At 68.3% G+C, this 57671-nt stretch carries 43 protein-coding genes, 1 tRNA gene and 2 pseudogenes (1 of these 46 running past the window's edge); 24 read left to right on the top strand and 22 right to left on the bottom strand.

Going from position 1 to position 57671, the window contains the following annotated elements:
* The 4 genes and pseudogenes from AC0Z2B_RS25335 to AC0Z2B_RS25320 form a co-directional block, all read left to right on the top strand.
* A pseudogene (locus AC0Z2B_RS25335) lies at window positions 1-12357 on the top strand (BapA/Bap/LapF family large adhesin); its annotated part reaches 414 nt to the left of the window's first position; the annotation flags it as partial.
* Between the two features lie 148 nt (window positions 12358-12505).
* Window positions 12506-13921, top strand: coding sequence for a TolC family outer membrane protein (locus AC0Z2B_RS25330; protein ID WP_476300278.1), 1416 nt, complete (start codon window positions 12506-12508; stop codon window positions 13919-13921).
* Window positions 13918-16077, top strand: coding sequence for a type I secretion system permease/ATPase (locus AC0Z2B_RS25325; RefSeq protein ID WP_476300276.1), 2160 nt, complete (start codon window positions 13918-13920; stop codon window positions 16075-16077). The genes AC0Z2B_RS25330 and AC0Z2B_RS25325 overlap by 4 nt, the downstream gene beginning before the upstream one ends.
* Window positions 16074-17255: a beta-barrel domain-containing protein gene (locus AC0Z2B_RS25320; protein WP_476300273.1), complete on the top strand. Its 1182-nt coding sequence runs from the start codon at window positions 16074-16076 to the stop codon at window positions 17253-17255. The genes AC0Z2B_RS25325 and AC0Z2B_RS25320 overlap by 4 nt, the downstream gene beginning before the upstream one ends.
* Window positions 17256-17264: 9 nt before the next feature.
* On the opposite strand, the gene AC0Z2B_RS25315 is transcribed toward AC0Z2B_RS25320, so the two are convergent.
* Window positions 17265-17915: a trypsin-like peptidase domain-containing protein gene (locus AC0Z2B_RS25315; RefSeq protein ID WP_476300271.1), complete on the bottom strand. Its 651-nt coding sequence runs from the start codon at window positions 17913-17915 to the stop codon at window positions 17265-17267.
* A 177-nt stretch (window positions 17916-18092) separates the two neighbouring features.
* Here AC0Z2B_RS25315 and AC0Z2B_RS25310 point away from each other — a divergent pair, with 177 nt between their 5' ends.
* Complete coding sequence (locus tag AC0Z2B_RS25310; protein ID WP_476300269.1) at window positions 18093-18650, top strand: flavin reductase family protein; 558 nt, start codon at window positions 18093-18095, stop codon at window positions 18648-18650.
* Window positions 18651-18778: 128 nt separating this feature from the next.
* On the opposite strand, the gene AC0Z2B_RS25305 is transcribed toward AC0Z2B_RS25310, so the two are convergent.
* From AC0Z2B_RS25305 to AC0Z2B_RS25295, 3 genes are all read right to left on the bottom strand, one after another.
* Window positions 18779-19189, bottom strand: a complete 411-nt coding sequence (locus tag AC0Z2B_RS25305) for a RidA family protein (RefSeq protein WP_416424026.1) — start codon at window positions 19187-19189, stop codon at window positions 18779-18781.
* 28 nt (window positions 19190-19217) lie between these two features.
* The gene (locus AC0Z2B_RS25300) at window positions 19218-20522 is read right to left on the bottom strand and encodes a flavin-containing monooxygenase (protein ID WP_476300266.1); all 1305 of its coding nucleotides are present in this window, start codon (window positions 20520-20522) and stop codon (window positions 19218-19220) included.
* A gap of 213 nt (window positions 20523-20735) precedes the next feature.
* Entirely contained in the window at window positions 20736-21347 is a 612-nt protein-coding gene (locus AC0Z2B_RS25295; protein ID WP_476300264.1) for a TetR/AcrR family transcriptional regulator, read from the bottom strand.
* Window positions 21348-21478: 131 nt separating this feature from the next.
* Between AC0Z2B_RS25295 and AC0Z2B_RS25290 the strand changes: the two genes are divergently transcribed.
* From AC0Z2B_RS25290 to AC0Z2B_RS25250, 9 genes and pseudogenes are all read left to right on the top strand, one after another.
* Window positions 21479-22861 (top strand): aspartate aminotransferase family protein, encoded by a 1383-nt coding sequence (locus AC0Z2B_RS25290; RefSeq protein WP_473006511.1) that lies wholly within the window; start codon window positions 21479-21481, stop codon window positions 22859-22861.
* A 211-nt stretch (window positions 22862-23072) separates the two neighbouring features.
* Window positions 23073-23747, top strand: coding sequence for a DUF1028 domain-containing protein (locus tag AC0Z2B_RS25285; RefSeq protein WP_476300261.1), 675 nt, complete (start codon window positions 23073-23075; stop codon window positions 23745-23747).
* Window positions 23740-24891 (top strand): acetylornithine deacetylase, encoded by a 1152-nt coding sequence (argE, locus tag AC0Z2B_RS25280; protein WP_476300258.1) that lies wholly within the window; start codon window positions 23740-23742, stop codon window positions 24889-24891. The genes AC0Z2B_RS25285 and argE overlap by 8 nt, the downstream gene beginning before the upstream one ends.
* A gap of 203 nt (window positions 24892-25094) precedes the next feature.
* A complete protein-coding gene (locus tag AC0Z2B_RS25275; RefSeq protein ID WP_476300256.1) occupies window positions 25095-26585 on the top strand; it encodes an aldehyde dehydrogenase in 1491 nt (496 codons plus the stop codon).
* A 172-nt stretch (window positions 26586-26757) separates the two neighbouring features.
* A complete protein-coding gene (locus AC0Z2B_RS25270; RefSeq protein ID WP_476300253.1) occupies window positions 26758-28152 on the top strand; it encodes a purine-cytosine permease family protein in 1395 nt (464 codons plus the stop codon).
* Window positions 28149-29717: pseudogene (locus AC0Z2B_RS25265) on the top strand (GMC family oxidoreductase); the annotation flags it as partial. The gene AC0Z2B_RS25270 and the pseudogene AC0Z2B_RS25265, both read left to right, overlap by 4 nt.
* Before the next feature lie 345 nt (window positions 29718-30062).
* Entirely contained in the window at window positions 30063-31049 is a 987-nt protein-coding gene (locus tag AC0Z2B_RS25260) for an ABC transporter substrate-binding protein (protein WP_476300251.1), read from the top strand.
* Between the two features lie 9 nt (window positions 31050-31058).
* Window positions 31059-31862 (top strand): ABC transporter permease, encoded by an 804-nt coding sequence (locus AC0Z2B_RS25255; protein ID WP_475504818.1) that lies wholly within the window; start codon window positions 31059-31061, stop codon window positions 31860-31862.
* The gene (locus AC0Z2B_RS25250) at window positions 31850-32677 is read left to right on the top strand and encodes an ABC transporter ATP-binding protein (protein ID WP_476300248.1); all 828 of its coding nucleotides are present in this window, start codon (window positions 31850-31852) and stop codon (window positions 32675-32677) included. Before AC0Z2B_RS25255 ends, AC0Z2B_RS25250 begins: the two co-directional genes overlap by 13 nt.
* Window positions 32678-32695: 18 nt before the next feature.
* Here AC0Z2B_RS25250 and AC0Z2B_RS25245 read toward each other — a convergent pair whose 3' ends face one another.
* On the bottom strand, window positions 32696-33100 hold the full coding sequence (locus AC0Z2B_RS25245; RefSeq protein WP_476300245.1) for a cupin domain-containing protein: 405 nt from the start codon (window positions 33098-33100) through the stop codon (window positions 32696-32698).
* A 120-nt stretch (window positions 33101-33220) separates the two neighbouring features.
* Between AC0Z2B_RS25245 and AC0Z2B_RS25240 the strand changes: the two genes are divergently transcribed.
* Window positions 33221-33355 (top strand): hypothetical protein, encoded by a 135-nt coding sequence (locus tag AC0Z2B_RS25240; RefSeq protein ID WP_475504821.1) that lies wholly within the window; start codon window positions 33221-33223, stop codon window positions 33353-33355.
* 163 nt (window positions 33356-33518) lie between these two features.
* Here AC0Z2B_RS25240 and AC0Z2B_RS25235 read toward each other — a convergent pair whose 3' ends face one another.
* From AC0Z2B_RS25235 to nac, 12 genes are all read right to left on the bottom strand, one after another.
* Window positions 33519-34352 carry an ABC transporter substrate-binding protein gene (locus tag AC0Z2B_RS25235; RefSeq protein WP_476300243.1) on the bottom strand — a complete coding sequence of 278 codons (834 nt, stop codon included), beginning with the start codon at window positions 34350-34352 and terminating at the stop codon, window positions 33519-33521.
* A gap of 29 nt (window positions 34353-34381) precedes the next feature.
* The gene (locus tag AC0Z2B_RS25230) at window positions 34382-35110 is read right to left on the bottom strand and encodes an amino acid ABC transporter ATP-binding protein (RefSeq protein WP_475504862.1); all 729 of its coding nucleotides are present in this window, start codon (window positions 35108-35110) and stop codon (window positions 34382-34384) included.
* A gap of 23 nt (window positions 35111-35133) precedes the next feature.
* Complete coding sequence (locus tag AC0Z2B_RS25225; RefSeq protein ID WP_473006502.1) at window positions 35134-35877, bottom strand: ABC transporter permease subunit; 744 nt, start codon at window positions 35875-35877, stop codon at window positions 35134-35136.
* A 6-nt stretch (window positions 35878-35883) separates the two neighbouring features.
* Complete coding sequence (locus tag AC0Z2B_RS25220; protein WP_476300241.1) at window positions 35884-36585, bottom strand: amino acid ABC transporter permease; 702 nt, start codon at window positions 36583-36585, stop codon at window positions 35884-35886.
* 106 nt (window positions 36586-36691) lie between these two features.
* Window positions 36692-37444, bottom strand: a complete 753-nt coding sequence (locus tag AC0Z2B_RS25215; protein WP_416424007.1) for an SDR family oxidoreductase — start codon at window positions 37442-37444, stop codon at window positions 36692-36694.
* 94 nt (window positions 37445-37538) lie between these two features.
* Complete coding sequence (locus AC0Z2B_RS25210; RefSeq protein ID WP_476300238.1) at window positions 37539-38309, bottom strand: LamB/YcsF family protein; 771 nt, start codon at window positions 38307-38309, stop codon at window positions 37539-37541.
* 10 nt (window positions 38310-38319) lie between these two features.
* Window positions 38320-38715 carry an acetyl-CoA carboxylase biotin carboxyl carrier protein gene (locus tag AC0Z2B_RS25205; RefSeq protein WP_476300236.1) on the bottom strand — a complete coding sequence of 132 codons (396 nt, stop codon included), beginning with the start codon at window positions 38713-38715 and terminating at the stop codon, window positions 38320-38322.
* Between the two features lie 10 nt (window positions 38716-38725).
* Window positions 38726-39685 carry a 5-oxoprolinase subunit C family protein gene (locus AC0Z2B_RS25200; RefSeq protein WP_476300233.1) on the bottom strand — a complete coding sequence of 320 codons (960 nt, stop codon included), beginning with the start codon at window positions 39683-39685 and terminating at the stop codon, window positions 38726-38728.
* Window positions 39682-40353, bottom strand: a complete 672-nt coding sequence (gene pxpB / locus AC0Z2B_RS25195; protein ID WP_476300230.1) for a 5-oxoprolinase subunit PxpB — start codon at window positions 40351-40353, stop codon at window positions 39682-39684. The genes AC0Z2B_RS25200 and pxpB overlap by 4 nt, the downstream gene beginning before the upstream one ends.
* On the bottom strand, window positions 40350-41702 hold the full coding sequence (gene accC / locus AC0Z2B_RS25190; protein ID WP_476300228.1) for an acetyl-CoA carboxylase biotin carboxylase subunit: 1353 nt from the start codon (window positions 41700-41702) through the stop codon (window positions 40350-40352). The genes pxpB and accC overlap by 4 nt, the downstream gene beginning before the upstream one ends.
* Complete coding sequence (locus AC0Z2B_RS25185; protein WP_476300226.1) at window positions 41702-42121, bottom strand: acetyl-CoA carboxylase biotin carboxyl carrier protein; 420 nt, start codon at window positions 42119-42121, stop codon at window positions 41702-41704. Before AC0Z2B_RS25185 ends, accC begins: the two co-directional genes overlap by 1 nt.
* 213 nt (window positions 42122-42334) lie before the next feature.
* On the bottom strand, window positions 42335-43231 hold the full coding sequence (nac, locus tag AC0Z2B_RS25180; RefSeq protein WP_476300223.1) for a nitrogen assimilation transcriptional regulator NAC: 897 nt from the start codon (window positions 43229-43231) through the stop codon (window positions 42335-42337).
* 358 nt (window positions 43232-43589) lie between these two features.
* Between nac and AC0Z2B_RS25175 the strand changes: the two genes are divergently transcribed.
* The 3 genes from AC0Z2B_RS25175 to AC0Z2B_RS25165 all read left to right on the top strand — a co-directional run bounded on the left by AC0Z2B_RS25175 (window position 43590) and on the right by AC0Z2B_RS25165 (window position 47747).
* Window positions 43590-44798, top strand: a complete 1209-nt coding sequence (locus AC0Z2B_RS25175) for an aspartate transaminase (RefSeq protein WP_476300221.1) — start codon at window positions 43590-43592, stop codon at window positions 44796-44798.
* Window positions 44799-44809: 11 nt separating this feature from the next.
* A complete protein-coding gene (locus tag AC0Z2B_RS25170) occupies window positions 44810-46342 on the top strand; it encodes an MFS transporter (protein WP_476300296.1) in 1533 nt (510 codons plus the stop codon).
* 64 nt (window positions 46343-46406) lie between these two features.
* The gene (locus AC0Z2B_RS25165; protein WP_476300219.1) at window positions 46407-47747 is read left to right on the top strand and encodes an OprD family porin; all 1341 of its coding nucleotides are present in this window, start codon (window positions 46407-46409) and stop codon (window positions 47745-47747) included.
* On the opposite strand, the gene AC0Z2B_RS25160 is transcribed toward AC0Z2B_RS25165, so the two are convergent.
* The gene (locus AC0Z2B_RS25160) at window positions 47734-48462 is read right to left on the bottom strand and encodes a glycosyltransferase family 2 protein (protein WP_476300217.1); all 729 of its coding nucleotides are present in this window, start codon (window positions 48460-48462) and stop codon (window positions 47734-47736) included. The two genes, AC0Z2B_RS25165 and AC0Z2B_RS25160, sit on opposite strands and share 14 nt — an antisense overlap.
* 141 nt (window positions 48463-48603) lie before the next feature.
* Here AC0Z2B_RS25160 and AC0Z2B_RS25155 point away from each other — a divergent pair, with 141 nt between their 5' ends.
* The 3 genes from AC0Z2B_RS25155 (at window position 48604) to AC0Z2B_RS25145 (ending at window position 50691) form a co-directional block, all read left to right on the top strand.
* Window positions 48604-48819, top strand: a complete 216-nt coding sequence (locus AC0Z2B_RS25155; protein WP_416423995.1) for a hypothetical protein — start codon at window positions 48604-48606, stop codon at window positions 48817-48819.
* Between the two features lie 193 nt (window positions 48820-49012).
* Window positions 49013-49702, top strand: a complete 690-nt coding sequence (locus tag AC0Z2B_RS25150) for an AraC family transcriptional regulator (RefSeq protein ID WP_476300215.1) — start codon at window positions 49013-49015, stop codon at window positions 49700-49702.
* 77 nt (window positions 49703-49779) lie between these two features.
* A complete protein-coding gene (locus AC0Z2B_RS25145; RefSeq protein ID WP_476300213.1) occupies window positions 49780-50691 on the top strand; it encodes a DMT family transporter in 912 nt (303 codons plus the stop codon).
* On the opposite strand, the gene AC0Z2B_RS25140 is transcribed toward AC0Z2B_RS25145, so the two are convergent.
* Window positions 50681-51157, bottom strand: a complete 477-nt coding sequence (locus AC0Z2B_RS25140; RefSeq protein ID WP_476300211.1) for a VOC family protein — start codon at window positions 51155-51157, stop codon at window positions 50681-50683. The two genes, AC0Z2B_RS25145 and AC0Z2B_RS25140, sit on opposite strands and share 11 nt — an antisense overlap.
* A 96-nt stretch (window positions 51158-51253) precedes the next feature.
* Here AC0Z2B_RS25140 and AC0Z2B_RS25135 point away from each other — a divergent pair, with 96 nt between their 5' ends.
* Entirely contained in the window at window positions 51254-52978 is a 1725-nt protein-coding gene (locus tag AC0Z2B_RS25135) for an ATP-binding protein (RefSeq protein ID WP_476300209.1), read from the top strand.
* A 92-nt stretch (window positions 52979-53070) separates the two neighbouring features.
* Here AC0Z2B_RS25135 and AC0Z2B_RS25130 read toward each other — a convergent pair whose 3' ends face one another.
* Complete coding sequence (locus AC0Z2B_RS25130) at window positions 53071-54003, bottom strand: DMT family transporter (protein WP_476300207.1); 933 nt, start codon at window positions 54001-54003, stop codon at window positions 53071-53073.
* Between the two features lie 97 nt (window positions 54004-54100).
* Here AC0Z2B_RS25130 and AC0Z2B_RS25125 point away from each other — a divergent pair, with 97 nt between their 5' ends.
* Window positions 54101-55021 carry a LysR substrate-binding domain-containing protein gene (locus tag AC0Z2B_RS25125; RefSeq protein WP_476300205.1) on the top strand — a complete coding sequence of 307 codons (921 nt, stop codon included), beginning with the start codon at window positions 54101-54103 and terminating at the stop codon, window positions 55019-55021.
* A 53-nt stretch (window positions 55022-55074) separates the two neighbouring features.
* On the opposite strand, the gene AC0Z2B_RS25120 is transcribed toward AC0Z2B_RS25125, so the two are convergent.
* Both AC0Z2B_RS25120 and AC0Z2B_RS25115 read right to left on the bottom strand, forming a co-directional pair.
* A tRNA-Phe gene (locus AC0Z2B_RS25120) sits at window positions 55075-55150 on the bottom strand.
* A gap of 152 nt (window positions 55151-55302) precedes the next feature.
* Window positions 55303-56199, bottom strand: a complete 897-nt coding sequence (locus tag AC0Z2B_RS25115) for a LysR family transcriptional regulator (protein ID WP_476300203.1) — start codon at window positions 56197-56199, stop codon at window positions 55303-55305.
* A 94-nt stretch (window positions 56200-56293) separates the two neighbouring features.
* Between AC0Z2B_RS25115 and AC0Z2B_RS25110 the strand changes: the two genes are divergently transcribed.
* The gene (locus tag AC0Z2B_RS25110) at window positions 56294-57469 is read left to right on the top strand and encodes an MFS transporter (protein WP_476300201.1); all 1176 of its coding nucleotides are present in this window, start codon (window positions 56294-56296) and stop codon (window positions 57467-57469) included.
* Window positions 57470-57671: the final 202 nt, after the last annotated feature.

The raw sequence follows: 57671 nt of genomic DNA, 5'->3' as shown, positions 1-57671 counted from the left end.
GCCGCGGTAGGCACCGGCGGCGGCAGCGGAAGCGGCGGCGGTGGTGGCAGCGCTGTCGACACCACCGCACCCGACGCTCCCACGGGCCTGGCGCTGTCCGCCAACGGCCTGCTGTTGAGCGGGCTGGGCGAACCCGGCAGCACCGTGACCGTGCGCGACAGCGCCGGCAACGTGCTGGGCACCGGCACCGTGGGCAGCGACGGCAGCTTCCAGGTGCCGCTGGGCAGCGCCCAGAACAACGGCCAGACCCTCGACGTGACCCTCACCGACGGCGCCGGCAACACCTCGGCGCCCGGCATCATCGTGGCGCCGGACACCACCGCGCCCGCCGCCCCCGCCGACCTGGCCCTGAGCGGCGACGGCCTGACCCTGAGCGGCAACGGCGAACCCGGCAGCAGCGTGACCGTGCGCGACAGCGCCGGCAACGTACTGGGCACCGGCACCGTGGGCAGCGACGGGCACTTCCAGATAACCCTGAACCAGGCCGAGACCAACGGCGAGACACTCAACGTCACCCTCACCGACGCCGCCGGCAACAGCTCGGCGCCCGGCACCCTGGTCGCGGCCGACACCACCCCGCCGGCCGTGCCCGGCAACCTGGCGGTGAACGCCGACGGCACCACCCTCACTGGCACCGGTGAAGCCGGCTCGACCATCACCGTGAAAGGCGCCGACGGCACCGTGCTGGGCACCGCCCTGGTGGCCAGCGACGGCAGCTTCAGCGTCACCCTCGCCCCGGCGCAAACCGCCGGCCAGGCCTTGACGGTGATCGACACCGACACCGCCGGCAACAGCTCGCCCGCCGCCACCGCGCAAGCGCCCGACCTCAGCGTGCCGGACACCACCGCGCCCGCACCTGCCACTGACGTGGCCATCAGCGGCAGCGGCAGCCTGGTCAGCGGCCACGGCGAAGCCGGCGCCACCGCCACCGTGATCGACGCCAACGGCACCGTGCTGGGCACCGCCGTGGTCGGCAGCGACGGCCTGTTCAGCATCAGCATCAGCCCGGCGCAAAACGACGGCCAAACCCTGCAGGTAACCCTCACCGACCCTGCCGGCAACGTCTCGCCCAACGTCGCGCTCACCGCCCCCGACCTCACCGCCCCGGCGCAGCCCGGCAACCTGGTGCTGAGCGCCGACGGCCTGACCCTGAGCGGCACCGCCGAAGGCGGCTCGCGGGTGCTGGTGCATGACAACCAGGGCCAGGTAATCGGCCTCACCCGTGCCAACGCCGACGGGACCTTCAGCCTGACCCTGAGCAGCGCCCAGACCAACGGCGAGCACCTGGACGTCACCGCCACCGACGCCTCCGGCAACACCAGCACGCCCACGCAGCTGGTGGCCGCCGACACTACCCGCCCCGACGCGGTCACCGACGTGGTGATCAGCGCCGATGGCCAGGCGCTGTCGGGCACAGGCGAGCCCGGCGCCACCGTCACCGTGCGCGACAGCAACAACGTGGTCATCGCCAGCGGCGTGGTCAACGTCAATGGCACCTTCGAAGTCACCCTGCAACCGCCCGTTACCGAGGGCGACATCGTGCGCATCACCCAGGCCGACCCCGCCGGCAACGCCTCGCCCGCGGTTGTCGTGGTCGCCCCGGACGCCGACGGTCCCGGCACGCCGGCCAACCTGCAGGTCAACGACAATGGTTCGCAACTGAGCGGCACCGGCACCGCCGGCAATGCGATCCAGGTGCTCGACAAAAACGGCACCGTGGTCGGCGTCGGCGTGGTGGCTTCAGACGGTACCTTCATCGTGAACCTGCTCCCCAACCAGGCCAACGGCGAAGTGCTCAACGTGCAGGCCACCGACAGCAACAGCGAAGTCTCGGTCAGCGTCCCTGTCACCGCCCCCGACATTACCGGCCCCGCCCCGGCCACCGACCTGGCCGTGAGCAATAACGGCCTGCTGCTGACCGGGCGCGGCGAAGTCGGCGCCACCGTCACCGTCAAGGACGCCGCCGGCAACGTGCTGGGCAGCGCCGTGGTCTCGGCCACCGGCAGCTTCAGCGTGACCCTGGCCAGCGCCCAGGTCGATGGCCAGGCCCTGCACGTGACCCTGGCCGATGCCGCCGGCAACCCCTCGGCCGCCGCCGACATCAACGCACCGGACCTGGACGGCCCGCTGCAACCGGGCAACCTGGCCGTCAACAGCGCCGGCACCGTGCTCAGCGGCGTCGGCGAGGCCGGCGCGCACATCACCGTCACCAGCACCACCGGCACCGTGCTCGGCACCGCCGTGGTGGCCGCCGATGGCACCTTCAGCGTCACCTTGAGCAGCCCGCAACACAACGGCCAGACCCTGCTGGTGAGCGCCACCGACAGCACCGGCAACGGCGCCGGCCCGGTAAGCTACGTCACCCCCGACACCCAGGCGCCCGCCCCGGTCACCGACCTGGCGGTCAACGCCAGCGGCACGCAGCTGACCGGCAATGGCGAAGCCAACGCCAGCATCACCGTGCGCGACCCGTCCGGCACCGTGATCGGCACCGCCACGGTGGGTACCGACGGCCACTTCAGCGTCCTGCTGACCACCCCGCAAACCAACGCCCAGGCGCTGCTGGTGGTGCAGGCCGACGCCGCCGGCAACCCGTCGACGCCCGCCAGCGTCACCGCCCCCGACCTGACGCCACCGGCGCAGATCACCGACGCGAGCATTTCCGCCAACGGTGCCGTCGTCAGCGGCCACGGCGAAGTGGGCGCCACCGTCACCATCAAGGACGCCAACGGCGCCTCCCTGGGCAGCGCCGTGGTGGGCAGCAACGGCCTGTTCCAGATCACCCTGGGCACCGCGCAAATCAACGGCCAGACCCTGACCGTGGCGCAGGCCGACGCGGCCGGCAACCCGTCGCCCAGCAGCTCCCTGACCGCCCCGGACACCCAAGCCCCCGACGCGCCCACGCAGCTCACCCTGAGCAGCGATGGCAACACCCTCAGCGGCGTCGGCGAGGCCGGCGCCACCGTGCGCGTCTACGCCCAGGACGGCACCCTGCTGGGTTTCGCCACGGTGAACGACAACGGCACCTTCAGCGTGACCCTGAGCGGCACCCAGGCCGACGGCCAGGTGCTGCACGTCAACCAGACCGACCTGCACAACAACGTTTCCGCCGATGCCGGCTTCACCGCGCCGGACACCACGCCGCCCGGTAGCCTCGACAACCTGGCCATCAGCCCCAACGGCGCCACCGTCACCGGCACCGGCGTGGCCGGCGACACCGTGTACGTGCGCGACGCCAGCGGCACGCTGCTGGGCAGCGCCGTGGTGGCCGGCAACGGCAGCTTCAGCGTCACCCTGAGCCCCGCGCAGCTGGACGGCCAGACCCTGAGCGTGCACCAGGAAGACGCCGCCACCAACGCCTCGGCCACCCAGACCCTGACCGCGCCGGACCTCACCGCGCCACCCGCGCCCAGCGAACTGCTGGTGGACGCAAGCGGCACCACGCTCACCGGCCTCGCCCAGGCCAACAGCACCGTGCGCGTGATGGACGCCGACGGCAACCTGCTGGTGACCGTCACTGCCGGCAGCGACGGCCACTTCACCGCCACCCTGCCCTCTGCGCAGCTCAACGCCGAAGTCCTCCAGGTCACGGCCTCCGACAGCAACTACACCTCATTGCCGGCCACCGTCACCGCCCCGGACACCACCAACCCGGCACAGCCGGGCAACCTCGCCGTGACCCCGGACGGCAGCCAGGTCTCCGGCACCGCCGAGGCCGGCAGCACCGTCACCGTGCGCGACGGCAGCGGTGCCCTGCTGGGCAGCGGCACCGCAGGCAGTGATGGCGTGTTCGTGGTGACCCTGACCACCCCGGCCGCCAACGGCAGCACCTTGAGCGTGACCAGCACCGACGCGGCCAACAACACGTCCGAGCCCGGGACCGTGGCCGGCCCCGACGGCACCCAGGTCGCCAGCCCCGGCGACCTGGCCCTGGCCAGCGACGGCAGCACCCTCACCGGCAGCGGCACCGCCGGCACCACCATCAACGTGCTGGACAGCAGCGGCGCCAGCCTGGGCACCGCGGTGGTCAACAGCAGCGGGCGCTTCAGCGTGCTGCTGCGCATTGCCCAGGTCAACGCGCAGACCCTGCACGTGACCGCCAGCGACGGCACCCACACCTCGGTGCCGGCCACCGTGGTGGCCAGCGACAGCACCGCCCCCGACGCCCCCACCGACGTCGCCGTGGCAGCCAACGGCAGCACCCTCACCGGCAAGGGCGAGGCCGGCGCCAGCGTGGCGGTGACCGACGCCAGCGGCACCGTGGTCGGCACCGCGCTGGTGGCCAGCAACGGCAGTTTCGTCGTCACCTTCACTACTCCGCAGCTCAACGCCCAGGCGCTGACCGTGACCCAGAGCGATGCCGCCGGCAACGTCTCGCAGCCGGCCAGCACCCAGGCCCCCGACCTCACCGCGCCGAACCCGGCCGCCAACCTGTCGATCAATAACGTTGGCACCGTGGTCAGCGGCACCGGCGAGGTCGGCGCCACGGTCACCGTGCGCGACGCCAACGGCGCCCTGCTGGGCACCGGCACGGTGGACCAGAGCGGCAACTTCCAGGTCAGCCTGGCCAGCGCCCAGACCAATGGCGCCGCCCTGCACGTCAGCCTCACTGACGCCGCCGGCAACGTCTCCGCCGACGCAACCCTGGCCACCGTCGACACCACCCCGCCGGCGGTGGTCAGCGGCCTGACCATCAGCAACGACGGCACCACCCTCAACGGCAGCGGCGAACCCGGCGCCACCGTGCACGTCACCGACAGCAACGGCAACCCACTGGGCAGCGCCGTGGTGGCCAGCAACGGCAGCTTCTCGGTGACCCTCACCACCGCGCAAACCAACGGCCAGGTCCTCGACGTCAGCCAGACCGACCCCAGCGGCAACACCTCCGCCTCGGTCACCCAGGTGGCCCCCGACACCACGCCACCCGCCGCCCTCACCCAGGTGGCGATCAACGCCGACGGCGTCACCGTCACCGGCCACGGCGAGCCCGGCGCCACCGTGCATGTCTACAGCGCCGACAACACCCTGCTGGGCACTGGCCTGGTGGCCGCCAACGGCGCGTTCACCTTGACCCTCAACACCGCGCAGCTCAACGCGCAGGTGCTCACCGTGACCCAGGAAGACCCGCCCGGCAACGTCTCCACCGCCGTGGACATCACCGCCGTGGACCTGACGCCACCGGCCAGCCCCAGCGACCTGGCACTCAACGGCGCCGGCCTGCAGCTGACCGGCCACGCCGAGGCCGGCAGCACCGTCACCGTCACCAACGCCCAGGGCACCGTGCTGGGCACCATCACCAGCGGCAGCGACGGCGTGTTCCACGTCACCCTCAACAGCGCGCAAACCAACGGCCAGGCCCTGACCGTGACCGCCACCGACGCGGCCGGCAACGTCTCCAGCCCGGCCAGCCTCACCGCCGCCGACACTACTGCACCGCTGGCCGTGACCAACCTGGCCGTGGCCAGCGACGGCGCCACCCTGGCCGGCAGCGGCGAAGCCGGCGCCACCGTCACCGTGCGTGACGCCAGCGGCACCCTGCTGGGCACCGTAGTGGTGGGCAGCAACGGCAGTTTCAGCGTCGGCCTGAGCCCCAGCGCCAGCGCCGGCAGCAACCTCAGCGTGGTGCAGACCGACGCCGCCGGCAACGCTTCGCCCAGCGCCTCGGTGACCGCGCCGGGCACCCTGGCCGAACCTGCGCCCGCCAACCTGGTGCTCAGCGCCGACGGCCTGACCCTGAGCGGCACCGCCACCGCCGGCAGCACCGTCAGCGTGCACAACGCCGCCGGCACCTTGCTGGGCAGCGCCCTGGTGCTCAACGACGGCACCTTCAGCGTCACCCTGGCCAGCGCCCAGCTCAACGGCCAGGTGCTGGCGGCCAACGCCACCTCCAGCGACGGCATCAACTCGCTGCCGGCCAGCCTCACCGCGGCCGACGTCACCGCCCCGGCGCCGCTGAGCAACCTGCACCTGGCGGCCGATGGCGCCGCGCTGACCGGCCGCGGCGAAGCCGGCGCCACCGTCACCGTGCTGGGCCAGGGCGGCATTGTCCTGGGCAGCGTCGTGGTCGGCGCCAATGGCACCTTCAGCCTGACCCTGACCACCCCGCAAACCAACGCCCAGGTGCTCAGCCTCAGCCAGACCGACGCCGCCGGCAACGAATCCAACAGCGTCAACCTCACCGCGCCTGACCTGATTGCGCCGAACGCCCCTACCGTCACCAGCGTCAGCAGCGACGGCCTGGTGCTGTCGGGCAGCGGCGAGGCCGGCGCCACGGTCAAGGTGATGGGCACCGATGGCACCCTGCTGGGCACCGGCACCGTGCGCCTGGACGGCACCTTCCAGGTCACCCTGAACACCCCGCAGGCCAACGGCCAGACCCTGGCGGTGACCCTGACCGACGCCGCCGGCAACACCTCGGCGGCCACCAACCACGTGTCGGTGGACACCACCGCGCCAGCCGCGCTCACGCAACTGGCGATCGGCAGCGACGGCGCCAGCATCACCGGCCACGGCGAAGCCGGGGCCACCGTCACCGTCACTGACGCCAACGGCAACCCATTGGGCCAGGCCGTGGTCGGCAGCACCGGCACCTTTACCCTGACCCTGAGCCCGGCGCTGACCAACGCCGAAGTGCTGACCCTGGTGCAGGCCGACGCCGCCGGCAATGTCTCGCCGGCCACCAGCCTGACCACCCCGGACTTCACCCCGCCGGCAGACCTGGCCAACGTCGCCATCAACGCCGCCGGCGCCCTGGTGACCGGCACCGGCGAAGCGGGCGCCACCGTCACCGTCAAGGACGCGGCCGGCACCGTGCTGGGCAGCACCGTGGTGCTGGCGGACGGCTCGTTCGCTGTCAGCCTGAGCACCCCGCAGGTCAACCATCAGCAACTGAGCGTGCAGCAGGCCGACCCACCCGGCAACGTCAGCAGCCCGACCCTGATTATCGCGCCGGACCTGACGCCGCCCAACGTGCCCGCCCAGCTGCAATTCAACGCCACCGGCACGGTAGTGACCGGCACGGGTGAAGTCGGCAGCACGGTGAAAATCACCCTGGCCGACGGCACCGTGATCAACGGCGGCGCGGTGGACAACACCGGGCACTTCCTCGTCACCCTGAGCGCCGGGCAAGCGCAGACCAACGGCCAGACCGTGTGGGTAACCCTGACCGACGACGCCGGCAACGTCTCGGCCACCGCCACGTTGCTCGCGCCGGACACCACCGCGCCCAACCCGGTGCAGAACCTGGCCCTGGACGCCGCCGGGCTGGTCCTCAGCGGCACCGGCGAGGTCGGCGCCAGCGTCATCGTGACCTCCAGCACCGGCACCGTGCTGGGCAACGGCACCGTGGCCGCCGACGGCACCTTCACCCTGACCCTGACCAGCGCCCAGCTCAACGGCCAGGTGCTGTCGGTGGTGCAACAGGACGGGGCCGGCAACAACGCCACCGCCACCGCCTTCACCGCCCTGGACGTGACGGCCCCGGCCGCGCCGGTGGTCACCAGCCTGAGCGCCGACGGCCTGACCCTGACCGGCACCGGCGAGGCCGGCGCCACCCTGGTTGTCACCTCGGCCACCGGCACCACCCTGGGCACCACCACGGTGAACGCCGACGGCAGCTACAGCGTCGGCCTCAACGCCGCACAGCTCAACGGCCAGGTGCTGACCCTGGTGCAGACCGATGGCGCCAGCAACCACGGCGCAGCCCTGCTCTACACCGCGGCCGATGTCACCCCGCCGGCCCAGGTCGACAACCTGGCGCTGAGCAACAGCGGCCTGGTGCTGACCGGTACCGGCGAGGCCAATGCCATCGTCACCGTCACCTCCGGCGGCCTGCCCATCGGCACCGCCACCGTGGCCGCTGATGGCACCTTCAGCGTCCTGCTCACCAGCGCCCAGCTCAATGGCCAGCAGCTGTCGGTGATCCAGACCGACGCCGCGCTCAACCCCTCGACGGCGCAGACCCTCGACGCCCGGGACATCACCGCGCCGACGGCGCCGCTGGTGACCTCGCTGACCAATAACGGCGGCACCCTCAACGGCACCGCCGAAATCGGCAGCGTCATCAGCGTCACCAACGCCGCCGGCACCCTGCTGGGCACCGTCACCACCGGCGCTGATGGCCAGTATCACGTCACCCTGACCCCGGCCCAGGCCAATGGCCAGGTGCTGTCGGTGGTGGCCACCGATGCCGCCGGCAACCATTCCCTGCCCCTGACCTACGCCACTGCCGACATCACGGCGCCGGACGCAGCCACCAACCTGAGCATCAGCGCCGACCACAGCCAGCTGGCCGGCCGCGGCGAAGTGGGGGCCAGCGTGGCCGTCACCAACGCCGGCGGCACCAGCGTGGGCACTGGCACCGTGGGCGCCAACGGCAGCTTCGTCATCAACCTGAACCCCGGCATCAACGCCAACGACGTGTTGAACGTGGTGCTGACCGACGCGGCGGGCAACCACTCCCTCGACGCCGTGCTGACGGTGCCGGTGAACCCGGCGCCGGACGCGCCCAGCGACCTGGTGCTGGCCGCCAACGGCCTGACCCTGACGGGCGTGGCCGAGGCCTCCAGCACCATCACCGTGTACAACGCCAGCGGCACGGTGATCGGCACCGGCACGACCACGGTCGGCGGGTTGTTCACCCTGACCCTGGACGCCGCGCAGACCAACGGCCAGACCCTGTCGGTCACCGCCACCACCAGCACCGGCGGCGCTTCGCTGCCCGCCACCGTGGTAGCCGCGGACACCACCGCGCCGGACCCGATCAGCGACCTGGCGCTCAACGTCACCGGCTTGATCGTCACCGGCCGGGGCGAAGCCGGGGCCACGGTCACGGTCAGCAACGGCAGCACTGTGCTGGGCACTGGCACGGTGGGGGCCACCGGCACGTTCAGCGTGACCCTGAGCAGCGCCCAAACCAACGGCCAGCTGCTCAGTGCGGTGCAGGCCGACGCAGCCCACAACAGCTCGACCGCGGTCACCCTCACCGCCCCTGACACCACCGCGCCCGCCGCCCCCAGCGTGCTCGGCCTCAACGGCGCCGGGCTGGTGCTGTCGGGCGTGGGTGAAACCGGCGCCACCGTCACCGTGCGCAGCAGCGCCGGCGATGTGCTGGGCACTGCCACCGTGGTCGGCGGCGTCTTCGCCGTCACCCTCAACGCGGCGCAGCTCAACGGCCAGACCCTCAACGTCAGCCAGGCCGACGCCGCCGGCAACGTCTCGGCCACCGCCACCCTGGTGGCCACCGACGTCACTGCCCCCGCCACCCTCACCGACCTGGCGCTGAGCAGCAGCGGCCTGCAGGTGACCGGCAAGGGCGAAGCCGGCGCCACGGTCACCGTGGTCAGCGGCACCACCACCCTGGGCACCGCGGTGGTCAACGCCGCGGGCACCTTCACCGTGACCCTGAGCAGCGCCCAGCTCAACGGCCAGGTGCTGAGCCTGACCCAGGCCGACGCGGCGCATAACGTGTCGCCCACCTCGACCCTGATCGCCGCCGACGTGCAGGCTCCGGCGGCGCCCACCGGCGTCAGTCTGGCAGCGAACGGCCTGACCCTGACCGGTAGCGGCGAAATCGGCGCCACGGTGACCGTCACCAACGCCGCGGGCACCGCCCTGGGCACCGGCACCGTCGGCGCTGGCGGCACCTTCACCCTCACGTTGAACAGCGCGCAACTGGACGGCCAGGTGCTGACCGTGCGCCTCACCGACGCCGCCAGCAACGTCTCGGCCGCCGCCAGCCTGACCGCGCCGGACATCACCGCCCCGGCCGCGCCCACTGGCGTGGTGGTCAACGCCAGCGGCACCCTGGTCACCGGCACCGGCGTGGCCGGTTCCACCGTCAAGGTGCTTTCGGGCACCACCGTGCTGGGCACCGGCACGGTGGCAGCCAACGGCAGCTTCTCGGTGGCGATCGCCGCGCAAATCAACAGCCAGGTGCTCACCGTCACCCAGGCAGACCCCAGCGGCAACGTCTCGGTGGCGGCTACCGCCACCGCGCCCGACCTCACCCCGCCGGCAGCAGCCACGGGCCTTGTGGTCAGCGCCGACGGCCTGACCCTGACCGGCAGCGGCGAGGCCGGCAGCACGGTCACGGTGAAATCCGCCAGCGGCCTGGTGCTGGGCACCGCCACCGTGCTCAGCGGCGGGCTGTTCAGCGTCACCCTGGGCAGCGCCCAGAACCATGGCGAGACCCTCACCGTCAGCCTCACCGACGGCAGCGGCAACGTCTCCACCGGCGCCACCGTGGTGGCCACCAACATCGACGCCAACATCCCGCTGGTGGCCAGCAACGACCTGGCCACCGCCACGGTGAACCTGGTGCCGGTGAGCAGCACCGCCCATTACTCGGACTCGTTCAGCACCCTGCTGTCGGGCTTCTCCAAGACCTACTCGTTCAGCATCAGCGCCGGCACCACCGGCACCCCGACCCTGACCCTGACGGCCGGCAGCCTGGTGTCGCTGCTCAACGGCGTGGTCTACACCCTGCAGGTCAAGGACGCCAGCGGCGCCTGGGTGACCCTGGACATCAACGGCAACGGCGGCCTGCTGGACCTGCTGACCCTGGGTTCGCAACAGGTGCAGGCGAAGATCGGCACGCTGCTGGCCGGCGATTATAGACTGGTCGTCTCCAGCACCGGCATCGGCCTGCTGACCACCGTCACCAGCGACCTGGCGCTGCAGACCACCAGCCTCACCCAGTTCACCGGCACCGCCGGTGCCGCCACCACCGGCAACGTCCTCACCGACCTGGGCACCAGCGGCGTCGCCGACCAGTTGGGGCCCAACAACCTCGCGGTGCTCAAGGTGCTGGTGAACGGCAGCTACGTCACCGTCGCCAGCGGCGCCGGCACCACGGTGCAGGGCCTGTACGGCACCCTGGTGATCCATGCCGACGGCAGCTACACCTACACCGCCAACGGCAGCACCAGCAGCGTGGGCAAGGTCGACACCTTCAGCTACGAGCTGGTGCACCCCACCGCGGGCACCGCCACCGCCACCCTCTACGTGCGCATCGACAGCCCCCAGGCCACGGAAACCTGGAGCAGCACCAACCTGGCCAGCCCGGCCGTGGTGGTGGACGCCACCAACGACATCGCCAGCACCAGCATCACCCTGGCCGCCAAGGAGGTCACCAGCACCTCCACCCTGGGCACCCTCAACGTGCCGCTGCTGGGCGGCAGCGCCACCTACACCACCAGCGTCGCCAGCAACACGGTCAGTGACCTGACCGTGACCCTCAACGCCAGCAACCTGCTGAGCGTGGCCGGTGGCCTGACGGTGACGCTGTACAAGATGAACAGCTCGGGCGTCTACGTGGTGGTGAAAACCGTCAGTGGCAGCTCGCTGCTGAGCCTGGGCAGCAACAACTACGGGGTGACCTTCGACGACCAGACCGCCGGCACCTACCAGGTGAAAGTGGCGGTGACCGGGCTGGGCATTCTCAGCACCATCACCACCAGCATCACCAACGCCGCCACCTACACCAACCAGAACGTGGTCAGCAGCTACACCCCGGTCACCGGCAACCTGCTCACCGACACCGCCGGCGGTGGCGCCGACGTGCTGGGCTCGGCCTACACCGTGCTCAGCGTGCTGCTGGCCGGCACCTACGTGACGCCGGGCTACAACGGCACCACGCTGACCGGCACCTACGGGTCGTTGCTGGTGCACGCCGACGGCAGCTACGTGTACACCCTCAATGCCGGCCTGACCGACGCGGTGATCGGCCACACCGACGTGTTCACCTACGAGCTCACCCACCCCAACGGCACCACCGACGTCGCCACCCTGACCATCGACCTCAACCAGGCCGGCGCCGTGGCCACCTTCTCGGCCCTGGCGCTGGTCAGCGACGACAGCAGCGCCGCCACCACGGCGGCGGTGGCCACCACCACCGAGGTCATCCAGGGCACCAGCGGCAACGACACCCTGGACGCCGGCCACGGCGGCGCGGTGACCCTCAACGGTGGCGCCGGCAACGACACCCTGATCGTCCACGACCAGAACTTCACCTCGGTGGACGGCGGCACCGGCACCGACACCCTGCAGTGGGCCGGTGGCGACGCCACCATCGACCTGGGCAACCTGGCCAGCCGCATCCACAACATCGAGATCATCGACCTCACCAACACCGGCACCGTGAGCCTGACGCTGAACCTGGCGGACATCATCGCGGTCACCGAAACCGGCGCCGACAAACTGATCATCAAGGGGGGCAGCAACGACAGCGTGCACATGACCGGCAGCACCTGGGTGGCCGACGCCAGCGAACAATCGGGCGGCGTCGACTATACCCAATACACCCCCCAGGAGGACCCAAGTCACCACCTGTGGGTACAAAGCGGGGTGCATGTGCTGAAACCCGTAGCAGCGGCCGCCGGCCGCGTCCCAGCCAACGCGGTCCGTCAGCCATGGCGCCGGACGCGGCCTGCGGCCGCTGCTACAGGGTGGTGTTTAAGGAAGAACCTAATAACAGTAAGGGAACCCAGTGAAGCCAGTTCGCCTTTTGAAGTTGTCGGCGGTCGTGCTGTCCGTCGGCCTGCAGCCTTGCATCACGGTGTCGGCCCTTGCCGACGATCATCTGGACCCCGGGCTCAGCGTCATCAGCCCGACCAAACTGCAACCCAACCCAGGCAACGCCGCCCGGGTACCCGCGGCGCCGCGCACGGTCAGCGCCAGCGAGCAGCGCCTGGGCCTGGAACAGGCCATTCGCGTGGCCGTGGACTGGCACCCCAGCATCGCCGAAGCCGTGGGCACCCTGCTGCAACAGGGCGAGAACATCAACGTCGCCAAGGCCGGCTACTACCCCCAGGTCACCGGCGGCATCAAGGGCGGCTATGACAGCGGCTATGACGGCAACCGCAACACCCAGGCCGTGAGCATTTCCCTCAAGCAGATGCTCTACGACTTCGGCAAGGTCGACAGCTCGGTCGACGCCGCCCGCGCCAAGGCCGCGCAGAGCCAGGCGAACATCCTGCTGGCCATCGACCAGGTGGCCCGCGACACCGCCTACGCCTACATCGAGGTGCAACGCTACCAGCACTTGCTGGCCACCGCCCGCGACCAGATCAAGGGCATCGGCGACATCGTCGAGCTGGCCCAGCAGCGCAGCGACATGGGCGCCAGCACCCGCTCCGACGTGGTCCAGGCGCAGTCCCGCGCCGACGGCGGCATGGCCACCCTGCAGGACTACAAGGCCCAGTACGCGCGCTGGCAGTCGACCCTGGCCAACCTGCTGGGGCGGCGCAGCGTGCCCCAGGTCACCGACGCCTTCGCCACGGCCCTGGAGCAGTCCTGCCAGGCCCCCGACAACGGCGACGCCCTGCCCGCGGTGCTGGCCGCCGTGGCCCAGCGCACCCAGGCCCAGGCCGAACTGGCCAACGCCAAGGCCCAGGCCTACCCCACCCTGTCCCTGGAACCGTCGCTGAACCAGTACCTGGACAACGACTACAACAAGGACAACCCCGACATCAACCGCACCCAGGTGGGTATCTTCCTCAACCTGGAAGTGCCGATCTACCAGGGCGGCGCCACCAGCGCCCGCACCCGCGCCGCCGGCCACGCCCTGAGCGCCGCCGACTCGGCCGAGGACGCCGCGCGCCTGCAGGCGCGCCAGGGCCTCACCGAAGCCCAGGCGCAGACCGCCAGCCTCAACCGCCGCCTGGGCGCCCTGCAGACCCGCGAAGCCAGCATCCGCCAGGCCCGCGAGCTGTATGGCAAGCAGTACCTGGAGCTGGGCACCCGGCCACTGCTGGACCTGCTCAACGCCGAGCAGGAGATCTACCAGTCGCGCTTCGACCTGGAAAACACCGTGGCCGACTCGCGCCGCCTGCAAATCGATTGCCTGTACAACAGCGGCGGCCTGCGCCGCGCCTTCGGCATCGACCACAGCACCATCCAGCACGTGGAGATCCTGCCATGACCGACGCCATCGTCATCAACCACGAACCTGCCGCGCCACCGCCGCGTGCCGACTACGCGCCCTGGCTGGAAGCGGTGCTGACCATCGCCCGCCACTACCGCCTGGACGTGTCGCCGGAGAGCATTCGCATCGCCTCGCAGCAGCCCGACGCGCGCCTGGAGGACGTGGTGCGGCACATGGCGCGCCAGGCCGGCCTGAGCGTCAAGTTCGCCGGCTTCGACCGCCGCAGCCTCAGCCGCTGGCGCGCGCCGCTGGTGGTGCAGTTGCGCGACGGCCAGGTGGGTGTGGTGGAAAGCGTGGGCGAGGACGGCGAGCTGGGCATCGTCTTCAGCGGCGACCAGGGCCTGCAGAGCCGCATCGACCCGGCCACCCTCGCCGGCCAGGCCATTCGCACGGTGGTGCTGCGGCCCACCCAGGTGCTCAGCGACGTGCGCACCGACGACTACGTAAAACCCTTCGACGAACACTGGTTCCGGCGCATCGTGCTGCGCGACCTGCGGCCCTACACCCAGGTGATGATCGCCTCGCTGGTGGCCAACCTGCTGGGCATGGCCGGCGTGCTGTTTTCCATGCAGGTGTACGACCGGGTGATTCCCGCCGAGTCGCTGCCCACCCTCTACGTGCTGTTCGGCGGCGTGCTGCTGGCGGTGGTGTTCGACTTCGTGATGCGCATCATGCGCCTGCGCATCACCGACCTGCTGGGCAAGCGCGCCGACCTGCGGGTCTCCGACCTGGTGTTCGGCCACGCCCTGCGCCTGCGCAATTCGGCGCGGCCGCGCTCCACCGGTTCGTTCATCTCGCAGCTGCGCGAGCTGGAGCAGATCCGCGACCTGATCACCTCCAGCACCGCCACGGCGCTGGCCGACCTGCCGTTCTTCCTGATGTTTTTGCTGGTGCTCTACCTGATCGGCGGCGCCCTGGTGGCCATACCCGTGGTCGCCCTGGTGCTGATGGTGCTGCCCGGGATGCTGGCCCAGCGCAAGCTGGCGCGGCTGGCCAACGAGTCCATGCGCGAGGCGGCCCTGCGCAACGCCATGCTGGTGGAGGCCATCCAGGGCCTGGACGACATCAAGGCGCTGCAGGCCGAGCAGCGCTTCCAGCAGCAGTGGAACCACTACAACGCCGCTTCGGCGGAAAGCAGCCTGCGCCTGCGCAACCTCACCAACAGCCTGGTGGCCTGGACCCAGAACGTGCAGAGCGCGGTGTTCGCCGTGGTCATCGTGTTCGGCGCGCCCATGGTCATCGCCGGCGACCTGACCACCGGCAGCCTGGTGGCTGCGTCCATCCTGTCATCGCGGATGATGGCACCCATGGCCCAGCTCACCCACGTGCTCACCCGCTGGCAGCAGGCCAAGGTAGCGCTGCAGGGCCTGAACCGCATCATGCAGCTGCCGGTGGACCACCCCCAGGGCAGCCAACGCGTGCACCTGCCGGCCATTCGCGGCGAGTACCAGTTCCGCCAGGCCAGCTTCCGCTACAGCGAGGAAGCGGCGCCGGCCCTGAGCAACATCAACCTGACCATCCGCCCCGGCGAGCACATCGCCATTCTGGGCCGCAACGGCGCCGGCAAGTCGACGCTGCTGCAGGCGCTGGCCGGCGGCATGGACCTGAGCACCGGCGAGACCACCCTGGACGGCATCGCCCTGGCCCACCTGGACCCCGCCGACCTGCGCCGCGACGTCGGCCTGCTGGCCCAGCACGCGCGGCTGTTCCACGGCACTTTGCGCGACAACATCACCCTGGGCGCCGGCCAGGCCAGCGACCAGGAGATCCTTGCCGCGCTGTCGCAGACCGGGGCCCTGGACTTCGTGCGGATGCTGCCCAAAGGCATGGACCACGTGATCCTCGAAGGCGGCCAGGGCCTGTCGGGCGGGCAACGGCAAAGCCTGCTGCTGTCGCGCCTGCTGCTGCGCCAGCCCCAAGTGCTGCTGCTGGACGAGCCCACCGCCAGCCTCGACGACATCACCGAGCGGCGGCTGCTGGAACAGCTGGCACAGTTCACCCAGGGCCGCACCCTGGTGGTGGCCACCCACCGCGTCAGCCTGCTGCAACTGGTGGAGCGCATCATCGTGGTGGACGGCGGGCACATCGTCATCGACGACCACCGCGACGCCGCCCTCGCCCGTCTCAAGCAACCGCAAGGAGCGCAGGCATGAGCACTTACGAACACGCGTCGTACCTGGACGGCGACGACGACCGCGGCCTGGTGCGCGGCGCCCGGGTGATCTGGGGCTGCGCGCTCATGCTCGGCTGTTTCTTCGTGTGGGCCTACTGGTTCCAGGTGGTGGAAGTGTCCACCGGCACCGGCAAGGTCATCCCCAGCTCCCACGAGCAGGTGATCCAGTCCATGGAGGGCGGCATCGTCAAGCAGCTGAACGTCACCGAGGGCGCGCTGGTGGAGCGCGGCGAGGTGCTGGCGCAGCTGGACCCGGTGAAAAACGAGTCCAACGTCGGCGAAAGCGAGGCCAAGTACCGCGCCGCCCTGGCCAGCGTCAACCGCCTGCAGGCCGAGGTCAACGACACGCCGCTGAAGTTTGCGCCCTCGCTGCAGGCCTACCCCGAGCTGATCAGCGCCGAGACCGCGCTGTACACCACCCGTCGGCGCGGCCTGGAGGCCACCCTGGCGGGCATCCAGGAATCGCTGAAGCTGGTGCGCAGCGAGCTGGACATCACCCAGAACCTGGCCAAGATCGGCGCCTCCAGCCGCGTCGAAGTGCTGCGCCTGAACCGCCAGCGCTCGGAGCTGGAGCTCAAGGCCACCGAGGCCCGTTCAGACTACATGGTGCGTGCCCGCGAAGACCTGGCCAAGGCCAACGCCGAGGCGGACATGCTGGTGGCGGTGATTCGTGGCCGCAACGACTCGCTGGAACGCATGACCCTGCGCTCGCCGGTGCGCGGCGTGGTCAAGGACATCGAGGTGACCACCGTGGGCGGGGTAATTCCGCCCAACGGCAAGCTGATGGAGATCGTGCCGCTGGACGAGCAGTTGCTGATCGAGACGCGCATCGCCCCCCGCGACATCGCCTTCATCCACCCCGACCAGGACGCCAAGGTGAAGATCACCGCCTATGACTATTCGATCTACGGCAGCCTCGACGGCAAGGTGGTGACCATCTCCCCCGACACCATCCAGGACCAGGCCAAGCCGGAGATCTTCTACTACCGGGTGTTCATCCGCACCAACGCCGACGTGCTGCGCAACAAGGCCGGCAAGACCTTCGCCATCGTCCCGGGGATGATCGCCACGGTGGACATCCGCACCGGCGAGAAGACCGTGCTCGACTACCTGATCAAACCCCTGAACCGCGCGCGCGAAGCGCTGCGCGAACGATAAGGAATTGCATCAGCGGCTGGCGAGGTTGGTGGGGGCCTTCACCGGCTGCGACTGCGCCAGGTAACGGTTCCACTCCCGGCTGATCTCGGCATAGGGCAGGAACACGCTGACCCGCGGTTGGTTGGCCAGGTCCGCGCGCTTGAGGCCCGCCAGGTCGCCGTGGGTCAGGTACGCCACGTTGATCCCCACCACCTTGCCGTCGGCGGCAAACACCGGCCCGCCGGACATACCCTTGGCCGTGGGCGCATCGTTGGTGGCGTACATCACGTTGCCTTCCTTCGCGTCCAGCCGCACCATGGCCGGCAGCGCGCGGCCCTGGCCTTTCACCGGCACGTAGAGGGAATTGAAGCCCACCGCCGTCAGCGTCTCGCCCGGCACATAGGCGCGCCACTGCGGCGCACCCTCGGCCTTGTGGCGGAAGAACTGCACATCCGCCTGGCCCTGATAGACGGCGCCGGGCAGGTATGGAATGTGTTTCACCGTGACCGCATAATCGGCGTTCCACTGCACCGCCGTGCCCATCAGCATAAAGGGCAAAGGCCCCCCTGAGTGAACGACGAAGGCTTGGTCATAGACAGGGTCCGTGGTGTAAGCGGTCGGCATTCCATTGCACCCGCTGAGCAGCACACAGGCTGCCAGGAGCGACTTGAGGGGGTTCATTTCTTCACGCTGGGGTGGGTGAGTGATGGCGCAAATATATCAGTGTGCCATCATGCGGTCGATAGGGTGAGCCTACCGTTCGGCTGGATCCAATTTGTTTTGAATATCGTCTGACTCATTGAATTTTTTCCGCCCGTGCTACCCAAACAAGGGAGATCAACCCACCCGGAGATCCCCATGCCCGCCACGAAACGATCCTTCCCCGTCGCCAACGTCCGCCACTTCCTGGAACCCGGCCCCATCGTGCTGCTGTCGTCGCGCTGGCAAGACCAGACCAACATCATGACGCTGGGCTGGCACATGGTGATGGAGTTCACGCCCTCGCTGATCGGCTGCGTGATATCCAGCGCCAACCATTCGTTCGAGCTGGTGCGCAACAGTGGCGAATGCGTGATCAACCTGCCGGAGGCAAGGTGGGTGGACACGGTGGTGGGGATTGGCAACTGCTCGGGCACCGCGCTGGACAAGTTTGAGCACTTCGGCCTGACACCGGGCAAGGCCAGCAAGGTCAAGGCGCCGCTGATCGAGGAGTGCCACGCCAATTTCGAGTGCCGGTTGCACGATGACGCCATGGTGGATGGCTACAACCTGTTTATCTTCGAAGTGGTGAAGGCCCATGTGGCCCCCTCGCCCGCCCAGCCCGAAACCCTGCATTACCAGGGCATGGGCCAGTTCATGCTGTCGGGCAAGACCATCGACCGCAAGCGCTTGTTCAAGGCGTCGATGCTGACGTGACGCAACACTGCGTAGCCGCTGCCGTCAGGCTGCGCTGGCCGGTGTGAACCCGGAGAATCTTCTGGGAGACGCGGGGCCAGCGCAGCCTGCGGCAGCGGCTACGCGGGCGGGCGGGCGGGCGGGCGGGATCAATCCGGGATCACGGCAATCACATCAATCTCCATCAACCACTGCGGCTGCCCCAGCGCCGACACCACCAGCCCGGTGGAAATCGGGAACACGCCCTTCAGCCATTTCCCCACTTCCTGGTACACCGGCTCGCGGTAACGCGGGTCGATCAGGTAGGTGGTGGTCTTGACGATGTGCGACAGGTCCGAGCCTGCCTCTTCCAGCAATTGCTTGACGTTTTTCATCGCCTGTTCGGCCTGGGCCCGGGGGTCGCCGAGGCCCACCAGGTTGCCTTCGAAATCAGTGCCCACCTGGCCCCGCACGTACACGGTGTTGCCGGCGCGCACGGCCTGGCACAGGTCGTTGTCCAGGGCCTGGTTGGGGTAGGTTTCCTTGGTGTTGAACATGCGGATACGGGTATGGGTTGGCATCGCTGGTTCCTCAATAATTGGCACGAAATCAGGCACTGACGGTGGTTTTTTCGACGGCCCGGGCCTGACGCTGGCTGGCATCACGGTGGTAGGCGGCGTACTGGCGCTGGATGGCGATCTGGTCGGCGATGTACTTGGCGTCGTGCCACACGCCCCAGATGAACGACGAGCCGCGCCGCGACTGCCACGGCAGGCCGAGGAAGTACACGCCCGGCTCGGTGGAGACGCCGCGCTGGTGGGTCGGCTTGCCCTTGGCGTCGAAGGCGTCCACGGCCAGCCAGGAGTAATCGGTGGCAAAGCCGGTGGCCCAGATGATGGTGCTGACCCCGGCTGCCAGCAGGTCCAGCTGCTGCAGCGGCTGGCTGATGCACGGCGCGTCGGCGAACACCCGGCGCGCGTCGGGCTCGGGCGCAAGGTCCAGGCCGTTGCGCTCGATGTAGGCGTCGGCGGCGTCCAGCAGGGCCAGGTAGTTGTCGTCGCCGCGCTTGAGGTTGTCGACCAGGTCGGGCTGGAAGCGCGCCACCGCGCCGTCGAAGGCCTGGGTCAGGCCCACCAGGGTCATGCCCTGCTGCGCCAGCTCGCGGAAGTCCACGGTGCGCCCGCCATGGGCGCCGCTGACGGCGATGGTGACGTGCTCGCGGCCCGGCTTCATGGCCGCCGCGTCCCACTCGCCCAGCACCCCCAGCCACCAGCAGAAATCCCGCCCGCGGTAGGCCCGCGGCGGCCGGTCGTGCTGGCCCACCGACAGGTACACGTCGCGGCCGGCGCGGCGCAGTTCATCGGCGATCTGCACGCCGGAGGAGCCGGCGCCCACCACCAGCACGCCACCGGCCGGCAGTTGCTGCGGGTTGCGGTAGTCCGCGGAGTGGATCTGTGTCAACGCCACGTTCCTGGGGGCGATGGCCGGAATCACCGGCACCTGGAACGGGCCGGTGGCGACGACCACGCGGTTGGCCTCGATGACACCTTCGCTGGTGTCCACGGTGAAGCCGGGACGGCCGACGTTGCGCTGCACCTTCTTCACCTCCACGCCGGTGCGGATCGGCGCGTTGAACTTGCGCGCATAGGCTTCGAAATAGTCGGCCACGCGTTCCTTGGGGGCGAAACCGTCGGGGCTCAGGTCATCGAATTCCATGCCGGGGAAGCGGTCGTGCCAGGCCGGGCCGTTGGCCACCAGCGAATCCCAGCGGCCGGTGCGCCACCGCTCGGCGATGCGGTTGCGCTCCAGCACCAGGTGCGGCACACCCAGCTTGCTCAGGTGCTCACTCATGGCCACGCCGGCCTGGCCGGCGCCGACGATAAGCGTATCGATTTCCACGGTTGCCACTGTCATGTCTGTGTCCTTCTCAAAAGCGTGCCGAAGTGGTTCGGTCAGGTGGGTGCTCTTGAGCGCATTCTGTGCAAGGACGGTGGCGGGCGAAATGAGGTTTTTTGTGGTCGCAGGGCAGGAAAAAGCTAGGCGGCCGAAGAACCGCGTCGCTAGTGACGCAGCCTCCGGCAGCTGCTACAGCGCGTTACCTGTAGCAGCGGCCGTCAGGCCGCGTCACTAGCACTGCGCAGCCAGCAGGCCATGGCACAGCAGCCCGAGCATGGCGCGCATGTGCGCGGCATGGGCGGCGCGATCGGGAGCAGGCTCGGTGGCCAGGCGGATGAACGCAAGGTTCGCGTACTGGTTGAACACCGTCGCCGCCACCTCGATGTCCACCTCGGCGCGCACCTTGCCCAGGCGCTGGAAGTGCGCCAGCAGCGCGCGGGTCTCGGCCACCACCGCATCGTTCCAGGGCTGCAGCACCGCGGCGAATTCGCCGGTGAACAGGAACGGCGCCAGCTCGCGCCACAAGGTCGCCGGCATGGCCTGCAGCTGGTAGCGGGTCATCAGCCCTTCCAGTTCGCACAGGGCGTCCAGCGGGTCGGAGTCGTCGTCCAGGTGCGCCCGCGCTTCCTGCATCGCCAACTGGTCCGGCCCCTTGAGCAGCGTCAGCAGAATTTCCTGCTTGCCACCAAAATAATTGACCACCGTGGGCGCCGACACACCCGCACGGTTGGCGATCTGCTCAAGGGTAGTGGCGCCAAAGCCCTGGCTGATGAACAGCGCCAAGGCCGCCTCGGCGATGACCTGGCGGCGCTGTTCTTTCTGTCTTTCGCGTAGACCGGTCATGGAGGCTCTGGGCGGCGGCATGGAAGCCCCTAGGGTAAGGGTTTGTCTTTTCTCTGCAAAATATTTTGTTTACAAAAATATTTTTGGCTGCAAATAATTAATCCACACTTCGCCGCCACAGGAGCCAGGCAATGTCCGACCAGACCCGCCCTACCCGCAGCACCCGTGATTACCAGGCCGCCGACGCCGCCCACCACATCCACGCCTTCGTCGACCAGAAAGCCCTGAACGCCGAAGGCCCGCGGGTGATGGTGCGCGGCGAGCGCCTGGCCCTGTGGGACAACGAAGGCAAGCGCTACCTGGACGGCATGTCCGGCCTGTGGTGCACCAACCTGGGCTACGGCCGCAAGGACCTGGCCGCTGCCGCCAGCCAGCAGCTGGAGCAACTGCCGTACTACAACATGTTCTTCCACACCACCCACCCGGCGGTCATCGAACTGTCCGAGCTGCTGTTCAGCCTGCTACCGGGCCACTACAGCCACGCCATCTACACCAACTCCGGCTCCGAGGCCAACGAGGTGCTGATCCGCACCGTGCGCAAGTTCTGGCAGGTGCAGGGCAAGCCCGAGAAGAAGATCATGATCGGCCGCTGGAACGGCTACCACGGCTCCACCCTGGCGGCCACGGCGCTGGGCGGCATGAAGTTCATGCACGACATGGGCGGAACCGTGCCCGACGTGGCGCACATCGACGAGCCCTACTGGTACGCCCACGAAGGCAACCTCACGCCGGAAGAGTTCGGCCTGCGCGCGGCACGGCAGTTGGAAGACAAAATCCTCGAACTGGGCGCCGACAAGGTCGCCGCCTTCGTCGCCGAACCCTTCCAGGGCGCCGGCGGCATGATCATCCCGCCGGCCACCTACTGGCCGGAAATCCAGCGCATCTGCCGCAAACATGACGTGCTGCTGTGCGCCGACGAAGTCATCGGCGGCTTTGGCCGCACCGGCGAGTGGTTCGCCCACCAGGCCCTGGGCTTCGAGCCCGACACCCTGTCCATCGCCAAGGGCCTGACCTCGGGCTACATCCCCATGGGCGGGTTGATCTTGTCCAAACGCATGGCCGAGGCGCTGGTGGAGCGCGGCGGCGTGTTCGCCCACGGCCTGACCTACTCCGGCCACCCGGTGGCGGCGGCGGTGGCGATTGCCAACCTCAAGGCCCTGCGTGACGAAGGCGTGGTGGCCCAGGTGAAAAGCGACACCGGCCCCTACCTGCAGAACACCCTGCGCGAGGTGTTCGGCAACCACCCCTTGGTAGGCGAGGTGCAAGGCATCGGCCTGGTGGCGGCGCTGCAATTCACCCAGGACAAGGCCACGCGCCAGCGCTTCGCCAACGAGAACGACATCGCCTGGCGCTGCCGCACCATCGGCTTCGAGGAAGGCCTGATCATCCGCAGCACCCTGGGGCGCATGATCATGGCCCCGGCGCTGGTGGCCACGCGCCTGGAGCTGGACGAGTTGGTGGACAAGACCCGCATCGCCGTGGACCGCACCGCCCGCGAGATCGGCGTGCTTTAACCCGTACGCGGTGCCCGGCCGTCAGGGCCAGCGCAGCCTACGGCAGCGGCTACGGGGTGCAGCCGCTGCCGTAGGCTGCGCTGGCCTTTTTGGGCACAGGCGATTATTCAGTTACAGAGCTTTTTACGAACCTGCGACGATAAAAATCCTCGTTTCGCCCGCCCGGGGCCATGGCCATGATGGTCTTGAGCACTCAACAGGACGAACCCTCATGACCTTCTCCATCGTCGGCCGCTGCGCCGAAACCGGCCAGCTGGGCATTGCCATCAGCTCTTCCAGCATCGCCGTGGGCGCGCGCTGCCCGTGGCTGCGCCCCGGCGTGGGCGCGGTGTCCACCCAGAACATCACCCTGCCGGCCCTGGGCCCGCAGGTGCTCGACCAGCTGGAACAGGGCCTCACCCCCGCCCAGGCGCTGGACAAGGCGCTGACCAGCAACGGCTACAGCCAGTACCGCCAGGTCACCGCCCTGGACCACCTGGGCAACGCCGCGCATTTCAGCGGCAGCGAGACCCTGGGCACCCACAACGCCGTGGCAGGCGAGCAATGCGTGGGCGCCGGCAACATGCTCGCCGACCGCGCCGTGATCGACATCCTGGTGCGCACCTTCGAAGCCAGCGAAGGGCAACTGGCCGACCGCCTGCTGGCCGCCATGCAGGCCGCCGTGGCCGCCGGTGGCGAAGCCGGGCCGGTGCATTCGGCAGCCCTGGTGGTGGTGGGCGAACTGACATGGCCCATCGTCGACCTGCGCGTGGACTGGGCCGACGAAGCGCCCATCGACGCCCTGGCAACGCTCTGGCACGCCTACCGCCCACAGCTGCAGGACTACCTGACCCGCGCCCTGGACCCGACCAAGGCCCCCAGCTACGGCGTGCCCGGGGATGAATAGCCGCGCCCTGCTGGCCGACCTGATCGGCTTCGACACCACCAGCCGCGAGTCCAACCTGCGGCTGATCGAATACGTGCGCGACTACCTGGCCCGCTTCGACGTGCCCTGCCAGCTGATCTTCAACGAGCAGCGCAGCAAGGCCAACCTGTTCGCCACCCTGGGCCCGGACGACCGCCCCGGCATCGTGCTGTCGGGCCACACCGACGTGGTGCCCGCCGACGGCCAGGCCTGGAGCGTGCCGCCGTTCAGCCTCACCGAGCAGGACGGCAAGCTGTACGGCCGTGGCGCCGCCGACATGAAGGGCTATATCGCCTGCGTGCTGGCGGCGGTGCCGACGTTGCTGGCCGCGCCGCTGCGCCTACCGGTGCATATCGCCCTGAGCTACGACGAGGAAGTCGGCTGCCTGGGCGTGCGCTCGCTGCTCGCCGAACTGGCCCGGCGGCCGCACCGGCCGCTGCTGTGCATCATCGGCGAGCCCACCGAACTCAAGCCGGTGCTGGGCCACAAGGGCAAGCTGGCCATGCGTTGCGACGTGCACGGCGCGGCCTGCCATTCGGCCTACGCGCCTCAAGGGGTGAACGCCATCGAGTACGCCGCCGAACTGATCGGCGAGCTGGGCCGCATCGGCGCCGGGCTGCGCGCGCCGGAGCTGCATGACCCGCGCTTCGAGCCACCGTTCAGCACCGTGCAGACCGGCGTGATCGGCGGCGGCAAGGCCCTGAATATCGTACCCGAGGACTGCCGTTTCGACTTCGAGGTGCGCGCCCTGCCCGCCCACGACCCACGCCAGGTGGCCGAGCAGCTGCAGCGCTACGCACGCACTGAAGTGTTGCCGCGCATGCAGGCGGTGCACGCCGACAGCGCCATTCGCTTCACCGAGCTGTCGGCCTACCCGGGCCTGGCCACCGACCGCCACAGCAAGGCGGCGCAGTTGATTGCGCAGTTTTGTGGCAGCGACGCTTTCAGCACCGTGGCGTTTGGCACCGAGGGCGGGCTGTTCGACGCCCTGGGCATCGCCACGGTGGTGTGCGGGCCGGGCAGCATGAACCAGGGGCACAAGCCCGACGAGTTCGTCAGCGTGGCGCAGTTGGAGGCCTGCGATGTGATGCTGGGGCGTATTGCGCACTACCTGCATACGCCATAGCCCCGTAGCCGCTGCCGCAGGCTGCGCTGGCCCTTGACCCCAGCGCAGATTTTCAGGGTTCAAACCGGCGAGCGCAGCCTGGCGGCAGCGGCTACAGGTAAGGTTTTTTATCGAGGCGGAGCACATTTTTACTAATTTCCTGCCCGCCACGCATCGCCCAGTATCACCCCCATCAACCGTGGACATGGATTCTGGAGACCACCGTGACCGACCTCAGCACCTGGCAACGCCTGGCCCTCGAACAACGCTTCATCACCACCGCCCACATCGACGGCCGCGCCCATGCGGCGCTGTCGGGCGAGACCTTCGCGGTCATCAACCCCGCCACCAACGCCCTGCTCGCCCACGTCGCCGCCTGTGGCGACGCCGACGTCGACCTGGCCGTGCAGGTGGCGCGCCACAGCTTCGCCAACGGCCCGTGGGCGCGCATGGCCCCGCGCGAGCGCAAGGCGGTGCTGCTGCGCCTGGCCGAGCTGATCCTGGCGCACCGCGAAGAGCTGGCGCTGCTCGACTCGCTGAGCATGGGCAAACCGGTGATGGACGCCTGGAACATCGACGTGCCCGGCGCCGCCCAGGTGTTCGCCTGGTACGCCGAAAGCCTCGACAAGCTCTACGACCAGGTGGCGCCCACCGGCCCCGGCACCCTGGCCACCATCACCCGCGAGCCACTGGGGGTGATCGCCGCCGTGGTGCCGTGGAACTTCCCCCTGGACATGGCCGCCTGGAAGCTGGCCCCGGCCCTGGCCGCCGGCAACAGCGTGATCCTCAAGCCCGCCGAGCAGTCGCCGTTCTCGGCCCTGCGCCTGGTGGAACTGGCGCTGCAGGCCGGTGTGCCCGAGGGCGTGTTCAGCGTGGTCACCGGCCTTGGCGAGCAGGCCGGCCGCGCCCTGGGCCTGCACCCGGACGTCGACGCCCTGGCGTTCACCGGCTCTACCCAGGTGGGCAAATACTTCATGCAGTACGCCGCGCAGTCCAACCTCAAGCAGGTGTGGCTGGAGTGCGGCGGCAAGAGCCCGAACCTGGTGTTCGCCGACTGCCAGGACCTGGACCTGGCCGCCGAGAAAGCCGCCTTCGGCATTTTCTTCAACCAGGGCGAGGTGTGCTCGGCCAATTCGCGGCTGCTGGTGGAGCGCAGCATCCACGACGCGTTCGTCGAACGCCTGGTGGCCAAGGCCCGCGACTGGCAGCCCGGCGACCCGCTGGACCCGGCCAGCAAGATGGGCGCCATCGTCGACGCCAGCCAGGCGGCGCGCATCATGGAACATATCGCCGACGCCGACGCCAGCGGCGCCCGCCGCGTGGCCGGTGGCGAACGCCTGACCTTCAATGGCTCGAACAACTTCATCCAGCCGACGCTGTTCACCGACGTGCGCGCCGACATGCGCCTGGCCCGCGAGGAAGTGTTCGGCCCGGTGCTGGCCATCAGTGCCTTCGACCACGAGGACGAAGCGGTGCAGCTGGCCAACGACCACATCTACGGCCTGGCCGCCTCGTTGTGGACCGACGACCTCAACCGCGCCCACCGCGTGGCACGGCGCTTGAATGCCGGCACCGTGTCGGTGAACACCGTCGACGCCCTGGATGTGTGCGTGCCCTTCGGCGGCGGCAAGCAGTCGGGCTTTGGCCGCGACCTGTCGCTGCACTCGTTCGACAAGTACACCCAGCTGAAAACCACCTGGTTCCAGCTGCGCTGAACCTCCCCTTTTCCGTAGGAGCCGACCTTGGTCGCGATGGCGACACCGCCAAACCGTGTCGCCTGCATCGCGACCAAGGTCGGCTCCTACCGGATTGAGGCGAGAGAAGAATAAAAACCATGCAGCACTTCCTTGATTTATCTGCCCGCCACCCATAGAGCGAACGCATGCCATGAATCACCCCACTCCCAAGCCCGCCACCCTGGAGTTGAGCACCATCCAGCCCATTGCCGCCGACCAGCGCCACGGTCGCGCCCGCGACCTGTTCACCATCTGGTTCGGCTCCAACATCATGCTGCTGACCGTGGTCACTGGCGCCCTGGCGGTGACGGTGTTCAAGCTGCCCTTCATCACCGCCCTGCTGGCGCTGGTGGCCGGCAACCTCATCGGCGGCGTGTTCATGGCCTTGCACTCGGCGCAGGGCCCGCAGCTGGGCGTGCCGCAGATGGTGCAGACCCGCGGCCAGTTCGGCTCCTACGGCTCGTTGCTGGTGGTGGCCCTGGTGGTGATCATGTACCTGGGCTTCTTCGCCTCCAACCTGGTGCTGGGCGGGCAGTCGCTGCACAGCCAATACGCCCTGGTCAGCACCAACCAGGGCATCGTCCTGGTGGGGCTGATCAGCGTGGTGGCGACGGTGTTCGGCTACCGCCTGATCCACGCCTACACGCGGCTGATGTCCTACCTGTCGGGGGCCATCCTGCTGCTGTGCTTCATCTGGATCGTCGCCGTGCACGGCCTGCCCGCCGACTTCCTGCAGCGCAACGCCTTCAACCTCCCCGGCTTCCTCGGCACCCTGTCAGTGGCGGCGCTGTGGCAGCTGGCGTACGCACCCTACGTGTCGGACTACTCGCGCTACATGCCCGCCGACACCGGCGGCCGCGCGGCCTTCTGGTCCAGCTACTGGGGCTGCTGCCTGGGCTCCATCCTGCCCATGGCCCTGGGGGTAATCGTCGGTCTCAGCGTTAACGGCGACATCATCGCCGGCCTGATCGAGCTGACCGGCCCCATCGCCACCCTGGTGGTGGCGGTGTTCTCGGTGGGCATCGCCGCCACCAATGCCATGAACCTGTACTGCGGCACCCTGTCGGCCATCACCGTGGGCCAGACGCTGGTGCCGAAATGGTCGGCCGGCGCCCTGTCGCGCACCGTTACCGCGCTGGTGCTGTTCGGTATTTCCCTGGCCCTGGCGCTGCTGGGCCAGGATGACTTCATGGCCAACTACACCAACTTCATCCTGCTGCTGTTGTACGTGCTGGTGCCCTGGACCGCCATCAACCTGGTGGACTACTACCTGGTGGCCCACGGCAGCTACGACGTGGCGTCGTTCTTCCGCCGCGACGGCGGCATTTACGGCACCTTCAACTGGACCGCGGTGGGCTGCTACGTGCTGGGCGTGCTGGTGCAGGTGCCGTTCATGGCCACCGAGCTGTACACCGGCGTGGTGGCCAAGGCCATGGGCGGCGCCGACATTTCCTGGATCGTCGGGCTGCTGGTGATCTCGCCGGTCTATTACCTGCTCAGCCGCCGGCGCCGCGCCCCCGCGCTGCTGGCCGGGAGAAACGCATGAACACTGACTACGACTACATCATCGTTGGCGCAGGCTCTTCGGGCTGCGTGCTGGCCAACCGGCTCAGCGCCGATCCGCAGGTCAAGGTGTGCCTGATCGAGGCCGGCAGCCATGACAACAGCCCGCGCATCCAGACGCCGGCCGGCACCATCACGCTGTACAAGAGCAAGAAGTACAGCTGGAACTTCTTGTCCGCGCCGCAGAAGCACCTCGCCAACCGCTCGCTGCACACCCCGCGCGGCAAGGCCCTGGGCGGTTCCAGTTCGATGAACAGCATGATCTACATCCGTGGCCACGCCAGCGACTACGACCGCTGGGCGCAGCCGGGCTGGGACTGGGCCAGCGTGCTGCCCTACTTCAAGCAGTCGGAAAACAACCGCCTGGGCCAGGACCCGGCCCTGCACGGCACCGGCGGCGAACTGAACGTGGGAGCGGCGCGTGATCCCAATCCGCTGTCGGCGCTGTTCGTCAAAGCGGCCGAAGCCATCGGCATCCGGCGCAATGACGACTTCAACGGCGCGCGGCTGGAAGGCTGCGGCATCTACAACCTGACCCAGAAAGACGCCAGGCGCCTGTCCAGCTACCGCGCCTTCGTGGCGCCGGTGCTGACGCGGGAAAACCTCACCGTGGTCACCGACTGCACCGTCAAGAACGTGGTGCTGGAGCAAAAGGTCGCCAAGGGCGTGGTAGTGGACAGCGACGGCGTGCAGACCTTCCTCAAGGCCCGCCGCGAGGTGATCCTCAGCGCCGGCGCCCTGGGCAGCCCGCAGCTGCTGCTGGCCTCGGGCATCGGCCCGGCCGCCGAGCTGGCCGAGGCCGGCATCGAGGTGCGCCACGACCTGCCCGGCGTGGGCAAGAACCTTCAGGACCACCTGGACGGCCTGGTCACCGTGCGCTCGAAAAGCCCGCTCACCCTGGGCTTTTCCGCCGGCGCCCTGCCGGCCATCCTCGCCGCGCCCCTGCGCTATGTGTTGAGCAAGACGGGCTGGCTGACCACCAACTACGTGGAAGCCGGCGGCTTCGCCCGCACGCCCCTGGCCGACGGGCTGCCGGACGTGCAATTCCACTTCGTGCCGGGCTACCGCAGCCACCGGGGGCGGCTGTTCGAATGGGGCCACGGCTACGCGGTGCACACCTGCGTGCTGCGCCCCGGCAGCATCGGCGAACTGCGCCTGGGCCGCGACGGCAAGCTGGTGATCGACTTCAACTTCCTCAGCGACCCCCACGACGCCAAGGTGCTGGTCGAAGGTATCAAGCTGGCGCGGCAAATTCTCGCCGACTCGGCCTTCGACGCCCTGCGCGGCAAGGAAATGCTGCCCGGCGCCCAGGTGCAGAGCGACGCGCAACTGCTGGACTATGTGCGCGACCATGCCGCCACCGTGTTCCACCCCGTAGGCACCTGCAAGATGGGCAGCGACCCGCTGGCCGTGGTCGACCCGCAGCTGCGCGTGCACGGCGTGCGCGGGCTGCGGGTGGTGGATGCGTCGATCATGCCGACGCTGATCAGCGGCAACACCAACGCGCCTTGCATCATGATTGGCGAGAAGGCGGCGGCGATGATGCTGGCCAAGGCCACGGCCACCTCGGTCGCCGCCTGCCCACCCCAAAACCCCTTTCCCGGGGCCGCGTGGCTGCGCGGGCCCTTACGTGCGCTGGAGATCTCCAGGGTTGACGCGGGCCAGCGCAGCCTGGCGGCAGCGGCTACAGTGGTTCGCCCCCCGCCACCGAACAACCTTTTTCCTCGTTAGCGACCACATATTTCATCGTTTTCCTGCCCCGCCACATGGGCCAACATCGACCCTGCCGCACAGAGGCAAAAGGTCCGTCAGAGACCCCACGTACAACGTTTTTGGCGTTACGCCCACTGCCCCGAGAAACCCATCAGAAAACCAAGATTCCGGGAGTGTCACATGATCAAGTCGTTCGTTTCACGCTGCGTGCGCCCACTGGCCCTCACCGCCCTCGCCGCCGGCATCGCCAGCGGCGCCCAGGCCGGCACCCTGTCCATCGGCCACACCACCTGGGTCGGCTACGGCACCCTGTACCTGGCCCAGGACCTGGGCTACTTCAAGGAAAAAGGCCTGACCGTCGAGCTGCCGACCATCGAGGAAGCCTCCATGTACATGGCGGCCCAGGCCTCGGGCAAGCTGTCCGGCTCGGCCTCCACCCTGGATGAAATCCTCAAGTACCGCCCGCAGTTCTGCTTCAAGGCCGTGGCCGCGCTGGATGAAAGCCACGGTGGCGACGGCGTGCTGGTGGGCAAGGATGTCAGCAGCCTGCAAGACCTCAAGGGCAAGGCCGTGGCCGTCAACGAGGGCTCGGTGTCGCAGTTCTGGCTGGCCTACCTGCTGAAGAACGTCGGCATGAAGATGAGCGACCTGACCATCCAGAACATGACCGCCGACGACGCCGCCACCGCCTTCATCGCCGGCCGCGTGCCCGCCGCCGTCACCTGGGAGCCGCACCTGACCAGCGTGCGCGACAAGAACGTGGGCAAGGTGCTGGTGGACAGCAGCACCACCCCAGGCGTGATCGTCGACGTGGTGGCGCTCAACTGCGACGTGGTGGAAAAGCAGCCAGAAGACATCAAGGCCCTGGTGGCCGGGCTGTACAAGGCCGTGCAGTACACCCAGGAACACCCCAAGGAGGCCTACGCGATCATGGCCAAGGGCGTCGGCGGCTACCTGGCCGACCCGGCCGAGCTGGCGGCCGCAGCCAAGGGCGTGCGCTTCTATGACCAGGCCATGAGCGAAAAACTGCTGGGCACCGCCGGCACCAGCGGCGACGCCGCCACCGTGATCAAATTGGCCAACCAGACCGCCAGCGACCTGCAGGGCAAACCGTTCAACGTCAGCTACAGCGACCTGATCGACAACCGCTTCGTCACCCCACGATAGGAGCCTGGCATGTCCAAGCGCAACTCATGGCTCAACCGCTGCCTCACGCCCAAGACCAGCCTGCCGGTGCAGGTGGTGTGGAGCGCCAGCGGCCTGGCCTGGATCCTGCTGATCGGCCTGTGGGCCTTCCTCTCCTACGGCGGCGTGGTGCCGGCGATGTTCCTTCCCAGCCCCGGCGCGGTGTGGGACGCCGCCGTGCGCCTGGCGCGCGACGGCACCCTGGGCACCCACGTGTGGGCCAGCGTCGAGGTGGTGATGGTCGGTTTCGTGGTCTCCTCGATCGTCGCCGTGCCGGTGGGGCTGCTGATGGGCAGCTTCCGCGTGGTGCAGGCGTTCCTGGAGCCGCTGGTGAACTTCATCCGCTACCTGCCGGTGACCTCGTTCGTGCCGTTGTTCATCCTGTGGATCGGCATCGGCCTGGAACAGCGGGTGTCGATCATCATCTTCGGGGTGTTCTTCCAGCAACTGGTGATGATCGCCGACGTCTCCAAGGGCATCTCCAAGGACCTGATCAATGCCTCGTACACCCTGGGTTCCAGCCGCGTCGACGCGGTGGTGCACGTGATCGCCCCGGCCTCGGTGCCGGGCATCCTCGACACCCTGCGGGTGACCATGGGCTGGGCCTGGACCTACCTGGTGGTGGCTGAGCTGGTGGCCGCCTCCAGTGGCCTGGGCTACCTGAGCCTGAAGGCCATGCGTGGCTTCCAGGTGGACGTGATTTTCCTGGCGATCGCGGTCATCGGCCTGTTGGGCCTGATCACCGATCAACTGTTCCGTTTCCTGCGCATAAAGGTGGCCGCATGGGCTCAGTAACCGCAACCTCACCCCGGCTGGTCACGCCCGTGGCCCCGGCCGCCAGCGCCGCGCCGCGGCTGCAGGTGGACAAGGTCTGCCTGCAGTACAAGACGCCCTCGGGCGATACCTTCACCGCGCTGGAACAGGTGTCGTTCCAGGTGCCCGACCAGCAGTTCGCGGTGCTGGTGGGGCCATCGGGCTGCGGCAAGTCGAGCCTGCTGTACCTCACGGCCGGCCTCGCCGAGCCTACCAGCGGCGCCATCTACGTCGGTGGCCAGCAGGTGGACGGCCCCGGCGCCGACCGCGGCATGGTGTTCCAGAGCTACACCCTGTTCCCTTGGCTGACGGTGCGGCAGAACATCGAGTTCGGCCTGAAACGCCGGGGCATGCCGGCGGCCGAGCGCAAGGACATCGTCGAGTTCTACCTCAATGAAGTTGGCCTGCATCGCTTCGCCGACAACTACGCCAAGCAGCTGTCAGGCGGCATGATGCAGCGCGTGGCCATCGCCCGCGCCCTGGCCAACGACCCGCAGATTCTGTTGATGGACGAACCCTTCGGCGCACTGGACAGCCAGACCCGGCTGCAGATGCAGCAGCTGTTGCTGAAGGTGTGGGAACACAGCAAGAAGACCGTGCTGTTCGTGACCCACGACATTGACGAGGCGATTTTGCTGGGCGACCGCATCTTCGTCATGGGCGCACGGCCCGGGCGCATCAAGCAGGTGCTGGACGTGCCGATCGAGCGGCCGCGCAACCTGGACATGGTGATGGACGCGGACTTCATCCGCATGAAGCGCGAGATCTTCCACCTGCTGCACGACGACGCTCACTGAAACACCCCGGCGGTACGGTTACGGCAACACGTGCGTCAACGGCTTGCCCAGCTCGGTGATGTAGGTGCTGACGATCTCCGTCTCCTGCGGCCCGTTCTTGACGATGTGCGGCGCGTTCGCCGGGGTCTCGAAGGTGTCACCGGCGTGCAGCACATGCTCGGGCTGGCCATCGATGGCGATGGTCACCGAGCCACGGGCCACGTAGCCCGACTCCAGGCCCGGGTGGGTGTGGTGCGGGGAGTTGGTGTTGGCCGGCAGCACGATGCGAATCACGTTCACCTCGTAGCCTGCCGGGTACACCACGTGCTGCAACACCGTACGCGAACCGGCGGCGGGCTTGGCCGCAGGGGCCATCGAGGCGCAGCCGCCGATTGCCAGGGAGGCGGCCAATACAGCACAAGTCTTGCCATTGAAACCGAACATCGTGGGGGTTCCCTTTCCAATACGAAAAACAAAGACGACAGGATACCTGAGAAAAAATGAATTACCGCGTCAAGCGGCCGGTCAAGACCTATGTACAGGTAATCTGACGAGGCAATTCCCATGACGCTCGAAGCAGACACACTGGCAGAACTTACCGTGGCCTTGCAGCAACGCGGGCTCATTCTGGTGCGCGACGTGAAGTTCACGCGCGCGCCTTACCGGCATGACCATCACTGGATTTGCAGTGTGGCCTGACGCGGCCTGCGGCCGCTGCTACACGCACCTGTAGCAACGACATCGCGACTAAAGTCGGCTCCTACGCCGTACGTGGTAGGAGCCGGCCTTGGCCGCGATGCAGGCGACGCGATAGACGAGGTACAAAGGGCCCTGTAGCAGCGGCCGCAGGCCGCGTCCGGGCTTAAGGCAACGGCTCGAACTTCAGCTGCGCCAGGCTCTGCACCTTGTCTTCGCGGACCATTTTGTAAGGCGTTTCAGGGCCGATCCAGCGGTTCCAGATGCTGTCGATCTCGCCCGCCTGGTCCATGGCGCGCAGGGCTTCGTTGACCTTGGCCAGGAACGCCGGTTCGCCCTGGCGCATGCCGGCGCCGATGGGTTCCAGGGCCATCGGGTCTTTGGCGATGGCCAGGTTCACCCCGCCCTCCTTCGCCTGGCCCACCAGCTTGATGGCGGTCATGGTGTTGGTCACCAGGCCCACCACCTTGTTCTGCTGCAGGGCCATGTAGGCCGAGCCGGTGTCCTGGAAGGTCACCGGGGTGGCGTTGGCCATGCGAATCGACTGCTCGGAGGTGGAGCCCTTGGTGGAGCTGATTTTCTTGCCGGCGAAGAACTCGCGCGGCTGGTCGGCGTTGGGCGCGCGCACCACCAGGGTTTCCTTGGCGATGTAGTACGGGTCGCTGAACTGGATCTGTTCGGCGCGGCTTTTGGTGTAGGCCAGGTTGGCGAAGATCAGGTCGACGCGGCCCATCTTCACCTCCGGAATGCGCGCCTCCACCGACATCGGCTTGAGCTCCAGGGCCACGCCCAGGCGCTTGGCCAGCGCGGTGCAGAGGTCGACGTCCATGCCCACCAGCTCGCGGGTCTGCGGGTCGGGCGCGGAGAACGGCGGTACGTCGGCGTAGACGCCGCAGCTCAGGCTCTTCTTCGCCATCACGTCGGCCAGCTGGTCGGCCTGGGCCACCGAGATTGCCAAGGGGGCCAACGCCAGTGCCGCCATCAGTTTGTTCATAGCCATGGGCTTACTCCAGTTCAATCAAGGTGAATTCAGTGGGCACGCAAGTCAGCGATGAAACGCTGCGCACGCGGGTGGGACGGCTGGCTGAAGAACTGCTCGGGCGTGCCTTTTTCCAGGATCTGCCCGGCGTCCATGAACCAGATGGTGTCGGCCACCTCGCGGGCGAAGTTCATTTCGTGGGTCACGCACATCATGGTCATGCCCTCCTTGGCCAGGCCCTTCATCACGCTCAGCACCTCGCCAACCATTTCCGGGTCGAGGGCGCTGGTGGGCTCGTCGAACAGCATCACCGGCGGCTCCATGGCCAGCGCGCGAGCAATGGCCACCCTCTGCTGCTGGCCGCCCGACAATTGCGCTGGGTAGGCCTGGGCCTTGTGCGCCAGGCCCACGCGGTCCAGCAACTGCATGGCGTGGGCGCGGGCCTCGCTGGCCTTGAGGCCGCGCACCTTGGTGGGCGTGAGAATGATGTTGTCCAGCACCGACAAGTGCGGGAACAGGTTGAAGCTCTGGAACACGAAGCCGACGCGGCTGCGCAGGCGGTTGAGGTTGGCGTCGGTGCCGTTGACGTCCTGGCCGTCGAACAGAATCTGGCCCTTCTGGATGTCTTCCAGGCGGTTGACGGTGCGGATCAGCGTCGACTTGCCCGAGCCCGAGGGCCCGCACAGCACCACCACTTCACCGCGCTTGACCTCGGCGGTGACGTCGGTGAGCGCCTGGTACTCGCCGTACCATTTGTTGATGCTGGAAAACATGATCATCGGATGCATGAAGGCAACCCTCTTCAGTTATCGGTGGTCAGCAGGGAAGCCTGCGGGGCGGCCGGCGTGGCCTGGCCCAGGCGCTTGCGGGCAATGCGCCCTTCAAGCACGCCGGCCAGGCGGGTCAGGCCGTAACACAGTACGTAATACGTAATGGCAAGAATAAAGAACACCTGGAACGGCTTGGTCAGCAGCTGGTTGTTGACCTGGTTGGCGGCGAACGTCACCTCCTGCACGTTGATCACATAGCCCAGGGAGGTCTCCTTGATGATCGAAACGAACTGGCTGATCAGGCTGGGCAGCGCGTTGTACAGCGCCTGCGGCAGGATCACCCACAGCGTGGTGCGCACATAGCCCAGGCCCAGGGCCCGCGCGCCTTCGTACTGGCCACCGGGCAACGCCTGGATGCCGCCACGAATGATCTCGCACAGGTAGGCGCTCTGGTACACCACCAGGGTGCAGAGCATGGTGGTGAAGCCGGTGATGTTGTGGCCGATCAGCAGCGGCACCAGGAAGTAGGTCCAGAAGATCACCATCAACAGCGGGATGCCGCGCAGCACGTACACCCACACCGTGGCCGGGTAACGCAGCCAGCGCCATGGCGACACCCGCGCCAGCGCCAGCAGCAGGCCCAGGGGGAACGCCAGCACCAGGGCCGCGGCCGCCAGAATCAGCGTGCTGGCCAGGCCGCCCAGGGGGCCGTGGGGGTATTGGCCGATGAGGAACAGCGGCCAGTTGTCGTGGACAATCTTGAACAAATCGAACATGGCCGCCTACCTCGCCAGGGCTTTGCTGAAGTGCCGCGCCACCAGGGCGCCAGCGCCCATCAGCAACAGCGAGAACACCAGGTACACCACCGTGGCCACCAGGTACGACTCGAACGTGCGGAAGGTGTAGTTCTCCACCTCGCGCGTGGCGTACGTCAGCTCCACCACGCCGATGGCCATGGCCAGGCTGGTGTTCTTGAACAGCAGCACGCTGTGGTTGATCAACGACGGCAGGCAGTTGCGCACGCCCTGGGGCAGGATCACGTAGCGCAGCGAGCGCACGTAGCCCAGGCCCAGCGCACGGGCGGCCTCGGTCTGGCCGTTGGGAATGGCGCGCAGGCCACTGCGAATGTCCTCGCTGAAATACGCCGCCTGGCACAGGCCCAGGGCGATGATGGAAAACAGGTATTCGCTGCTGTAGTTGGCCAGCCACACCTGAGTGTTGTCGCTGAGCAGCGTGGGGATGCCGAAGTACCACAGCATCAGTTGCACCAGGGTGGGTACGTTGCGGTGGTAGGAGACGTAGGCCGCCACCAGGCGCTCGGCGTACTGGTTGCCGGTCAGGCGGATGGACACCAGCAGCAGGGCCAGGACCATGGCCAGGCACCAGGCGAACAGCGCCAACTGCAGGGTCATGCCAATGCCCTTGAGGATCAGCTCGGCGTATTCGCCGTGCAGAATCGCGGCAAGATTGAAGGCGTGCGTCATGGTCAATTCCCATCGACTGGCGTGGGGCAGAAGCAAGGCGCCGGGGCGAACCCGACGCGGGCGCAGCAATGACGGCTAGGGCCGTTCTTCTTCGCAGGCCGGCGCTTCAGCCCTGCCACTCCTGGGGCCGCGCGGTGGACAGGCCGCCGGGCACCTGCAGGGTCGGGGTGATTTCCATGTGGCCGACGTTCATCGACACCGGGGCGGCGATGGCAAAGGCAATCGCGTTGGCGATGTCCTTGGCTTCCGGCAGCTCGAAGCCCTCGATGAAGCGCTTGCGCACCTCCTCGGAATCACCGTGCACGTGGGCGAAGATGTCGGTGGCGACACGCCCCGGGCAAATCTCGGTGACCCGCACGCGCTTGCCGAAGGCGTCCACCCGCAGTTGCTTGGAAAGCATGCTCACCGCCGCCTTGGTGGCGTGGTAGGTGGCGTTGCCGCCGAAGTTGTAGGCGGCGGCAATGGAGCTGATGTTGATGATGTGGCCGCAGTCGCGCTCCACCATGCCCGGCAGCGCCAGGCGCGCCAGGTGCAGCACCGCGCGCAGGTTGACGTCCACCAGCAGGTCGATGCCTTCGGCGTCGGCCTTGAGCAGCGAGCCCGGGCGGTCGACGCCGGCGTTGTTGACCAGGATGTCGAAGCGCTGGCGCTGGAACAGCGCGGTCAGCCCGGCCAGGTCAGTGACGTCGATGGGGTGGGCGATGCAGCCGGTGCGCTCGGCCAGTTCCGCCAACTTGTCGGCGCTGCGGGCCAGGGCGTGCACTTCGATGCCCTCGGCGCACAGGCGCTCGACCACGGCGGCGCCGATGCCGGACGAGGCGCCGGTGACCAGCGCGGTTTTGTAATCGGAAAATGGCATGGGGAAACTCCTTGAATCCTGCGTCTGCCTTGGACTGTACCGAGCACCGCTCGCACCGGCCAAGACGCATTGGTTGTGTGGCAATAAGGTGCGCTTATGACCGCACCAGTTGGCTGATCGGGGTGATGACGGCGCCCTGCCCTTCGATGAACGCGCGCAGGTCGCGGGCCAGGTCCACCGCGCCCGGCGTGTCGCCGTGCAGCAGGATGGAGCTGGCGTTGACCTTGACCCGCTGGCCGTCGAGGGTGGTGACGGTGCCGTCCTGCAACAGCTGGGCGACGCGCTCGCGCACCTGGGCCGGGTCCTTGATCACCGCGCCGGGCGTGCCGCGCGGCACCAGCAGGCACTGGGCGTCGTAGGCGCGGTCGGCGAGGAAGGTGGTGGCCACCGGCAGGCCGTGCCGGTCGGCGGCGGCCTCGATGGCCTGGCTGCTGGACGAGCTGATGATCAGGCTGCGGTCGAACTGCGCCACCGCACCCACCAGCACGTCGGCCATGGCGGCGTCGGCGGCCACGCGGTTGCCCAGCGCGCCGTGGAAGCTCATGTGGCTCATGCGGTAGCCCGCTACGGCGGCCATGCCCGCCAGGGCGCCCAGCTGGTAGACCACGTAGGTGGCCAGCTCCGCCACGTCGATGTTCATGGCGCGGCGGCCGAAGCCCTGCAGGTCGGGGTAGCCGACATGGGCGCCGAGGTCGATGCCCAGGGCCTTGGCGCGGCGCACCGTGGTGTCCATGATCAGCGGGTCGCCGGCGTGGAAACCGCAGGCCACGTTGGCCGAGGAGATGATTTCCATCAGCGCCTGGTCTTCGCCCATGGTCCACGGGCCAAAGCCCTCGCCCAGGTCGGCGTTCAAGTCGATACGCATAAGGGCCTCCTCAGCCGGCCAGGTCGAAAAGCGGCTGGCCGTAGCCCACCTGTTCACCTTCGGCGGCGCGCACGGCGCTCACCTGGCCGTCCTGCTGGCTGCGCACCGGCAGCAGCAAATGGCCGATCTGCAGCACGCCCACCAATTGCCCGTTGCGCACGCTGTCGCCGGGCTTGACCCAGGGCGCGCGCTCGTCGGGGTGGTGGCTGAAGAACAGCCCCGGGCCGCTGGCCTTGATCGACGCCACGGGCACTTCGACGCGGGCTGGCGGCTCAACGTGCAACACGGGAGCAGCCGCCGCCCCGCGGCGCAGCAGCAGGTCGAAGCCGGGGCGCTGGATGTGCAGCACGCTGAGGTTGGCGGCGCCGAGCCAGCCGGCCAACTGGCGGATTTCCTTGATGTTCATGGCAGGTTCCTCAAAGGCTGTGCAAGGTCAGCAGGCGGCGGGTGGCGTCGAGGAAGGCGCGGTTGGCCTCCAGCGCGTCCAGGGCCTGCTCGTAGCTGCAATGGATAAAGCGCACGCGGCTGCCAATGGGCGCCTGGCCCAGGCGCCAGAGGTCGGCCTCGATCACCGTGCCAAACTTGGGGTAGCCGCCGCTGGGTTGGGCGTCGCGCATCTGGATGATCGGCTGGCCGCCGTGGGGCACCTGGATCACGCCCGGGACGATGCCGTGGGAGCGCACCTCCAGGGGCTTTTCCGGCAGCAGCGGCTGGCCCTCCAGGCGGTAGCCGTAGCGGTTGCTCTGGGTGGTGACCTTCCACTCCCCGGCCCAGAACGCCGCTTGCGCCTCGGCGCTGAAGCAGTCGTATTCGGCGGCGGGCAGCACGCGCATGGCCGGCACGCCGTCCACTTCCAGGGGCAAGGCGCGGGTCGCCAGGCTGACGCCGAAGTCGCTGTTGCCGGCGTCGCCGCGGCGGCCTGCAGGCAGGCGGTCGCCCTGCTGCAACATGCGCCCGTTCAGGCCACCGAATTCGCCGCGCAACTGGGTGCTGCGCGAACCCAGCACCTCAGGGACGTCGACACCACCGGCCAGGCACAGGTAGGCGCGGCTGCCGGCGGAGGGGTAATTGAGCTTCAGCACCTGGCCGGCGCTGGCCTGGGCCACCCAGTTGGGCGGCAGCGCCTGGCCGTCGAGGGTGGCGCCACAGGCGGCACCGGTCACGGCAAACGCGCAGGCTTCAATAAAACGTGCCTCGAACGGGAACAGCGGAATCTCGATGGCGGCCGCGCCCTCCTCGTTGCCCAGCAGCAGGTTGCCGAGGATCAGCGACAGGCTGTCCATGGCCCCGGAGGTGCCCACGCCGTAGCCCAGGCTGCCGTGGCGCCCCAGGTCTTGGACGGTGGCCAGGGCGGTGGCACTGATGATCTCGATCATCGAATGATCCTCTCGATACGGAAGCGGATGTGGTCGCCGGGTTGCAGCAGCGCCGGGGGCGATTGTTCGGCGTCGAAGAACACCATGTCGGTGTGGCCAATGGTGTTCCAGCCGCTGGGGCCGGCCGAGGCCGACACGCCGGTCTGCACGCCACCGATCGACACCGCACCAGCGCCGATGCTGAGCACCGGCACCTGGCGCCGCGGCGTGGCCAGGCGCGGGTCCATGCCGCCGAGGTAGCAGTAGCCGGGGTGGCTGCCCAGGGCGTACACCGGGTACAGCGGCTCGGCGTGCAGGTTGGCGATGGTCTCGATGTCCAGGCCGGTGTGGGCGACCACGTCGGCCATGTGCGGGCCATGCTCGCCACCGTAGATCACCGGCAGTTCGATGATGCGGCCTTCCAGCGGCAGCGGCTGGCACTGCTCCCAGGCCTCCAGCAACCGGCTTTGCAGGCCCTGCAGGTCGCGCGGCGGGGTGGCGAAGGTCAGCATCAGGTTGTTCATGCCCGGCACGGCCTCGGCCACGCCGCCCCAGTCCTGGGCCAGGCGGGCCAGGGCCCAGATGCGTTGCTGCGGCGGCAGGTCGAGGCTGCCCGGTGCTTCGAGCAGCAGCGCGGTGGTGCCCAGCAGGCTGATGCGCGGGGTGGCGTCCATGTGCATGGCACTCATGATGCGGTCCTCTGTTGCAGCCAGCGTTCAAGGTGGTGAATGTCGACGCCGCCCTCGCAGAAGCCGGGGTCCTGGAGAATGTCGCGGTGCAGCGCGATGTTGGTGCTGATGCCTTCCACGCGCATCTCGCTCAACGCCAGGCGCATGCGCGCCAGGGCCTCGTCGCGGGTGGCGCCGTGGGTGATGACCTTGGCCACCATCGAGTCGTAGTACGGCGGCACGCGGTAGCCGTGGCTGACGTGGCTGTCGACGCGCACGCCGTAGCCACCGGGGATTTCCCAGCGGCCCACCTGGCCCGGGGTGGGCATGAAGGTGTCGGGGTCCTCGGCATTGATGCGGCATTCCAGGGCGTGGCCATGCACGCCGATGTCGGCCTGGGTCAGCATCAGGCGCTCGCCCTGGGCCATGCGGATCTGCTGCTGGACGATGTCGATGCCGGTGGTCATCTCGGTCACCGGGTGCTCCACTTGCAGGCGCGTGTTCATTTCAATGAAGTAGAACTCGCCGTGCTCGTAGAGGAACTCGAAGGTGCCGACGCCCACGTAGCCGATCTGCCGGCAGGCGGCGGCGCAGCGCTCGCCGACCTTGGCCACCAACGCGGGGTCGATGCCAGGCGCCGGCGCTTCTTCCAGCACTTTCTGGTGGCGGCGCTGCAGGGAGCAGTCCCGCGCGCCCAGCCACAAGGCATTGCCGTAGGCGTCGCAGAGCACCTGGATTTCCACGTGGCGCGGCTGGCCGAGGAATTTCTCGATGTACAGCTCCGGGTTGCCGAAGGCGCGCCGGGCTTCTTCGCGGGTCAGGTTGATGGCGTCGAGCAGCGCGGCCTCCTGCTCCACCACGCGCATGCCACGCCCGCCACCGCCGCCGGCGGCCTTGACGATCACCGGGTAGCCGATGTCGTGGGCGATGGCCAGGATGCTCTCGGCGTCGTCCGGCATGCTGGTGTCGGGGCCCGGCACGCAGGGCACGCCGGCTTCGCGCATGGCGCGCTTGGCCGAGACCTTGTCGCCCATGGTGCGGATGCACGCGGCGCTGGGGCCGATGAAGGTCAGGCCGGCCTGCTCGACGCGCTCGGCGAAGGCGGCGTTCTCGGACAGGAAGCCGTAGCCGGGGTGAATGGCCTGGGCGCCGCTGAGTTCGGCGGCGAACAGCACGGCGGCGTGGTCCAGGTAGCTTTGGCCGGGGGCCGCGGGGCCGATGCAGATGGCCTGGTCGGCCAGCTGCACGTAGCGGGCGTCGCGGTCGGCTTCCGAATACACGGCCACGGTCTTCAGGCCCAGGCCCTGGCAGGCACGCAGGATGCGCAGGGCAATCTCGCCGCGGTTGGCGATCAGCACGGTATCGAACATCACACGGCCTCCAGGCGGAACAGCGGCTTGCCGGCGGCGACTTCCTCACCGCTGGCGGCGAGGATGGCGCGCACGACGCCGGCGCGTTCGGCCTTCAGCGGGTGGAACATCTTCATGGCTTCCACCACGGCCAGGGTCTGGCCGGCCTCTACCGCGTCACCCACCTGCACGAACGCGGGCTGGTCGGGCGCGGGGGTCAGGTGCAGCACGCCGTAGAGGGCGGCGCTGGCTTCAAAGGTGTCGCTGCTGGGTGCCGGGGTGGCGGCGGCAACTGTCGCCGTCAGCGGGCGAGCGACGGCCGCCACGGGCTGGCCGTCGCGCAGCAGGCGCAGCTGGGTGTCGCCTTCGTTGAGGCTCAGCTCGCTGAGGTCGGATTCGGCCATCAGGTCGATCAGCGCTTTAATGCGTTCCGGGTTCATGCAATGGCCCCTGCCGTGAATAGTAAAAGTGGCTGGATGAACTCTATCGAGCGCACAAAAACACGGCCAAGACGGTTTGGCTGTGGAGAGATAAGGGTCGCTTATGACCATCGCGTAGCCGCTGCCGCCAGGCTGCGCTGGCCCTGTACCTCGCTGAAGGTCTTCAGGGTTCAGACTGGCCAGCGCAGCCTGACGGCAGCGGCTACGGCGGCGTTACCCACGCATCTCGGCAATCAACTCCAGCAAGATCGCCTTCACCGCTTGGGCCGGCACCGACAGCGGCAAATGCCCCGACAGGCACAGCGCCAGCGGCGCCTCGATGTCCGGCGCGGTGATGCGCACCAGGTGCGCCTCGTGCACGGCCACCAGGGCGCGGGCGGCGGACTCGGGGAGGATGGTGGAACCAAAATGCTCGCTGACGGCGGTGGCCAGGGTGGTGGAAGACTCCACCTCGGCGATCACCCGGGCGCTGAGGCCAATCTTCAGGAAGGCTTCGTCCACCAGGCGGCGCATGGTGTTGTAGGTGCGCGGCAGCAACAGCTCCAGCTCGGCCACTTCGGCCAGGCCGATCTCGTCGCGGCGTTGCAGCTCGGGGTCGGCGCTCACCAGGTACAGCTGCTCGCGCAACAGCGGCACGAAGGTCAGGCCGTGCACTTCGCGGCCGCCGTAGAGCACGGCCATGTCCATGCGGCCGTTCATGATCAGCTCACTGAGGGTGGTGCCAAAGTTTTCATTGAGGTACAGCAGGATGCCGGGGTGGCGCTCACGCACCCGGCGCAACAGCGGCAGCGACAGCGCCGAGGCCGCAGTGCCCGGGGCCAGGCCCACCGACACCTGGCCGGACAAGGCGAAACCGGTGGCGTTGACGTCGCTCTGAGCCTGCTCGCACTGGCGCAGGATTAGCTGCGCGTGGCCATACAGCACCTTGCCGGCCTCGGTGGGCGTGACGCCGCGCTTGGTGCGGATGATCAACTGCTGCTGCAGCTCGGCCTCCAGGGTGACCAGCTGCTGGCTCAGGGCTGGCTGGGCGATGTGCAGCACGTCGGCGGCCTGGGTCAGGCTGCCGACATCGACGATCTTCACGAAGTACTTCAAACGGCGCAGGTTCACGTGGGTGGCACACTCTGGCAGGTGGATAACACCTGATAGAGCAAGAGGCGGGCCATGTTTTGACTGGGTGGTCATGTGTCGCACTTCAGGGCCTCATCGCGAGCAAGCTCGGCTCCTACCGGTAGGAGCCGAGCTTGCTCGCGATGGCCCCACCATAAGTCTTTGATATGGCATCAGGACAAGAGGCTCCACTAAACCCGCCCATCCCCCGCAAATACGCCATAGCACCATCTTGGTGCACCCCATGCACCAAGCGGTCATAAGCTGTGCCTATCAAACCAGAACAAACTTGTCTTATCAGCCCCGCCGCCTCGCCTCGTAACGTAGCCGTCATCAGGCCACCACCGAGGACTCCCCCGTGACCGCTTCCCGCATCGCCGCCCGAGTGCACCGCATCAAACCCTCGCCCAGCAGCGCCGCTGCCGACCGCGCCAACGAACTGCGCCGCGCCGGCAAGTCGATCATCAACCTGGTGGTGGGCGAGCCCGACTTCGACACCCCGGCGCACATCCGCCAGGCCGCCTGCGCCGCCATCGACAACGGCGACACCCGCTACACCCAGAACGCCGGCACCCCGGAACTGCGCCAGGCCATCGTTGCCAAGCTGCAGCGTGAAAACGGCCTGGCCTACACGCCGTCTCAGGTAGTAGTCACCAACGGCGCCAAGAGCGCCATCTACAACGCTTTCTCCGCCACCCTGGGCCCGGGCGACGAGGTGCTGATTCCCGCGCCCTACTGGGTGTCGTACCCGGACATGGTGCTGGCCTGCGAAGGCGAGCCGGTGACCCTGGCCTGCACCGAGGAACACCACTTCAAGCTCACCGCCGAGCAGCTGCGTGCCGCGATTACCCCGCGCACCCGCTGGCTGCTGCTGAACTCGCCGAGCAACCCCACCGGCGCCGTGTACCACGCCGAGGAGCTGCGCGCCCTGGCCGACGTGCTGCTGGACTACCCCGACGTGCTGGTGATGACCGACGACATCTACGAGCACATCCGCTACGACGACCGCCCCGCCACCCACATCCTGGCCGTGGAACCGCGGCTCAAGGACCGCGTGCTGGTGATCAACGGCGTGTCCAAGTCCTACGCCATGACTGGCTGGCGCATCGGCTTCGGCGCCGGCCCCGCCGACCTGATCACCGCCATGGCCACCCTGCAGTCGCAGTCCACCAGCAACGCCTGCAGCGTCAGCCAGGCTGCCGCGGTGGCCGCCCTCAACGGTGACCAGAGCTTCATCGAGCAAAGCCGCGCGGTGTACCGCCAGCGCCGCGACCGCTGCCTGGAACTGATCAACGCCATCGACGGCCTCAGCTGCATTCCGCCCGAAGGCGCCTTCTACCTGTACGTCAACTGTGGCGCCGTGCTGGGCAAGCGCACTCCGCAAGGCCAGGTGCTGGCCAGCGACAGCGACTTCATCCTCTACCTGCTGGAAAGCCAGGGCGTGGCGGTGATTCCCGGCAGCGCCTACGGCCTGGCACCGTTCTTCCGCATGTCCACGGCCTCGGCCATCGAGACCCTGGAAACCGGCTGCCAGCGCATCGCCGCCGCCGTCGCGGCGCTGGTGTAAGGGGTTCGATGATGACGATGCCGAGCCACAGCGCCCTGACCTTCAAGCAAGCCTTGCTGGCCATGCTCGGCCTCTCCCTGGTGCTGATGCTCTCGGCCCTCGACCAGACGGTGATCGGCAACGCCTTGCCGAGCATCGTCGCCCAGTTGCAGGGCTTCGAGCTGTACGCCTGGGTAGCCACCGGCTACCTGCTGGCCTCCATCGTCACCATCCCGATTTTCGGCCGCCTGGGCGACTACTACGGGCGCAAGCCCTTCGTGCTGGCGGCCACGGTGATCTTCACCCTGGCCTCGCTGGTGTGTGCCCTGGCCAACGACATGCTGGTGCTGGTGCTGGGCCGCGCCCTGCAAGGGGTGGGCGGCGGCATGCTGATCGGCACTGCGTTTGCCTGCATCCCCGAACTGTTTCCCGACACCCGCCAGCGCCTGCGCTGGCAGATCCTGCTGAGCGCGCTGTTCAGCGTGGTCAACGCCATCGGCCCGGGCCTGGGCGGGTATTTGACCGGCGCCTTCGGCTGGCGCTCGGTGTTCTATATCAACCTGCCGCTGGGCGCGGTGGCGCTGTGCTTCGCCTGGCGCTACCTGCCCCATTATCGTCCGCTGCAAAGCCGCGCCATTCGCCTGGACTGGCTGGGCGCGCTGCTGATCGCGGTGGCGCTGGGCAGTTTGCAATTGTTCGTGGAATGGCTGGGCCAGGCCCAGGTGTGGGGCAGCGCGATACTGGGTGCGGTGTGCATCGCCGCTGCGGTCGCGCTGTGGTGCTGGGAGCGCCGCTGCAGCGATGCGCTGTTGCCGGCCGCGCTGTTCCGCTCGCCCAGCGTGCGCCTGCTGTTCGTGCTGTCGCTGCTGGCCGGGGCCATCATGTTCAGCCTGCTGTTCTATCTGCCGCTGCTGCTGCAAGGCAGCTACGGCTATTCGCCCCAAGACGCCGGCCTGCTGATCACGCCGCTGGCCCTGAGCATCACCCTGGGGGCCATCGTCAACGGCCGCATCATCACCCACCTGCGCAACCCCAACCTGATTCCCCTGGCAGGTTTCGCCGTGCTGCTGGTGGCCTGCGCCGGGCTGGCGCTGGTGGGCCTGCACGCCTCGTTCCACGCGTTGCTGGGGCTGATTCTGCTGGCCGGGCTGGGCCTGGGGTTCATCCTGATGAACCTCACGGTGTTCACCCAGACCCTGGCCGAGCGGCAGTTCCTGGGCATCGCCACCGCCCTCACCCAGTCGCTGCGCCTGGTGGGCGGGTTGCTGGGCACGGCCGTGATGGGCGTGCTGATCAAACTGCTGTACGCCAGCCACCTGCAAGGCGCGTTCATCGCCGCCGGCCAGGCCGACGCCCTGCCCCGCTTCATCGACCCACAAGTGCTGCTCAAGGCCGGCGGCGACCCGGCGCTGCTGCAGCTGGCCCGCCAGGCACTGGCGCAAGCGCTGGGCAGCGGCCTGCTGCTGTGCGCCGGCCTGGGCGTGCTGGCCCTGTGGGTGCTGTACCGCTTGCCGCCGGTGGCGCTGACCCGCGCCGCCGCACCTGTTGCTCCTGAAGAACAATAAAAACCTTAACTGCCGCCCCTGCACCTGCCTCTCACAACATTGACTACAGCATGAGGAATTCCCGATGGTGCTCTTGAATCGCGCAGCTTACCGCGCACCCGCAATTCTGGCCGGCCTGTGCGGCCTGGCCATGGCGCAACCAAGCAACGCCGAAGGCTTTATCGAGGACAGCACCGCGACCCTGCTGGCGCGCAACTTCTTCAGCAACGCCGACAACCGCAGCGGCGCCGCCAACCCCAACTACACCCAGGAATGGGGCCAGGGCTTCATCCTCAACTTCAAGTCCGGCTACACCCCCGGCACCGTCGGTTTCGGCGTGGACGCCATTGGCATGCTCGGCATCAAGCTGGACTCGGGCAAGGGCACCCACTACAACCCGTCGGGCACCGCCTACAACGGCAACATCTTCCCCACCGACAACGGCCGCGCCGCCGATGAGTTCGGCAGCCTGGGCGCCACGGCGAAGATGCGCTTCGCCAAGACCGAGGTGCGCGCCGGTACCCTGGTGCCGATGCTGCCGGTGGTGATGTCCACCGACCGCCTGCTGCAACAGACCTTCAACGGCGAGCAGATCCAGTCCAAGGACCTCGACCACTTCACCTTCATCGCCGGCCAACTGGACAGCGTCAAGGGCCGTGGGTCGACCAACCAGATGGGCATGTCCATTCCCGGCTCCAACAGCCGCCTCACCGGCAAGTTCGTGCACAAGTTCCAGTACGCCGGCGTCGACTGGAAAGCCACCCCCGACCTGCTGCTGCAGTACTACTACGGCGGCCTGGAGAACTTCTACAACCAGCACTTCCTGGGCCTGGTGAACAACTGGAAGGTGGGCCCCGGCACCCTGCGCACCGACCTGCGTTACTTCAACAACAGCTCGGCCGGCAAGAACGACAATGACCCGGACTACTACACCGCCGGCTACTACGGCGACGGTGTGACCAAGGGCAAGGTCGACAGCCAGCTGTCCAGCGCGCTGTTCACCTACCTGGTGGGCCCACACACGATCGCCGCCGGCTACCAGCAGGTGACCGGCGACAGCGATGCGGTGTGGCTGAACCAGGGCGACGGCTCGACGTCGTACTTCATCACCGAGTCGATGATCGGCAAGTTCCAGCGCGCCGGCGAACGCACCTGGCAGGTGCGCTACGGCTATGACTTCGCCGCCATGGGCGTGCCGGGCCTGACCTTCCTGGGCATGTACGAAAGCGGCTCGGGCGCGCGCACCGCCACTGGCGACAAGAGTGAGTGGGAGCGCAACCTGACCCTGACCTACACCGTGCAATCGGGCCCGGCCAAGGACCTCAGCGTGGCGCTGCGGCACGCCTCCATGCGCACCGAGTTTCCCGGCGTGCGCGACCAGGACGAGCACCGGGTGATCGTCACCTACCCGATCAATCTGTTCTGACCGGGTCGCCTTCGGACGCGGCCTGGCGGCCGCTGCTACACGCCCCGTAGCAGCTGCCGAAGGCGGCGTCCTGCAGCGACAACAAATACTCGCCAAACCCCTCGCGGCACTTGAAATCGCGGCGCGCGCTGGTGACCACCGAGGTGGTTGCCGTCCACACGATGCGCGCGCCGATGCGCTCAAGGTCTGCGACCAACTGCACGTCTTCATGGGCCGCCAGGTGCTGGAAACCGCCAGCCCTGGCATAGGCCTCGGCGCTCAGCCCCAGGTTGGCGCCATGGATGTGCCGGTGCCCCTCCTCGAACCGGTACCCCGCCAGGTACTTCGCCCGCGCCTGCTCGGTGTGCTCGGCCCAGCTGTCCACCGCCACCGTGCCACACACCGCATCGGCCTGGAACGCCAGTTGGCGCGCCAGCCAGTCGCCCGGCACCCGCGTGTCGGCATCGGTAAACGCCAGCCATTGCGCGCCGGCGTTGAGCAACGCCTGGGCGCCGAAGGCCCGCGCCTTGCCGACGTTGCGAAAGCCCACCTCCAGCACCTCGCACCCGGCCGCAGCCGCCAGCAACCCGGTTTCGTCGCTGCAGTGGTCGAGCACCACCAGCACTTTTACCGTCATGCCCGCCAGCTGCGGGTGCCGCGCCGCCGCCTGGATCGAGGCCAGGCAAGGGGCGATGTAGCTTGCTTCATTGTGCGCCGGAATCACCACACCAATCATGAGTCGCCCTCTTCTGCCCGAGCCCGCCTGTTCCCAATCGACCCGGGCGCCTTGAAGAAGGTTTAAAAAATTTCGCCGGCAGAAAAAACGAACCATTGGCCTTGGGGCGGTTCAACCGTGCATACACCCCAGGAGACCATCATGAGCACCGACAACCGCCCCGAAAACGCCCCGCCCACCGACACTTCCGGCAAACCGGTGAACGTGGTGAAGCGCGACCTGGAAGACCGCGACGACGACACCCGTGGCGTCGATGAGGTCATCACCCCTTCATCCACCCGCGCCAAAGAGCAGGACGCCGAGACCCTGCAAAAGAAAACCGCCGAAATCGAACGCAAGGTCGCCGACGGCAACTGACCTCACACCCGTAGCAGCTGCCGCAGGCTGCGTCCGGTGCCAATACCGTGGTGCGGCCGGACGCGGCCTTATGGCCGCTGCTACAGGTTTGGCGTCTTGCCGAGTGCGTGGCATGCTATTCACCTCGACCCCACTCCGCTGGCTGGAACACTGCCGTGACCCCATCCCTCGACCTGCGTAGCTACAGCGGCGAATGCGCCCACCACCAGCACGGCTTTACCCAGCTGGTGCTGCCGTGGCCGGCGGCATGGAGATGGAAGTGCAGGGCCGTGGCGCGCGCCTGGACCTGTCGCTGGCGGCGCTGATCGCCCCCGGTGCTGAGCACGGCCAGCGCGCCGACGGCGCCAACCGCTTCCTGGTGTTGGACTGCCCCAACGGCTGGTTCGAGGCACGCACCCTCGAGGCCCTGGCACGCCGCACCTACGTGCCGGTGTCCGCCGCCACCCGCCGCCTGATCGAGTTCGCCGACCTGCTCGGCGCACAGGGGCTGCCCCAGAGTGCGCCACACCTGCTGCCGCTGTTGCTCGACAGCCTGGGCCGTGACGCCGGCCAGCCGGCCAGCGGCATGGACCGCCTGCTGGCACACCTGGAAGCCGACCCCGGCCAGGCCTGGAGCAACGAGGCCATGGCCCGGGTCGCCGCCATGAGCGTCAGCCAGCTGCACCGGCGCTTTGCCGAGCGCTACGCGCAAGCGCCCCAGGCGTGGCTGGCGCAGCTGCGCATGCGCCATGCCTGCCGCTGGCTGGCCGAGAGCCGCCTACCACTCGCCGATATCGCCCTGAAGGTCGGTTTCAGCGACCAGGCCGCCCTCACCCGGGCCATGCGCCGCCTGTGCGACACCACGCCGGCGGCCTACCGCCACGCCGCGCGCCAGCCTGGGTAAAGGCGTCGACAGCCTGGGCCAATACGCCGAAGCGCGCAGCCGGCACACTGCGGCCCTTTCCATCAGGCGGTTGCTGCATGACAACTCATCCATCCTTGGCCAAGGGCATTGGCTACGGCGTCGCCGCGGGCATGTGCTGGGGCGTGATCTTTCTTGGCCCGGCGCTGACGCCGCAGCTGTCGGGGCTTGAATTCGCGGTACTGCGTTTCCTTGCCTACGGGCTGTTCTCCCTGGCGTTGCTGCTGCCGCGCTGGCGCCAGGTGCGCGCGCAGTTGACTCGCGCCGACTGGCGGGCGCTGTGCTGGCTGAGCCTGGTTGGCACGCTGATTTATTACGCGCTGGTGGGCAGCGCCGTGCAGCGGGTCGGCGTGGCCACCACCTCGCTGGTGGTCGGGCTGATCCCGGTGCTGGTAGCGCTTGCCGGCCGTGGCGACGCCGGCGCCGTGCCCTTCGCCCGGCTGCTGCCCTCGCTGGCGTGCGCCACCGCAGGGGTGGCGCTGATCAGCCTGCACGCCATGCACGGCGCCGCGCTGGGCAGCGTCGTCGGGCTGCTGTGCGCGTTTGGCGCGCTGCTGACCTGGAGCTGGTACGCGGTCAGCAACGCCCGGCGCCTGGCGCTGACCGCCGTGTCGGCCCAGGACTGGGCGCTGTTGACCGGTGTGGTCACCGGCGCCCTGGCGCTGCTGCTGGCCGTGCCGGTGCTGGGCAGCCACCTGGCCGCTATCGACCTGCACGCCGTGCTGGTCACCGCCGGGGTGGCGCTGCTGGCCTCGGTGATCGGCGGCGCCTTCTGGAACCAGGCCAGCCGCCTGCTGCCCCTGGCCTTGAGCGGCCAGGTGCTGGTGATCGAAACCCTCAGCGCGCTGCTGCTGGGCTTCCTCTGGGAGCAGCGCTGGCCGGACAGCCAGGAGGTGGTCGCCATGGTGCTGCTGGTGGTGGGCGTGGCCTGGTGCCTGCGCAGCCACCAGCGCCACCGGCTCACGCCTTGATCGCGGCCTCGATGGCGGCGACGTCGATCTTGCCCATGGTCATCATCGCCTCGAACGCGCGCCGGGCGGCCTCGCGGTCGCTGCCGGTGAACGCCTCGGTCAGCACCCGCGGGGTGATCTGCCAGGACAGCCCCCACTTGTCTTTGCACCAGCCGCACTCGCTGGCCTGGCCGCCGTTGCCGACGATGGCGTGCCACAGGCGGTCAGTCTCGGCCTGGTCCTCCGTGGCCACCTGGAAGGAAAAGGCCTCGCTGTGGGGAAAGCCTGGGCCGCCATTGAGGCCCAGGCACGGGATGCCCATCACCGTGAAGTCCACCGTCAGCACGTCGCCCTCCTTGCCCGCCGGGTAGTCCGAGGGCGCGCGGTGCACCGCGCCCACCGCGCTGTCTGGAAAGGTTTGCGCGTAAAAAGTCGCGGCGTCCAGCGCCTCGCCGTCGTACCACAGGCAAAGGGTGTTCTTGTTCATGGCAGTGCGCTCCAGGCAATGAGTCCACCCCTGAAGCGTAGCTTGCGCGGTTGTGTGATAATTGCCGCTCAGCCATTTCCAGCCGAGAAGCCGCGCATGCCTTACCGGGCCCCACGGGACCTCGCCCTTGACCTCGCCTTGCGCAGCCTGCTCGAGAACCAGGTGCGCGAGGGGCATTACGCCAGCGTCGAGGACGCCCGCCAGGCGGCGCAGCAGATCCTCCACACCGCGCCCTCCGAGGCGCGCGACGTCACCGCCGAACAGCCGCGCGAGACCGCCCTGCACGACTCCATGGACTTCGCCCGCCTGGCCCTGTCCGCCGTCAGCGGCGTGGGCGTGTGGACCTACGAGGTGGCCAACGACTGCTTCTACTGCGACGCCGGCATCAGCGAGCTGTACGCCATCGACCCGGTGCAGGGCGCCCAGGGCATCAAGCGCACGGACTTTCTTGCCAACGTGCACGGCGACGACCTGGCCGCGCTGCGCCGGACCATGGCCGGCGGCCTGGTCAACAGCGGCGACCTGGAGCTGGAATACCGCATCGTCCACCCCGACGGCTCGGTGCGCTGGGTGCTGTCGCGCGGCCACACCTACTTCAACGCCGCCGGCGAGCCCGTGCGGCGCACCGGCGTGGGCGTCGACATGACCGCCCAGCGCCTGCTGGAACAGCAGCTGCGCCAAAGCCAGAAGATGGAAGCCGTGGGCCAACTCACTGGCGGCCTGGCCCACGACTTCAACAACCTGCTGACCGGCGTCATGGGCAGCCTGGAGATGATCCGCCTGCGCATCGCCAAGGGCCGCGTCGCCGAAACCGGGCGCTACCTGGACGCCGCCCTGGGCGCCGCACGGCGGGCCGCGGCGCTCACCCATCGGCTGCTGGCCTTCTCGCGCCGGCAGACCCTGGACCCCACGCCCACCGACGCCAACCGCCTGGTGCTGGGCATGCTGGAGCTGATCCGCAGCACCGTCGGCCCGGCCGTACAGGTGGACCTCCACAGCGAACAGCCGCTGTGGCTGACCCAGGTGGACGCCAACCAGCTGGAAAACGCCCTGCTCAACCTGTGCATCAACGCCCGCGACGCCATGCCCCTGGGCGGCACCCTGGGCATCCAGACCCGCAACTGCACACTGGCCGCCAAGGCCGCCCGCGAGCGCGACCTGGTGCCCGGCGAGTACCTGGCCCTGAGCGTCAGCGACACCGGCAGTGGCATGAGCAGCGACGTCATGGCCCACGCCTTCGACCCGTTCTTCACCACCAAGCCCACGGGCAAGGGCACCGGCCTGGGCCTGTCGATGATCTACGGCTTCGTGCGCCAGTCCGGCGGCAGCGTGCACATCCAGTCGCAGCCTGACCAGGGCACCACCATGACCCTGTACCTGCCGCGCTCGCGCGAAGCTTTGGGCGACGCCCAGGCGCCATTGCCACCGGCGCCGCTGCCCCACGCGGAACAGGGTGAGACCGTGCTGGTGATCGACGACGAACCCACCGTGCGCATGTTGGTCATCGAAGTGCTGGACGAACTGGGCTACACCGCCCTGGAAGCCGCCGACGGCGCCAGCGGCCTGGACATTCTGCAGTCCAGCCGGCGGATCGACCTGCTGGTCACCGACGTCGGCCTGCCCGGCGGCATCAACGGCCGCCAGGTGGCGGACGCCGGCCGCAGCCTACGCCCTGGGCTCAAGGTGCTGTTCATCACCGGCTACGCCCATAACGCCGAGGCCTGGGCGCAACAGCTCGAGCCGGGCATGCACCTGCTGACCAAGCCGTTCACCATGGAAGACCTGGCCAGCCGCATCAACACCGCCATTACCGCTGCGTAACCCCGCCACGCGGCGCCTGTAGCAGCGGCCGCAGGCCGCGTCCACGTACGACACGGATTTGCGCGGTGCCCGGACGCAGCCTGCGGCAGCTGCTACGAGGCTATATGGGCGTGCTGGTGCCGGCGGGCCGCCCACACCACGCCGCCCACCAGCAGCGCGATCGACACCAGCTCCATCAGCCCCGGCGCGCGCTGGCCGTAGACGAAACCGTAGACACAGGCGAACAGCGTCTCGAAGACGATCATCTGCCCGCTCAGGGAACTGGCCATGCGCCGCGAGCAGGCGTTCCACAGGCTGTTGGCCAGCCACGAGCCGCACAGCGCCAGGAACAGGCTTACCCACAGGAAGGTCATCCAACGATCGTGGTCCACCTGGGCCGGCACCAGGTTGGGGAACAGCAACAGGGCAAGCGCGCCCACCACCACGGCAACGCCGCCGGTGACGATGCCCAGCAGCGTCGACCACTCGCTGCTGTTGAAGTGGCTGTGCTTGAGGTAGCGCCCGTTGTGGGTGGCGTACCACGACCAGCACACCACGCCACTCAGGCCGCAGGCCAGGCCCAGCAGCTGGCGGCCCAGGGAGGTGCCGCCAGCATGGCCGCCGGCGTGCTGCAGGCTCACCGATACGATGCCGAGGAATACCATCAGCAGTGGCAGCTTGAGCCGCTTCATCGGCAGCGAACCGGCGTCGCCGCGCCCCAGGAAGGTAATGGCCACCGGCAGCATGCCGTTGATCAGCGCCGCCGTGGTCACCCCGCTCAGCTGCACCGAGGCCCCCAGCAGGGCGAAGTTGAGCACGTTGCCGGTCAGCGACAGGCGCAGCAGCATCGACAGGTCGCGGCGCTTGAGCCGCGCCAGCAGGCGCCCGGCCATGGGCAGCGCCACCAGCAACGAAAACAGCCCGTACAAGGCAAAACGCACGCTGCTGATCAGTACCGCGTTGAACTCGGGCAACAACGACGGGGCGATGATCACCCCGCCCCAGATGGCCCCGGCCAACACGGCAAACACTATCCCACGGTTCATTGTCTCGACTCTGGCAGTTAACGCTAATGGCGCGATTCTAGCCGTGGACAGCGCCCGTCACCTGCGATAAAAAGTGGGCTACCCATTCCCCAGGGGAATGCCTGCGAGGACCCTCATCATCAACCGTTACCTGCGTACCCTGCCGCCGCTGGAAACCCTGATCACCTTCGAGGCCGTGGCCCGCCACGCCAGCTTCACCGCCGCGGCGGGTGAGCTGTTCCTCACCCAAAGCGCGGTGAGCAAACAGATGCGCCAGCTGGAAGACGCCATGGGCGTGCCGCTGTTCGAGCGCAAGCCGCGCGGTGTGGCCCTGACCGGTGCCGGCGACGAGCTGCTGATGACCGTCAACGTGCTGCTGGGCACCCTGTACCAGAGCGTCACGCGCATCCGCAACGTGCACCAGAGCAACGCCGTGTCGGTGCTGGCCACCCACGCCCTGGCGCAGTTCTGGCTGTTCCCCAAGCTGATCGAGTTCAACAAGGTCTACCCCGACATCGCCGTGCACGTGCACGCCATCAACGAATTCGACGACACCAGCCTCAACGACTTCGACCTGGGCGTGCTGTACGGCGACGGCGCCTGGGCGACCCTGGACAGCGATTTCCTGTTGCCGGAGATCGTCTATCCGGTGGCCCACCCCGGCCTGGACGTGGCCGCCATCGACAGCCTGGCGCAGCTGGCCAAGGCCAACCTGGTGCAGATCGACACCCGCGCCTGGCAATGCATGGACTGGCCGCAATGGTTCGGCCACCTGGGCGTGGACTACACGCCACGGGACAAGGCGCCGGTGTTCAACCAGCTGACCCTGGCCTACCGCGCCGTGCAGCAAGGCATGGGCATTGGCCTGGCATGGTCGTTCATGGCCGATGAGGCGTTGGCCAGGGGCGAACTGCAGCGGGTGACGGATTTTGAATGCCGCACCGGCAAGGGCGAATACCTGGTGTCGGTGAAGCACCGCGGACGCTCGGCGTGCGCGGCGGTGTTTCGCGAGTGGCTGCTGGCGTCGATGCAGGAATGACGGCCAACAAAAAACCCCTGACGCCTTGCGGCAATCAGGGGTTTCGGAAGTTGTGGTGCCCAGAGACGGAGTCGAACCGCCGACACGAGGATTTTCAATCCTCTGCTCTACCGACTGAGCTATCTGGGCAACGGGGCGCATTAAACGTGTTTTCAGCCCATGCGTCAAGCGCCAAAACAAAAAAAAATACAACAAATACCGAAACTTACGTAAACCCCGTAGCAGCTGCCGCAGGCTGCGTCCCGCATTTTCCCAGGTTTGGACGCAGCCTGCGGCAACTGCTACGGGGTGGGGTGGTGCTGCACTAGGAAGTCGACGAAGGCGCGGACGCGGGCTGGCATGGCCGCGCCGCCGATGAAGACGGCGTGGATCGGCTCGCGGTCGTCGGGGTTGTAGGCTTCCAGCAGCGGCACCAAGGTGCCGTCGCGCAGCTGCTGCGCCACGCTGAAGGCGCCGATGCGCGCAATGCCCGCGCCCAGGCTGGCCAGCTGCGCCAGCGCCTCGCCGCTGTTGCCTTCGATGGTGCCGCTGACTTTCAAAGCGAAGTCCTCGCCGTCGCGGCGGAACGGCCAGTCGCTGGTGGCGCGGCGGAAGTTGAAGCGCAGGCAGTTGTGCGCCAGCAGGTCTTCGGGCACCTGCGGGGTGCCGCAGCGGGCCAGGTACTCGGGGGATGCCACCACCACCTGGCCGGTGTCGCCGATCAGCCGCGCGGTCAGCGGGCTGTCGGCCAGTTGGCCGAAGCGGATGGCGACGTCGGCCTGGCCGGCGAGAATATCGACCACCTCGTCGCCCAGCATCAGGTCCACCAAGATGGCCGGGTAACGGGCGCTGAACGCCGCCACCAGCGGCACGATGGTCTGCCGGCCATGGGCCAGGGCGGCGCTGACCCGCAGCCGGCCGCGCGGCACGCCCTGGTCGGTGATGGCGTCCTCGACCTCGGCCAGGTCCGCCAAAATCCGCCGCGCGCCGCGCAGGTAGGCCTCGCCTTCAGCCGTGAGGGTGATGGCGCGGGTGGTGCGGATCAGCAGCCGCGTGCCCAGGCGCTGCTCGGTGCGGGCGATGATGCGGCTGACCGACGACGGCGTCAGCCCCAGTGCCCGCGCCGCGCCCGACAGGCTGCCGGCCTCGGCCACCCTGACGAACACGTCGATTTCCCCCGAACGCCCGGTGATGTCCATTTGTGCTTCCTACGCAAAGGTGTTGGTCCCGAACTGGGACTACCGCTGTAAAAGCCTCGATCGTAGCATTCACCGCATAGATGAGGAGTAACCTATGCGTATCAATCCACCGTTAATCGCTCTGTCCATCGGCGCCTTTGGCATCGGCGTCACCGAGTTCGCGCCCATGGGCATGCTGCCGGGCATTGCCGCCGACCTGGGCGTGTCGATTCCCACTGCCGGCCTGCTGGTCAGCGCCTACGCCCTGGGCGTGCTGATCGGCGCGCCGCTGATGACCCTGGCCACCGCCCGCGTGCCACGCCGCCAGCTGCTGATCGGGCTGATGGCGATCTTCACCCTCGGCAACCTGCTGTCAGCCCTGGCCAGCAACTACGAAACCCTGCTGATGGCGCGGGTGGTGACCTCGCTCAACCACGGCGCGTTCTTCGGGATCGGCTCCATCGTCGCCGCCAGCGTGGTGCCGCCGGACAAGCGCGCCGGCGCCGTGGCCGCCATGTTCATGGGCCTGACCCTGGCGACCATCGGCGGCGTGCCCCTGGCCACCTGGTTCGGCGAAACCTTCGGCTGGCGCACGGCGTTCTGGGGCATTGCCAGCCTGGGTGCGGTGGCCATGGCCTCGCTGTGGTACGCCCTGCCCAACGTGCCGGCGCCCAAGGGTGATGGCCTGATGGCGGAGATCCGCGTGCTGGGCCGCGGCCCGGTGCTGTCGGCGCTGGCGTTGACCGTGGTGGGTTCCAGCGCCATGTTCACCGTGTTCACCTACATCGCGCCTATTTTGCGCGACGCCACCCACGCCTCCACCAACTTCATCACCGGCATGCTGGTGCTGTTCGGCATCGGCCTGACCCTGGGCAACATCTGGGGTGGCAAAGCCGCCGACCGCTCGGTGGACCGCACGCTGATCGTCTCGCTGGCGGTGTTGATCGTGGTGCTGCTGGCCTTCGCGGTGCTGATGCGCTGGCCGCTGGCGGCTGCAGTGGCGATTCTGGTGTGGGGCGCGGCGAGCTTCGCCCTGGTGCCGCCGCTGCAGATGCGCGTGATGGAAGCGGCCAAGGACGCCCCCAACCTGGCCTCGGCGGTGAACATCGGCGCGTTCAACTTCGGCAACGCCATTGGCGCCGCCCTGGGTGGCGCGGTGATCAACGCGGGCCTGGGCTACCCGGCCATTTCCCTGGCGGGCGCCGGCATGGGCGCGCTGGGACTGCTGATGGTGCTGGCCATGACCTGGCGCGCCCAGTACGCTGCCGCCGCTGACACCCCTGCCGCGTAGCCGCTGCCGAAGGCTGCGCTGGCCCGAATCCACGCTGGAGATCTTCAGTGTACTCAAGGGCCAGCGCAGCCTGGCGGCAGCGGCTACCACGTTGCCGCCGCTGACACCCCGTCGCGTAGCCGCTGCCGCCGCTGACACCCCTGCCGCGTAGCCGCTGCCGAAGGCTGCGCTGGCCCGAATCCACACTGGAGATCTTCAGTGT

Source organism: Pseudomonas sp. GYB4201, from assembly GCF_056312595.1.
This window is presented reverse-complemented; position numbering and strand designations above follow the sequence as displayed.

Excerpts from the sequence above, each read along its gene's own strand:
- AC0Z2B_RS25125 (WP_476300205.1), top strand. The coding sequence starts at position 54,101 with ATGCCTGCGAGGACCCTCATCATCAACCGTTACCTGCGTACCCTGCCG.
- AC0Z2B_RS25260 (WP_476300251.1), top strand. The coding sequence starts at position 30,063 with ATGATCAAGTCGTTCGTTTCACGCTGCGTGCGCCCACTGGCCCTCACC.
- AC0Z2B_RS25230 (WP_475504862.1), bottom strand. The coding sequence starts at position 35,110 with ATGATCATGTTTTCCAGCATCAACAAATGGTACGGCGAGTACCAGGCG.
- AC0Z2B_RS25325 (WP_476300276.1), top strand. The coding sequence starts at position 13,918 with ATGACCGACGCCATCGTCATCAACCACGAACCTGCCGCGCCACCGCCG.
- AC0Z2B_RS25160 (WP_476300217.1), bottom strand. The coding sequence starts at position 48,462 with ATGATTGGTGTGGTGATTCCGGCGCACAATGAAGCAAGCTACATCGCC.
- accC (WP_476300228.1), bottom strand. The coding sequence starts at position 41,702 with ATGTTCGATACCGTGCTGATCGCCAACCGCGGCGAGATTGCCCTGCGC.
- AC0Z2B_RS25245 (WP_476300245.1), bottom strand. The coding sequence starts at position 33,100 with ATGTTCGGTTTCAATGGCAAGACTTGTGCTGTATTGGCCGCCTCCCTG.
- AC0Z2B_RS25115 (WP_476300203.1), bottom strand. The coding sequence starts at position 56,199 with ATGGACATCACCGGGCGTTCGGGGGAAATCGACGTGTTCGTCAGGGTG.
- AC0Z2B_RS25185 (WP_476300226.1), bottom strand. The coding sequence starts at position 42,121 with ATGAACCCGGAACGCATTAAAGCGCTGATCGACCTGATGGCCGAATCC.
- AC0Z2B_RS25205 (WP_476300236.1), bottom strand. The coding sequence starts at position 38,715 with ATGAACATCAAGGAAATCCGCCAGTTGGCCGGCTGGCTCGGCGCCGCC.
- AC0Z2B_RS25285 (WP_476300261.1), top strand. The coding sequence starts at position 23,073 with ATGACCTTCTCCATCGTCGGCCGCTGCGCCGAAACCGGCCAGCTGGGC.
- AC0Z2B_RS25320 (WP_476300273.1), top strand. The coding sequence starts at position 16,074 with ATGAGCACTTACGAACACGCGTCGTACCTGGACGGCGACGACGACCGC.
- AC0Z2B_RS25210 (WP_476300238.1), bottom strand. The coding sequence starts at position 38,309 with ATGCGTATCGACTTGAACGCCGACCTGGGCGAGGGCTTTGGCCCGTGG.
- AC0Z2B_RS25310 (WP_476300269.1), top strand. The coding sequence starts at position 18,093 with ATGCCCGCCACGAAACGATCCTTCCCCGTCGCCAACGTCCGCCACTTC.
- AC0Z2B_RS25135 (WP_476300209.1), top strand. The coding sequence starts at position 51,254 with ATGCCTTACCGGGCCCCACGGGACCTCGCCCTTGACCTCGCCTTGCGC.
- AC0Z2B_RS25255 (WP_475504818.1), top strand. The coding sequence starts at position 31,059 with ATGTCCAAGCGCAACTCATGGCTCAACCGCTGCCTCACGCCCAAGACC.
- AC0Z2B_RS25290 (WP_473006511.1), top strand. The coding sequence starts at position 21,479 with ATGTCCGACCAGACCCGCCCTACCCGCAGCACCCGTGATTACCAGGCC.
- AC0Z2B_RS25140 (WP_476300211.1), bottom strand. The coding sequence starts at position 51,157 with ATGAACAAGAACACCCTTTGCCTGTGGTACGACGGCGAGGCGCTGGAC.
- AC0Z2B_RS25295 (WP_476300264.1), bottom strand. The coding sequence starts at position 21,347 with ATGACCGGTCTACGCGAAAGACAGAAAGAACAGCGCCGCCAGGTCATC.
- AC0Z2B_RS25300 (WP_476300266.1), bottom strand. The coding sequence starts at position 20,522 with ATGACAGTGGCAACCGTGGAAATCGATACGCTTATCGTCGGCGCCGGC.
- AC0Z2B_RS25240 (WP_475504821.1), top strand. The coding sequence starts at position 33,221 with ATGACGCTCGAAGCAGACACACTGGCAGAACTTACCGTGGCCTTGCAG.
- AC0Z2B_RS25110 (WP_476300201.1), top strand. The coding sequence starts at position 56,294 with ATGCGTATCAATCCACCGTTAATCGCTCTGTCCATCGGCGCCTTTGGC.
- AC0Z2B_RS25225 (WP_473006502.1), bottom strand. The coding sequence starts at position 35,877 with ATGTTCGATTTGTTCAAGATTGTCCACGACAACTGGCCGCTGTTCCTC.
- pxpB (WP_476300230.1), bottom strand. The coding sequence starts at position 40,353 with ATGAGTGCCATGCACATGGACGCCACCCCGCGCATCAGCCTGCTGGGC.
- AC0Z2B_RS25200 (WP_476300233.1), bottom strand. The coding sequence starts at position 39,685 with ATGATCGAGATCATCAGTGCCACCGCCCTGGCCACCGTCCAAGACCTG.
- AC0Z2B_RS25250 (WP_476300248.1), top strand. The coding sequence starts at position 31,850 with ATGGGCTCAGTAACCGCAACCTCACCCCGGCTGGTCACGCCCGTGGCC.
- AC0Z2B_RS25155 (WP_416423995.1), top strand. The coding sequence starts at position 48,604 with ATGAGCACCGACAACCGCCCCGAAAACGCCCCGCCCACCGACACTTCC.
- AC0Z2B_RS25235 (WP_476300243.1), bottom strand. The coding sequence starts at position 34,352 with ATGGCTATGAACAAACTGATGGCGGCACTGGCGTTGGCCCCCTTGGCA.
- AC0Z2B_RS25220 (WP_476300241.1), bottom strand. The coding sequence starts at position 36,585 with ATGACGCACGCCTTCAATCTTGCCGCGATTCTGCACGGCGAATACGCC.
- argE (WP_476300258.1), top strand. The coding sequence starts at position 23,740 with ATGAATAGCCGCGCCCTGCTGGCCGACCTGATCGGCTTCGACACCACC.
- AC0Z2B_RS25315 (WP_476300271.1), bottom strand. The coding sequence starts at position 17,915 with ATGAACCCCCTCAAGTCGCTCCTGGCAGCCTGTGTGCTGCTCAGCGGG.
- AC0Z2B_RS25305 (WP_416424026.1), bottom strand. The coding sequence starts at position 19,189 with ATGCCAACCCATACCCGTATCCGCATGTTCAACACCAAGGAAACCTAC.
- AC0Z2B_RS25165 (WP_476300219.1), top strand. The coding sequence starts at position 46,407 with ATGGTGCTCTTGAATCGCGCAGCTTACCGCGCACCCGCAATTCTGGCC.
- AC0Z2B_RS25150 (WP_476300215.1), top strand. The coding sequence starts at position 49,013 with ATGCGCCCACCACCAGCACGGCTTTACCCAGCTGGTGCTGCCGTGGCC.
- AC0Z2B_RS25130 (WP_476300207.1), bottom strand. The coding sequence starts at position 54,003 with ATGAACCGTGGGATAGTGTTTGCCGTGTTGGCCGGGGCCATCTGGGGC.
- AC0Z2B_RS25215 (WP_416424007.1), bottom strand. The coding sequence starts at position 37,444 with ATGCCATTTTCCGATTACAAAACCGCGCTGGTCACCGGCGCCTCGTCC.
- AC0Z2B_RS25145 (WP_476300213.1), top strand. The coding sequence starts at position 49,780 with ATGACAACTCATCCATCCTTGGCCAAGGGCATTGGCTACGGCGTCGCC.
- AC0Z2B_RS25170 (WP_476300296.1), top strand. The coding sequence starts at position 44,810 with ATGACGATGCCGAGCCACAGCGCCCTGACCTTCAAGCAAGCCTTGCTG.
- AC0Z2B_RS25270 (WP_476300253.1), top strand. The coding sequence starts at position 26,758 with ATGAATCACCCCACTCCCAAGCCCGCCACCCTGGAGTTGAGCACCATC.